This window comes from Methanobrevibacter ruminantium (genome assembly GCF_016294135.1).
In the GTDB taxonomy this organism is placed as follows: domain Archaea; phylum Methanobacteriota; class Methanobacteria; order Methanobacteriales; family Methanobacteriaceae; genus Methanobrevibacter; species Methanobrevibacter ruminantium_A.
Window position 1 is genome coordinate 1 of sequence record NZ_JAEDCO010000004.1, and the last position, 57,671, is coordinate 57,671.

A 57,671-nucleotide genomic window follows, 5' to 3' on the forward strand; every position below is an offset into this window, starting at 1 on the left:
GTTATGGCAGGTGGAAAAGGCTTAAGATTAAAGTCAGATATTGAAAAGCCACTTTATCCTTTAAATGATAAGCCATTGATGAGTTATGTCTTGGATAATATTAATGAATCAGAATTAATTGAAAAGACAGTTGTTGCAGTCAGTCCAAATGCTCCAAACACAAAGGAGTTTTTAATAAATGAATTGGATTTTTCAAATTTTGATGATTCATTTTATGAAAGTGAAAAAAATAATTTTTATTTGGATACTTTAGGTAAAGGTTTTGTTGAAGATCTTTCTAACATTTTGGAAATTTTTGAGTCAAGGTCCAAGGATGACATTCTGATTTTCATCAATGCAGACTTGCCATTGGTTGGTGCGGATATTCTTGATGAAATCTTAAACTATTATTTAAGTCAAGACAAACCTGCATTATCAGTCTCAGTTCCAGTTGAAATTTTTGATGAATATGCGATAAATTATTCCTATGAATTTAATGGAAATGTCCCTTCAGGAATTAACATACTTCGGAGTGAAAATGTCGTTCAGGACGAGCAACTTTTAATTATTTCAAGGCATGAGTTAATTTTTAATGTAAATACTATCGAGACAGCTATATTAACCAATAAATTTTTATAATTTTCAACAACTTTTAGATTTTTAAGCATATTTTTTAGCATATTTTTTAGCATATTTTTTACTATTTTCATTAATCCAATTTTTTATATTTTTTTAGTTTTTTTCAGTTTTATCCATTGTTATATTATTTGAAAATAAGAAATTTTTAAAATTTTTTATTCTTTTTCATTTATTCCCATTATATTTTACTCTTTTTTAGATTTTTATACTATTTTTCTTTATTTTTACTAAAAATATCAATAACTTTATATATTTCTTTAAATATAAACAGTATTAAGGTAAACTAATCTATATTTTATTAAAATTAGTTATTTTAAATTGAGTGTTTTTATAAAAAACTAAAACACGAATCATACCTTCAATCATTTTTATAAAATTTATCGGTGAAAATATGGAAAATGCTGTTGCTAAACCTAATACTCATAGAAGAGAAGAAAAATTATGGAGTGAAATTAAAAGCTATCAAGTAGCTACTAATAATGCTCGTATTTTAGGAGTGCTTGATGAGTTAATTATTAATGAAAAAACTGGTAAAATCGTGGATATTGCAGTAAAAGTAGAAGCTGGACGTAATATTCATGTAAAAGGTGCAAAACGTAGAGGAGATTTATTATTAATCCCATTCACCAAAATAGAAAAAGTTGGAGAATTTATTATTGTAACTGAATAATTTTTCTAATTTTCACTTTTTTTATTTTTTATTTTTTCATTACACTTAATTTAAATTTACACTTAATATAACTATTTTTAATTGATTTGGTCTATTTTTTCTAATTTTTGTTTTATCATTTTTATTTTATCTAAACTATTTTTTCAAAGATCTACTTTTTTTACAGAGACTTAAATTAAAAATGTAATGTTTTTATATAATAAAATAAATATACTATTGTTATATAAGGTTGTTATATAATGCCGTTATAACTATTGTTATAACAGTGTAATAATGCTTTTTAATTTAATTGATATTAATCTTAGTAATTTAAATCAATAAGGATTTGATATAATGTTACTTGAAGTAAAGAATTTAGTTGTTGAAGTAGAGGGTAAACGTGTTTTAAATGGCGTAAACCTTGCTATAAGAGAAGGGGAAACCCATGTGCTTTTAGGTCCGAATGGTGCGGGAAAAAGTACATTATTCTTAACTATCTTGGGGTTCCCAAAATATAAGGTTGTAGAAGGATCTATCATATTCAATGGAGAAGACATCACTGATTTAACAACCACTGAAAGAGTTCAAAAAGGTCTTGGAGTAAGTTTCCAAAACCCTCCGGCTATTCGTGGAGTTAGTGTAAGGGACTTATTGAAATTCGAATCCAAGCAAGACCCTGATGAAGAATTGAATCCAAGAATGCAAGAGCTTGCTAAAAAATTAAAATTCAGTGATGAATTCTTAGACAGAGATGTTAACAGAGGATTTTCCGGTGGGGAAGTTAAAAGGTCTGAAATTCTCCAATTGCTTGCTCAAGGACCACTTTTCACCATGTTTGATGAACCGGACTCCGGTGTAGATATTGAAAATGTTGAATTGTTAGCTGGTGAATTGAATGTTTTATTGGATAAGGATAAAAAACCTGGTCAAAGGAAAAAGGCAGGTTTGCTTATTACTCACTTAGGTTACATTTTGAATTTTGTTAAAGCAGATAAGGCACATGTATTGATGCATGGTGTAATTGCTTGTTCTGGTGACCCGGATGAAATTTTAGAAGACATTAGAAAAGAAGGATTTAAAGGATGTGTTGGTTGTGCAGAATGTAACTCATGATGCTGAAAAGGCTAAAGATAAAAAGGCAGCGTTAGGTACAGATGTTGTCATTGAAAACTTCACTACAGAGGACATTAATGCTTTTGATGTAATTGATGACTTAAAAGATATTGGCAAGAAAACTCAAAAGACTATCCTAAAAGTAGGGGTAGATGCTAATTCTGAAGAAAGAGCAGGTTCTTTTGTTCAAATGGATCAATCAAATATCTTTTCACATTCCATATCTGATTCCATTGAACTTATGAACTTAGGTGTTGCATTGGATAAGCATTCCTGGTTGAAGGATTACTTGTGGAAAGCTGTAAAACCTGATGTTGATAAATACACTGCACAATGTGCGTTACAAGAATCTGAAAATGATGCATATAGTGGTTATTTTGTCAGATCATTACCTGGAACCAAGGAAATATTCCCAGTTCAAGCTTGTATGTTCATTGCAGACCAAGACGTTATGCAAACCGCTCACAACATTGTCATTGCTGAAGAGAATTCAGAACTTCATTTGATAACAGGTTGTGCAACTGGCGATGACATTTCCTCTGCACTTCACGTAGGCGTTTCTGAAATTTACATAAAACCTGGTGCAAAAGTAACTTTCACTATGGTCCACAACTGGGCTGAACAAGTGGAAGTACGTCCGAGAACTGCAATTTATCAGGAAAAGAACAGTACTTACATCAATAATTACATTTTAACCAGTCCAGTTAAATCTATTCAGTCTTATCCTACCACTTACTGTAATGGTGAAAATGCAAGGGCATTATTCCAAAGTATTCAAAGCGGTATCAATGACTCAATTATTGATATGGGTTCAAGAGCTATTTTGAATGCACCTAATACCAGTGCTGAGATCATTTCCCGTTCTGTTGCTAATGATCATTCCAGAATCTATTCAAGAGGACATTTATCTGGAAATGTTCCTAATGTAAAAGGTCACTTAGAATGTCATGGATTGGTTTTAGATGACAATTCCTCCATTTATGCAGTTCCAGAACTTGAGGCAAATGCAGCAAACCTTGAAATGTCTCACGAAGCAGCAGTTGGTCAAATCGATGAAGAAGAGATTTACTACTTGACTTCAAGAGGATTGACTGAAGAGGAAGCGGCTTCCATGATTGTTAGAGGTTTCCTAAGCATGGACATCACTGGTTTGCCAGATGAATTAGCTGCTGAAACTCAAAAAATGATTGACATGAGTTTAGATGGAATGTAGTTCAAACTTTTAGAAAAAGTTTGAACAAAATCTTTTCATTAGTTGGGAGTAAATTGCTCTTAACTCTCTCTTTTTATTTTTCTATTTTTTTAACTTTTTTTACAATTTTTCATGATTTTCATTATGAGTTTTAATCATTACTTTTATCATTTTTTCATTCATTTTTTTCTAAAAAAATTTTTATTTTCCTAAATTTTTAATTTTTCAAAAATTTCTCAAATTCTTTTATTTAGGTATTCCTTAATTTTAAGCCATTTTTTCAAATTTTATTCTTGATTATAAAAATTGTTTTAATGTTTTAAAACTTAATTTATTTTTATTTAAATTCTTCATTTTAGATTTAAGTAAAATTGATTTGTTTTTTCTTAATTTTTATTGGTAAAAATGGTTATTTTCCAATAATATTTCGTATAAATAAAAATAAATTTTTTAGTTATGTAATATCTTTTTTAAAAAAAGTATTATACTATATAAATCTTGTGTATTCCCTTTCCAAGTAACCTTTATATTTAATATTTAATATAATATATAATCAGTACATTAATGTTAAGCTGAGCTAGCTCATTAGCGTACGATGATTTGAGATTAAAGTATGCCTTAACATACTTTAATATAGATTTGAAAAACTTTTTTAAAAAAGAAATTAGATTGAAATCTATAACTTTAAAAATTTTGATTTGATTTTTAAAGTTTAAACGGAATTCTTGAATTTTTTGATTTGGATTCAAGAAGGTAATCTATTAAGATTTTTGATTTGGATCTTTATAGATTAAAAATAGTGAAAACTATTTATGTTGAATATCTCAATTATTTCAATTTTAATAAAGTTTAATATTTTCAATCGGTATTAAATGAATTGAATTGTATTAGTTTTGATTTGATAATATGGTTTAATGGTTATTGGATTGAAATAGTTGGATGAGTCTTAGATTAAATTAAATTTTTTTAGGACTATAAACTAAAATTTTAATAGAGGAGGATAAACTCTATGTCTGAAGATGTAAAAATTGTAATGTTTTGTTGTAACTGGTGTTCCTATGGTGGAGCAGATACTGCAGGTACTGCAAGAATGCAATACCCACCTAACATTCGTGTTATTAGAGTAATGTGTTCTGGAAGAATTGACCCTCAGTTTATTTTAAAAGCATTTAGAGACGGTGCTGATGGTGTATTCGTAGCAGGATGCCACATGGGTGACTGCCACTACGATGCAGGTAACTATAAACTTGACAGAAGAATGAGATTAGTTTATAAATTAGTCGAAGATATGGGAATCGGAAGAGAAAGAGTCCACCACGACTGGATTTCTGCTTCTGAAGGAGAAAAATTCGCTAGTTCTGTAAAAATGATGGTAAACAGAATTAAAGATTTAGGACCTTCCCCATTAAAAGCACAATTAGATGCTGAAGGATAAATTTAAATGGAGGATTATTTATGGCAGATAAAGCTAAAGTAGGAACTATGTGGCTCGGAGGTTGTTCCGGTTGTCACTTATCCATTGCGGACTTTCACGAATCTTTATTAGATGTTTTAGAATTAGCACAATTCGAATTCTCACCGGTATTATGTGATACTAAATATGATGAAGTACCTGAATTAGACGTACTCATTGTAGAAGGTGGAATTAGAAACGAAGAAAACAGAGAATTAGCAGAAATGTTAAGAGAAAAAGCTGGCCTCGTTATTGCATACGGTACTTGTGCTGCTTACGGTGGTATTCCTGGTCTCGGTAACTTACACACTGTAGAAGAATTAACTACTGAAGGTTACATTAACTCTTGCAGTACTGTAAACCCAGAAGGAATCATTCCTAACGAAGATGTACCAACCTTAGAAAGCAGAGTAAGACCATTAGGTGAAGCAATTCAAGTTGACTTAATGATTCCTGGTTGCCCTCCAAAATCTGACGTAGTAGCTGAAGCTATTCTTACCTTATTAAACGGAGGAACTATCGAATTACCAACCACTAACCTTTGTGAAGTATGTCCTAGAGAAAAACCACCTGCTGGACTCGCTATGGACTTCATTAAAAGACAATTTGAAGTTGGTAAACCAGAAGATGATTTATGTTTAATTGCTCAAGGTTTAGTATGTATGGGACCTGCAACCGTATCCTTATGTGGTGCACAATGCCCAAGTATTGCTATCCCATGTAGAGGTTGTTACGGACCTACCGCTAAAGTAAACGATGCAGGTGCAAAAATGATTTCTGCGATTGCATCTGACTACGGTATTAACGAAGATAAAACCGTAGACCCTGAACAAGTAGCTGACCAATTAGATGATATTGTAGGTACTTTCTACACTTACACTTTACCAGCTGCTTTAGTCCCTGCTAAAATGCAAAAAGGAGGAAAATAATATGGTAAAACTTACTATGGAACCTGTAACTCGTATTGAAGGTCACGCAAAAATTACTGTACACCTTGACGAAGCAGGAAATGTAGAAGACACTAGATTACATGTTATGGAATTTAGAGGATTCGAAAAATTCTTACAAGGACGTCCAGCTGAGGAAATACCTCGTATTGTACCTAGAATCTGTGGTATTTGTGATGTACAACACCACTTAGCAGCTGCTAAAGCTGTTGACCAAATCTATGGATTTGATGATGACGAAATCTTACCTGCTGCTTACAAAATGAGAGAATTAATGAACTGGGGATCTTTCATGCACTCTCATGCTCTCCACTTCTACTTCTTAGCAGCACCTGATTTAGTCATTCCTGACGGAACCAGAAAAACTAGAAACGTTTTCCAAATTATCCAAGATATGCCGGAAGTTGCTTTACAAGCTATTAAAATCAGAAGAAACGGTTTAGATATTGTATCTGCAACTGGTGGTCGTCCAATTCACCCAACTTCCTCTACTCCTGGGGGTATTTCCACTGAATTAGATGAAGAAACTCAAGCTGACTTATTAACTAAAGCTAAAGAAAACGTAGAATTAGCACAAGCTACTATTGAATTAGCAGTACCTATCTTAGAAGAAAAAATTGACTTAGTCAAAACCTTAGGATACTTCGGTGACACCCGTCACTGTGGTATTGTAACCAAAGATGGTGACTGGGACGTATACAACGGTAAAGTAAGAATAAAAGACAAAGACGGTTCTATTTACACTGAATATAACAACCTTGAATACAAAGATATTATTGCTGAACATGTAAAACCTTACTCCTGGTTAAAATTCCCTTACATTAAAGAATTAGGATACCCAGAAGGTATTTACAGAGTAGCACCATTATCCCGTATTAATGTTTGTGACAAAATGCCTGATGCAGCTCCTTTAGCACAAGGTGCTTTAGAAGACTTCAGAGACAAATTCGGTTACGCACAATACCCATTATTATTCCACTGGGCAAGATTAATCGAATTATTAGCTTCTGCTGAAATGGCTGTAGATGCATTAGAAGGTGACTTATCTGGTGATAAATTCCCAGAAGCATTAGAAAGAACTGCTGGTGAAGGTGCAGGTATTGTAGAAGCTGCTCGTGGTACTTTAATCCACCACTACACAACTGATGACGAAGGTTTAATCACCCAAGCAAACATCGTTGTAGCAACTATCCAAAACAACCCTGCAATGGAAATGGGTATTCAACAAGTAGCTAAAGACTACATCAAACCTGGCGTAGAAGTAGATGACAAAATTTTCAACTTAATGGAAATGGTTATCAGAGCTCACGACCCATGTTTATCTTGTGCTACCCACACTATGGATAGCCAAATGAGATTAGCTACTGTAGAAGTATATGACAGTGAAGGAAATATGATTAAAAAAATCTAACTTTGGAGTGTTAAAATGATAGTATTCAATGAAAATAGCTGTATTAAATGTGGAGCATGTGAAGGCGTTTGTCCTACAGCAGCTATTGAAGTAGGCGATCACATCGTTTACTGTGATACTTGTAACGAAGAACCTAAATGTGCAGAAGTCTGCCCTAACGGTGCTTTACAAGTAGAAGACATAGCTATTGATGAAGAAGGAAACACTCAAGTTAGATTAATCTTTAACAAAACCAAATGTGATGAATGTGGAGATTGTGTAGACGCATGTCCTTCCAAAACTCTTAAATTAGATGCAGAAGATTCCCAACTCCTCAAAGGATTCTGTGTAATGTGTCAAAAATGTGTTGACATTTGCCCTGTAGACGTTATCGGAGTTCCTGGAGTAAAAGAACCTGCAAGCAGAGTTATTGAACCAGAAGGACCTGTATACATTGATGATTGTAAAGGATGTGGTGTATGTGTAGCTGAATGTCCTGTTAATGCAATCACCTTATCTGCTTACGGAGAACCTATCGAAGTAGATGAAGAAAAATGTATCCAATGTGGAGTATGTTCACAATCCTGTCCATGGAATGCAATTTTCATCGCAGAAAATGCAAACCCTGCTAAACGTACTAAAAACATGAAATCATTCACTTTAGACGCTGAAGCATGTATCGGTTGTAATTCCTGTGTTGACATTTGTCCTGGAAGTTTCATCACTCCTAAATCTGACTTGACTGTAGATCTTCCAGAAGCATGTGCTGCATGTGGTCTTTGTGTAAATGTATGTCCTGTAGATGCAATTGACTTAGATGTTGAATATGGTGCATCCAAATTCAGTTCTAGCGAAGGTATCTGTTGGGAAGAAGAAAAATGTCTCTTTGACGGTGGTTGTGCTTTAAAATGTCCTACTGAAGCTATAAAAGTAGTTACAAAAAGAGGAATGGAAGTACCTTCCCGTCAGAAAGATATGGGCGAACAATCTTTCACCATGTGTGTAAGATGTGGTGCATGTGCTAACGTATGTCCTAACGACGCATTAATCTTAGACTATGTAGACAAAGAAATTGATGGTGAAGTAGTATCTAGAGATAGAATTATCTTCAACCCATCTAAATGTGACGAATGTGGAGAATGTATTGACGCATGTCCATATGATATGTTACACAAAGCATACAAAGTTAACTTACCTATTGCTGGATTTTGTACTCTCTGTGAACAATGTCTCGAAAAGTGTACTCCTAAATCCTTAACCTTAAAATAGGTAGGCTCTAAACACAAAACAAAATTAAACCTAAATATTTAGGTATAAGGCACTTAACAATGGGGTTAAGTGCCTTTTTTTATTTACTTTTTTTCTTTTTTGCAATGATTTTACTAATTTTTCAATGAATCTTATTTTAACTAAAATTTTTCATTTATTTTAATCAAATTTATTAAATATTAAATTAAATATTAAATTAATTATAAAATTATAATTTGTTTGATTAAAAATTTTAATCATTGTAGAAATTGTTTTAAATTAAAATTATTTTAAAAATACTAGTGATTTTATGTTTGATTTAGTTTTAAAAAATCTAAAATTATTGGATTATTCTGATGGTATGTCTGTAGCTATTGAAGATGGGAAGATAGCTAAAATATCAAAATCTTCAATTGAAGGATACAAGGAAATAGACCTTAATGGACAGTTAGTTTTGCCAGGTCTTATTGACCCTCATGTTCATTTTAGAGATCCTGGATTGACTTATAAGGAAGATTTCAAAACCGGTTCTATGGCTGCGGCTCATGGCGGATTTACATTTGTTATGGATATGCCTAACACTGTTCCAAAAACCAATACATATGAAGTTTTTAAGGAAAAGCAGAAGATTGCGGAATCAAAGTCTATTGTTAATTTTGGACTTCATGCAGGATATTCCACCCTTGATGAAATGGAAAAAATTCTCGAATTGAACCCAATGTCCTTTAAGGTATTTATGGATTTGGAAACTGATGCGAATTTAGATAAAATTTTTGAAGACATTTCTAAATTGGGAGAAAATGCAATTAAAAAGCCAATAGTGACGGTTCATGCTGAAAAAAGGGATATTGTTTTGGAATCCACTAAAAACTTAGCAGAAGAGAGTGAAGCAATTGCATATAGTTATGGCAGACCTGCAGAATCTGAAGATGCATCTGTATCTCAAGCGATTGAGCTTTCTAAAAAATATGGTGTGGATTTACACATTTGCCATTTAAGCACTAGAAATGCGATGAATTTAGCCATTTCCAACAATGTCAGTTATGAATTTACTCCTCATCATTTATTGTATGACAATACAGCATTCAATGAATTTGGAACACTTATAAAAACCAATCCTCCTTTAAGGGAAAAAGGTAAAAACGTCACGATCAATGACTTAAATGCAAACTCAATGATCGGTACAGATCATGCTCCTCATAGTTTAGAAGAGAAGACCAAAGGAGTTTGGGATTCAAGTCCGGGGATTCCATCTTTGGAAACAGTATTGTCATTATTGTTGACTGAAGTCAATAGATCAAATCTAGATTTAAGTTTAATTCCTAAGATATTTTCAGAAAATGCCGCTAAAAGGTTTAATCTTGTGAATAAAGGTTTCATTAAAGAAGGATATGATGCTGATTTAGTGGTAATTGACTTGAATAAAGAAGGAATCTTCGATATAGATACTTTCTATACAAAAGCGGAGTACTCTCCATTTGATGGGCTTTCATATAAAGGTAAGGCAACTATGACAATAGTCAATGGAGAAATAGTTATGGAAAATGATCTTTTAATCTAATTAGCTCATTTTCTATTTTATTTTTTAGCTCTTTTTTGTTTTTCATTTATTTTTTTCATCTATTTTTTCATTTACTTTTTTTCACTTTTTTATTCACTTTTTCAATTTGCTTTTTATTTTTATATTTTTAATCTTAAAATTTCTTTTTTATTAATTTTTAACATTGATTCAAATTTGTAAAATTGTCATAATTTTGAGTCAATTATTAATTATAATTCTTATTTTCTAATTTAAAAGCTTTATAGAAAATCTTTTTATTAATAAAAACTATATATTATAGTAATTGCAAAAAACATCGATTTAAGAATGTTTTTTTATAAATAGTTACATATAGTAAACAGATTAATGAGTATAAAAATCTAGTAAAAAATCAAGTTTAAAAAATTAAGCTTAAAGAGATTAATTATAAAAATTCATCAGTTGTGATTATATGACTTCTAAAGAAAGTGATGAAAAAAGAGTTACTATTGTTATTGATAAGAATTTAGATTACAAGTTTAGAAAAATGGCTTCTCAAAAATTTAGATTTGAGCCTAAATGGTACAGTAAAGCTATGGAAGAAGCAGTTCATTTATGGATTGAGGATAATATCGATGAGGATTTTGAATAGTTCTAAAAAATTCTGCTTTGGATTTTTGGTTTTAATTTTAAATAGTTTTATAAATTTTAATCATTATATTATATATTATGCCTTCAATAGATTTTATAAAAGAGATTCAAGAGAATGATAGGAAAACATTCTTCAAGGATTTTGAAAATTCAAAAAAATATTCCCAATTAGCTTCTGATGAGGAATTTTTAAAGAAATCCTCTAATTCAAGACCATTAATTGCAGATTTTACAGAGTATTCTCCACTTCACAATGGTCATTTTCACTGTATGAAAACTGCAAAGGAAAAAATCCCTGATGGTTTATTTGTTGCTGTCGTTCCTGGATTGTTTGAAAGAAGCGGTAGAGGATTACCTTACATTTTACATAGAAAAACAAGGGCGGAAATAGCTATTGCTGTAGGTGCAGATATTGTTGTTGAAGGGCCACCTATGGGAATTATGGGATCTGGCCAATACTCTTTATGTTTAACAAAAATGTTCCATGCATTAAACACTGATTTCATACCAAGAGGCTACAGGCCTTTTGATGGTTATGAAAAGATATTGGATAGGATTTCTTTAGGTCACGGTGTAGCTCCAAAACCTTATAAAATCGTTGATATGGATACTAAAGAAGTAATCTATAATGGAAAACTGGAAGAGGATAATTACGTTATAGTTTCATTTTCAAAATCATTGAAAAAGATAGGATTTGATTTTAAGGACAAATTCATTTTTGTTCCACGTATTGAAGGCGTAAGTGGGACTTTGATTCGTAAGGCTTGTTCAGAGAATAATTTAGACTCAGTAAAATCAATGCTGCCAGGTGAAACACTTAGGATTTTAGAAAGGGAAATCAATGAGGATAGAGCACCACTGCATGATTTAAGAGTTGAAGAATACATTATTGATTCTGCAAACAATTTGCCTTATGCCGATTTGCTTAAATTAAATTTCTTTAATGAAAAGTTGGCTAATGAATTAGTTCAAAAGCGTGAGGAAAAACCATTCCAATCACTCTCCGAAATTGAAAGTTCCCTTTTCTATGGTTTTAGCAGCCATTTTAAAAATAGGGTTTTAAGCATTTTAGAAACAAGAATCAATGCAGACATGATTTCTGAATATATCAATAATTACCCTAGCACTGTACGTGTCTTAAATTATAAAAATGAGGATGTTTTAGAGGAATTTAAAGAAAAAGTATTTGAAAACGGCAATAGATTTGTAAAAAATATAGTTGCTGATTAATATCCCTATTTTTAAAATTTTTTACAATAAGTTTTAGCATATTTTTTATTAAATTTTTTCTAAATTTTTTATTAAATTAGTAAACATTATATAATATCACTTATTAAAAATATATAATGAATATTTGATTAATTAAAAAATTTTATTTTAATTAGCTAGATATTTTATATTGATATTAAATTATTAAATTTACTATTCAATTTTATTATTAATTACATTTGATTATTTTGAACTGTGAGTATGCTGTGAAGTAAAGACATATCTTAATATTTAAAAATGTAATTTGTTTTATAATAAAGATTATAGGAGAATTATTTATGGCAATTAAAGAAGGAGATTTTGTAAGATTAAATTTCACTGGAAAAATAAAAGAAACTGATGAAGTATTTGATACTACTTCCGAAGATATCGCTGAAGAAGCAGGTATTTTAGTAGAAAATAAAACTTACGGTCCAATCCCAATTATCGTTGGAGGAAATCATTTATTAAAAGCTATTGATGATGCTATTATTGGAACTGAAGCGGGAGATGCTGTTCACGTGTCTGTAACTCCTGAAAACGGTTTTGGTCAAAGAAACCCTAACTTCATTCAATTAATTCCAATGAAAGAATTCAAAAAACAAGGTATGACTCCTGTTAGAGGTATGAAAATCACTGCAGATGCAGGTACCGGTAAAATCATTTCTGTAAACGGTGGAAGAGTTAAAGTGGACTTCAACCACGAATTAGCTGGTAAAAACTTAGAATATGATGTTTCTGTAGTTGAAGTTATTGAAGATGATGAAGAAAAAATCAAAAGTATGATTGAGTTACACTACTCCTACCCTAACATGGATTTAGACAAAACTGAAATCAAAATCGATGGTGACAAAGTAAGTATCAAATTAGATGAAATCACCAGATTCGATCAAAAATCATACATGGATGTAACTTTTGCTAGATTCAGAATTTCCAAAGACATTTGGGACAATATGGATTACGAAAAAGTTGAATTCGTAGATGAATTCGAGAAAAAGGTAGAAGAACCTGCTGAAGAAGAAGCAGAAGAATAATTATTTTAATTATTTTTCATTTTACTTTTTACTTTTTTTATTTTCTTTTTTATTATTTTTAACTACTTTTTATAACTATTTTTATCAATTTTTATCCTTATTCTAATAGATCTTTTTACTTTTTTTTTTAAATATGTATTAAAAAAATTTAAATTAATAAAATGAGTTTATATTTATTAGTAAAATTAGCATTAAGTCAAATAAGTCAAATAAGTCAAATAAGTAAAAAAAGAAAAAGAATAAAAATTAATTGAAGTGTTAAAAAAAGAAAAGATAGAGAAATAATTTCTCTATTATTTTAATTAATTCAATACGTTAGTAATGAATTCTCCAGGATTTTGGACTAATCCTGTAAGAGCTTCTATGAAACCAGCGTAATCTCCACTTAATCTGAATAAGTAAATTACATATAAGATAAGTAATAGTATTAAAATGATTAAGATGATTGCAAGAAGGATTTCAGTGAATGAAAGTTTTTCGCTTTCTTCTTCCACTGGATATTTGTGCATCTCTTGGATATTTTCTAGTTCATCATAGTCATCATAATCGTATTTTGATTTTTTAGATCTTCTGAAGCGACCTCTTTTTTTGCTTTGCTGTTCTAGTTCGTAGTTTCTTTCAATTCTTCTTTTGAGTTCCTCATAACTTTCAGCATCTCTTTGAGGAACTCTTCTTCTATTATGGGATGGAACTATAAAGTCTTCTTCGTATTCATCTCTAGGGTTGATATAATATTCATCATCCCTTGGATAATTTCTAGGTCTTTGTCTTCTAGGTGCTTCCTCATATGCTGCACGTTCTTTTTTCGCTTGTTTCTTCCTTCTCCTTTTTTCTTTAGGAGCTCTAGACCTAGGAGGTTCTTCAACAACTTCTTCAAGAAGTTCTGGAGGAACTACATCCTCTTCTTCATCATAATATAAATCTTCTAAATATCTTTCATATTTTGCTTCAAGTTCATTACTTGGGGTTTCACTAGGAATTGGTTCATAATAATAATCCTCATCTATGTCTCCAGTATGAATAGGTTCAATAGGAGGTCTGGTTGGTTGAGGTTTTGCTTTAAGTTTTCTTTCCTGTTCCCTATATTCCGGTACAGGTTCAGGAATAGGTTCAGGATTTTCGTAATAGCTATCCTCATCTCCATCTTCTTCGTAAGTTTCAACATATGCAGTTTCATATTCATAATCAGTTTCAAAGTTTTCAGGAGCTTTGTCAACTGGTTTTGCAATCTCTTCTGCAACTTGACGTTCCTCTGCTTGAATTGGAGTAATTGGTTCAAATAAATCTGCAGGTTCTTCATCTACTTCTGCAGTTTTTAGAGAATCTGCTTTAGTTTCTTCTGCCACCATGGTTTTTGCAATGATGTCATTTAAACAATCTTTACAATAAATGCTTCCACCAATCTCCACACTACACTCTGGACAAATTGCTTTTCCACAAAATGAACAATTTGCCACAGCCTCTCTATCTGGGTGATTATGACATTCCATATTAACACTTCATTTTTGTCCTTGTTTATTATATTATGAGAAAAAATATAACTTAGTGTTATATCATTATAGTGTTATATATTTTTAGTTTTAATTATTATTAAATTTATCTTTTAAAATTTTTTTTATTTTTTTTTAATTTTTTCGTTGTATCTTTTTTCAGTCTCATTATTTTGAAATATCTTTTTCATTTGTTTTCTTCATTATTTCTTCAGCTAATATTTCAGAAGCTATGAGATCATCTGCTGTAGCTAAAAAACTGCCTAACTTATCACTTTCAATTTTGAAATTTATTACATTTCCATCCAAGACGCTTTGTACAAATCCTTCATTATCCACTTCAAGGGATTTATAGACAATTTCAGCGTATTGGGAATCTTTATATTCCATTTTAATATTTGATTTGATGTTCATCCTTTTACCTGATAAATTTTTTAAGAAATTAAAATTCTAATACAATCATTGTTTTGTAATTTCAATTATAAATTTTTTAATCATTTTATTTTTATTTTCATTTTAACATTTTTTTAATCATCATTATTTTAAATTCATATGATATCTTAAAATTATATATGATATAGGGTAACATTTATTAATGTTTAAAAAAATATATAGTAACATTCTATCTAACTTTATAAATTAATAATATATAATATTCATATATTAAAATCAATTATTAATTTTCTCAATTTTATATGGCTAGGATAGGAAAGTATGATAATAAGAATATAATTATAGCTTATATTTTCTTAATATGGGATTATACTTTGCAAAATAGCTATTATTTCTTTGTTCTGATAGAACAATTACTTTTCGGCTTTTAGCTGATTAAAAAATTTCAAGAATTTTTGTGTATTTTAGATTAGAACTTAATAAAGCATTAATAATGTGCAATATTTAGAAATAGCTTTGTACAATAGCTTTCCACACAATAAATTCTTAATTATGATTATATGGAGGACTAGTAATGGTTCGTGCTTATTCAAGAAGAGAATATATTAGAAAAATACCAAATAACAGAATTGTTCAATATGATATGGGTAACTTATCCGAAGATTTCCCTGTAAGAGTATCCTTAGCAGTTAAAAAACCAGCTCAAATTAGACACAATGCTTTAGAAGCAGCTCGTATTGCTTCTAACAGATACATGCAAAGATCTGCTGGTAGATTAGGATACCACTTAAAATTAAGAGTATACCCTCACAACATCGTAAGAGAAAACCCTATGGCAACCGGTGCAGGTGCGGACAGGGTACAAAGTGGTATGAGAAACGCTTTCGGTAAAGCGATTAGTGTAGAAGCTTTAGTAAAAACCAATCAAAAAATCATGTCTATTGATGTAAACCCTAAAAACTTCCAAGACGCTAAAACCGCTTTAAAAAGAGCAGGTATGAAAATGCCTGTATCTTGTAGAATTGTTATTGAAAAAGGTGCAGATTTAGTCAAATAAGTCTTGGGCTGTTTGAAAAATCTCTAAATTTTTCATTTATCAATATTCTTAATTTTAATTTAATAAAAAATTAAAAATCTTAAAATATATTTATTTGGACTTTAATTTAATATCCAAACGTCATAATCATTCAATTATTGAAAATTGATTAAGGACTATTGTTTAAAAAGGAGCAGAACAATGTACGTTAAAAAATTTGAAGATTTAAGTAAAGATGATTTAGGTATTGCTGGCGGTAAAGGTGCTAATTTAGGTGAATTAACCCAAGCAGGTATTCCAGTCCCTCCAGGATTTGTTGTGACCTCTAAAACTTATGATAAATTTATGAGAGACACTGGAATTTTTAGCAAGGTTATGGATATTTTAGACCAAGTAGATATTAATAACACTAAAGAGCTTCAAGAAGCTGCAGAAAAAATTAAAACAATTATCATTGAAACTCCTATACCTGATGGAATTTCCACTTACATTACTGAAGCTTACAACCAATTATCCGAAAGAGTTGGAGAAGAAGATGGTGCTGATGTAGCTATTCGTTCTTCCGCAACTGCTGAAGACTTGCCAGAAGCTTCATTTGCAGGTCAACAAGATACTTTCTTGCACGTTCAAGGATTAGATAATGTAATTGAATATGTAAGAAAATGTTGGGCTTCCTTATTTGAAGCAAGAGCTATTTTCTACAGAGAAGAAAATGACTTTGAACACTCTCAAGTTTACATTGCAGTAGTTGTTCAACAAATGGTAGATTCCGATAAGGCAGGTGTTATGTTTACTGTAAACCCCTCCACTGGTGAAAACATTGCTTTAATCGAAGGTTCTTGGGGACTTGGTGAATCTGTAGTTAGCGGATCTGTAACTCCTGATAACTACGCTGTAGATAAAGAAACTAATGAAGTATTAAATGTTACCATTAGTGACAAGAAAACTATGTTCACTAATGAAGAAGGCGGAACCTCCATTCAAGTTGATGTTCCTGAAGATTTAAGGAAAGAAAGAGTTTTATCTGATGAGGAATTATTAGAGCTTGTTGCAATGGCTAAAAGAGTAGAAGGTCATTACGGCAAACCTCAAGATACTGAATGGGCATTCCATGATGGAAACTTATTTTTATTACAATCCAGACCAATTACTACCTTAGGCGATTCTAAGAAAGAAGAAGCTGAAGAGGAAGAAGTGGATTTAGAAGTTTTAATCAGAGGTCTTGGTGCAAGTCCTGGTTTAGCATCAGGTACTGTTAAAGTTATTTTAAGTCTTGATGAACTTGATAAGGTTCAAGATGGAGATGTAATGGTAACCACTATGACCACTCCTGATATGGTGCCAGCTATGAAAAGAGCTACCGGTATTGTAACTGATGAAGGTGGAGTAACCTGTCACGCAGCTATTATCTCAAGAGAATTAGGAATTCCTTGTGTAGTAGGTACTGGAGACGCAACAACTACCTTAAAAGAAAATGATGAAGTTACTGCTGACGGTAAAAAGGGTTTAGTATACAAAGGTATCATTAAAGGTGCTGAAAGTGAGGAAGCAAGTGCTGGTGCAGTTCAAGTGTCTGCAACTCCTTTAATCACTGTAACCGAAGTTAAAGCTAATGTAAGTATGGCTGAAGCAGCTCCAAAAGCAGCAGCAACCGGTGCAGATGGTGTAGGATTGCTCAGAACTGAACACATGATGTTATCCACTGGTGTTCACCCAAGAAAATTCATCCTTGATGGTGAAGAAGACAAATTGGTTGATACAATTGCTGAAGGTGTTTTAAAAGTAGCAGATGAATTCTATCCAAAACCTGTGTGGTACAGAACTCTTGATGCTCCTACTGATGAGTTCATCACCCTTGAAGGTGGGGAAAATGAACCTAGAGAACACAACCCAATGTTAGGTTGGAGAGGTATCAGAAGAGAATTGGATGAACCTGAAATCTTAAAAGCAGAATTCAAAGCAATTAAAAAGCTTCACGATAAAGGTTACAAAAACATTGGAATCATGATTCCATTATCACAACATCCTTCTGAACTCAGAAGAGCTAAGGAATTATGCAGAGAGGTAGGTATGGAACCTCAAGTGGATGTTGAATTTGGTATGATGGTTGAAATTCCTGCAGCAGCTATCTTGATTGATGAATACATTGCAGAAGGAATTGACTTTGTAAGTCTTGGTACCAATGACTTGACTCAATACACTCTTGCAGTAGACAGAAACAATGAGTTTGTTGCAAAACACTATCGCGAAGAACACCCTGCAGTAATGGCTTTAATTGAAAGAACCATTAAGCATTGTGCAGCAGCAGGTGTAACTTGCAGTATCTGTGGTCAAGCAGGCAGTGTACCTCATATTGTTGAAAAACTTGTTAAATTTGGAATTACCAGTGTATCTTCCAATACTGATGCAGTAGAAGAAGTAAGAAAAACTGTTGCAAGAGCTGAAAAGAAAATCATGCTTGATGCAGCAAGAAAACAATTATAATTCTAAATTGACTTGGATTTAAAAGTTAAATCTTTTAAATCTTTATTTTTTTATTTTTAAATTATTTATTATTTTTTTAATATTATTTTAATTAATTGACTTCTTTTTGTTATTTTCCATAAATTTATTAAGCAGTTGTTTTAATAGTATTAAAAAATAATAAATTCTGGATTTTGATAATGAATTTATTTTAACTCAAGGTAATTTTTATGAATGAAAAACCAATATCTCATGATGAAATTTTCAATCAATTGGATAAATTTCAGGCAATGGATTGCAAATATTCTGATGGCAGGATTTTAGGTTCTATGTGTACAGAAGCGCATCCTATTGCTAAAGAGGCTTTTTTCAAATTTATAGATTCCAATTTAGGAGACCCTGGTCTATTTAAGGGAACCAAATTATTGGAAGATAAGGTCTTAAAGATGATTGGATCCTTCTTATCCATTGAAAATCCTGTTGGCCATATGGTAACTGGTGGTACTGAAGCCAATATCATGGCAATAAGGGCTGCAAGAAATCTTGCAAGAGATAATAAGGGAATTAGAAAAGGAGAATTAATAGTTCCTAAATCAGCTCATTTTTCCTTTAAGAAAGCAGCAGATATGCTTGATTTGAAATTGATTCGTGTAGACTTGGATGAGAATTACCGTATTGATCCTAAATCTGTTGAAGAGAACATCAATGAAAATACTGTAGCTATTGTAGGTATTGCAGGCACTACTGAGCTTGGAATGATTGATCCTATAGAAGACTTATCTAAAATAGCTATTCGAAATGATATTCATCTACATGTGGATGCAGCATTCGGTGGTTTTTCAATTCCTTTCCTAAAAGATAAAGGATATGGCTTACCAAACTTTGACTTTTCACTTGAAGGTGTCAAATCCATTACAGTAGATCCACATAAAATGGGGCTTTCACCAATTCCTTCCGGAGGAATTTTATTCAGGGACCAATCCTATTTGGATGCAATGTCTGTTGATTCCCCATACTTGACAATCAAAAATCAATCTACCATTGTAGGCACTCGTTTAGGCGCTTCTGCAGCTGCAACATATGCTGTAATGAGTTATTTAGGACAAGAGGGTTATGCAAATAATGCTATTGAAGCATTGGAAAAAACTCACTTTTTAGTAGATAATCTTAAAAAATTAGGTTATGAGCTTGTTGTCGAGCCTAAATTGAATATAGTTGCTTTCAATCACCCATATTTGGAGACTTTTGAATTGGCTCAATTGCTTGAGGAAAGAAATTGGAAAATATCCTGTTCTTCCTATCCTAAAGCCATTAGAGTCATCTTAATGAATCATATTAAAAAGGAACATTTGATTGACCTTTTAAATGATTTGGATGAGATAAACAAATCTATTTAATTACTTTACTTTTTTTTAATTCTATTTTTTTAATATTTCTTTTTTTAATATTCTTTTTACAATATTCTATCTTTTTATATTCCTATACTTTTTATCTAATTTTTTAATTTTTCATCACATTTATAGGCTTTCATGTATATAATTAATATTTTTATATTATTTGCTTTGATGTAATTTCATTATATTAAATATATCTTAAATTATTCTGTACTTTTTTAATAATGCATATGATTTAATTATTCGTTATTTTAATTAAAACATATTAAATTTTTTAGCAGATTTTCACTTTTACACAATTATTATTTTCCACACTTTAAAATAATTTTTTCATAGGAAAATTTTATAAATTTTAAAAAAATATCTAATTATATGAAAAAAATACAAACTCCCCTTAGTGATGATGTTGTAAATGATTTGAAAGTTGGGGATAAGATATCTCTATCCGGTTTAATGTATTGCGGTAGAGATGCAGTATTGCCAAAATTAGCTAATTCTATAGAAAACGATGATACAGAAGAATATCCTTTTGACTTTAAGGGTATGGCTATCATGCATACTGCATTTAGCGTTGCAGGAATTGCTCCAACTACAAGCAATAAGGCTGAAATAGAATCATCAATTCCAACATTATCCCGTGCTGGAGTGAAATTTCATATAGGAAAGGGATCTTTATCTGATGAGACAAAGGAAAGCTTAAATAAGTATAATTCTGTTTTTATTGTCACTCCTCCAGTAGCTGCACTACTTACAAATAATGTCATTTCAAAAAAATGTGTGGCTTATGAAGAGGAAGGGATGGAAGCTTTCTTTGAATTGGAAGTTAAGGACATTCCAGGTATTGTCGCTATTGCTCATGGAGAGTCTTTATAGCTTATTTTTCAGTTTGGATTAGATAATCCATTCTCTATTTTTCTCCCTATTATTTTTCAAATGCTCTTTTTAATTTTATATACTATTTTTTAGATAATATTAATTAGAACTTTTTAGGGGTATTTAAATGCAACGAAGGGGAACAACTAATCTGCCACTGCATGGAGGGCATACACCAAGATGGTTATTTGATAGAATGACTAATTTGTCTGGTGCAATTTCTGAAGTGGTGATAGAAGAATATGGAACTAATGAATTCTTAAACAGAATATCTAATCCTTATTGGTTCCAAGCATTCTCATGTGTGATTGGTTTTGATTGGCATTCCTCTGGAACAACTACAACCACCCTTGGTGCATTAAAATCCTCAATTGATCCAGAAAAGCATGGAATATATATCTCTGGAGGTAAAGGGGCTGCTTCCCGTAAAACTCCTCAAGGAATCGAAAGGGCAGGAGAGATATTCAATCTTAAAAGCTCTAATGTTGAAGACATGATTCATTCAAGCAAGTTATCTGCAAAGGTTGATAACTCATGCCTACAGGACGGCTATAATTTATATGTCCATAATTTCTTCATCACTGAAAAAGGGAATTGGGCAGTAGTTCAGCAAGGAATGAACACTGCAACAAAATATGCAAGGCGTTACCATTGGATGGGTGAAAATGTTACAAGTTTTTTAGAGGACCCTCATAATGGAATATCCTGTGATAAGAAAGAGACTGAATCTCTGAATATGGCTTCTAAGGATAGTGTTGAAGCACAAAAGATTAGTGTTGATTTGATTAATGACAATCCGGACCATTTAAGGAGTTATTTTAAAAGAAAGGATTCTAATCAACTTCTTTTAACTGATTTTAGCATAGAAGAGACAAATTCCCTTACTTTGCCAGAACATCATCAAGTCTTGGATATGGATTTATCTGATAAGGAATTTGAAGTTTTAAAGAATGCTTGGGAAATACAGCCGGAAAAGTATGAGGACTTGATTTTGCTTCAAGGTATCGGTCCTAAAAAAATAAGGGCGTTGGCTTTAATTTCTGATTTGGTCTTTGGAGAGCCTGCAAGTTGGAAGGATCCTGTAAAATATTCCTTTAGTCATGGGGGAAAAGACGGTTTTCCTTATCCTGTTGATAGGGATGTTTATGACAATTCCATAGCTACTGTAAAGGATGCTCTTTATCAGGCAAAACTGGATAAGTATGATAAAATGAAAGCTTTAAAACGTTTGGATGACTTTATTTCTTAGGTGTTATTAGATGTTATGGTGGGAAAGATAAATAAATTATTGTGAAATAATTTATTCTTCTTTATTGAGTTTTTTTCTTGCATTATTCTTCTTTATTGATTTTTCTATTTTCATCATGGATATTTACAGTTTTTCCATGAGCTGTTGGAATAACTTCAAATACGGGATTTTCGAATTCCAAATCAAATTCCTTTCCGTCCATCAAAAGATGTTGGAAAATTGCAAGTGCTGCAACTTCAGAATGAGGTTGTGTTGTTACAGAAACATTCCAATCAGCATTCTTATAGACTTTTGTAGGTACTTTTGCTCCACCAACGATGATTAGAATATCATCACCAGTTCCACGCACTTCATCTACAATTTCATGAGCTTGAGAACCATACATGGTCAAATGAACAATTTTTCCTCCATTTTCTCTCCAGTTCATTATAACTTCCATATATGAATTGTTATATTCGATTTCAAAGTCTCCTCCCCATCTGTCTGCAATATCTCTTACGCTTTTCATCATGCTATGGTCTTCTTCTCCTGCCAACCATACTTTACTTGCACCAAAAGCTCTTGCAGTTAAGCATACATGGGTTGTGATACGTGTGTCTCTTCCTATTCTGTGATCTAATCTTAAAACATTTATATTCATTTTTTCACATCTTTACAATAAGATAATTTGATAATTTTAATTTTTCATTTTTGTTTTTTTAATTATTTATAATTTTTAAGTTTTTTTTTTTTATTTGATTTAATAATTTAAATTAAAGAACTGAAATTTATTGAAATCAATACTAACATAGCGAGCAATGAGAAAAGTCTGCCTAATTCATTAGAGGTTCCAAGAACATCCCCATTTGCAATTTTAAGATGTTTTTTAGTTATTAATGCGGTTAATGCTCCTCCAAATGCGCCTCCAATGATACCTAAAAGTCCTATGTGAATTCCAGGTACTAAACTTAACTCTACAGAAAGTATAAAACATATGATTAATCCAACAACATAGTTCTTCAAGTTCATGTACTTTATGAAATATTTGCCGATTCCTTCTTCTGATGCTTGGGAGCATATGCAACAGGTTGTTAGGCCTATCTTTGCAGCAATTTCTGCTACAATAATCAATAAAAGTAAATTAAAGCCAACTGCATATGAATAATTAATCAAAGAGGTATATGCTGCAATTGTGATTGTTCCTGCAATGAATCCAGTAGCTATTCCTCCAACTCCAGTCATAGGATCTTTCATAATGCTTAATTTTTTCTCTGGGGATCCGTGGACCATAACCCCATCCCCAAAGTCCATAAGCCCATCAAAATGATTGAATCCATTTATCAATAATAAAAATCCATAGATTATTGCAGCAATCAAAATTGGGTCAAAATGGATGAATTTTGCTAATATGAATGCAATAATTGTGGCTATTAATCCTATAAGACCATTTAAGACTGGCCAGAACCAAGTTAGCCTTGCCATTTCATCAATAGTTGTGTAAATGTTTAAAGGAAGTATTGTTGAAAAAGTCAATAATCCTCCAATTGAACGTAATGTTGAAGGGCTTTGTTTTTCAAAGTAGTCATCATTATTTTTATCTTTCATATTTTCAAATCCATCCAAATTCTTTAATAATCCATCAATTCTTTAATTTCCATCAGTTCTTTAATAAATCATCATGATAGTTAAAAATTCATTCTTCAAGTATTTTTGTCATGCATCCTGCTATCAAGCCAGCAAATGTGTTTGATAAGACCGGTCTTAATCCATATAATATTCCAGGTTTCTCTTTTGAATATCTTCTGAAGTTCAGCAAAGCTTTAGTTCCAGCTATTTGGTTTGCAATTGATGCACCAATAATCTCATCTGGGTAGAAATGAATCAATTTTTCATTTAAGTCTATTTCACGGACTCTTCCTTTTTGAAGATCTTCTTCCAGTCTAATCGCTGAAATTAATAGTGCATTGATGTTTTTATCGCTTATTGATTTAAGCAGTTGCTTTTCTAATTTATCTTTCAATTCACCGGTTTCTTCAGTATTTTCCAAAAGACTCATTCCAACTTCAATCATGTCTCCAATTTGGATTCCTTTACTTACAAGATAATCAAGTATTCCGATGTTCAAATCAATCTTTTCCAATGAGTCTTCACAACTTATGACCACAGCATCTTCAATTCTTTCAATAAATTCATCTAAATCTATGTCATCATCTTCATATTCCATATTGGTAATGTCTAAACCGATTTCCATTATATAATCTTGATCTAAAGTCTCTTCTGGAAGATTGGATGCAATAACAAGGAAATCATTGTTGTTTAAGATATGATTAATATGAGCTGGCAAGTGAAGAGATTCAAAGAATTTAGCCTTTTGCTTAGTTGCAACCTTATAAAGTTGAATGAGTAATTTTGGGCTGAATGCATGATTCAAAAGGATTATATGTCCAAAGTCAACTTTAGCATTCTCAAATCCTTTCCAACTATTGACAACTTTCAGGTCATTGTAAAAATCCTGAACTTCAAGGTCATTGGAAATTACAGTAATGACAGTTATATCATCATAGGTATTGCTTATAAAATCTATTTTATCAAAGCTTTGAGCGATATAACCTCCATCAATATCGTTATTTTCTTTATATTCTTCAGTGATTTCCATCAGTTCAACATCATTTAATGGTTCATCCTCATTTTCTCTATTGAAACTGATGTAATTATCTGACAAGACCATGATGTTTTCTATGATGTCAATTCCATCACTTATTTCCAAATCACTGAATGTCAAGAAATAATCTGGATTATTAATGTATAAAGCATCTTCGTTTTTAATCAATTCACCATTCACAAGCTTGTTTTTGATGCTTTGGATTTTCTTGTTGCTTCTATTGCTTTTACTTTTTTTAGACAATTAAATTCCTCTTTTCAATTGCTTTGAATCTTCATTTAATGATTTTTCTAATTTTAGATTGATTATCTATTATCAATCGGATAACCTGTTGTTATTGAATATTTAATGAATATATTTTTATAACAAATATTATTTAATTGTAATTATATATAATATTTTAGAGAATTTAATTTAGATATTTAATTGAGATTAGAATTTAAGCTTAAGGAAGTAATTTTATGGTTTTTATTATTGATCCTCAGAATGCAGGAATTTCTGGGAATATGATTATTGGGGCTCTTGTGGATTTGGGAGCTGACGGAGATAAAGTTAAAGGTCTTATGGAAGATGTGGCTGTTGACTTTGGTGAGGTTGGAGTGTCCTTAAACAAGGTAAATAAGTCAGGAATTGATGCTACATTTTGCAATGTAAAGACAATTGATGAAGATAATGAAAACAACCATCATGTTCATTTTCCAGATTTTATGGAAAAAATTGATCTCTTGAAATATGCAGATATTGAAAATTTAACCGACGAAATGGTTGAAATGGCTAAAAAGGTCTTTAAGAGAATAGCTATTTCAGAGTCAAGAGTCCATGGCAAAACCCTTGAAGAAGTTCATTTTCATGAAGTAGGTGCTGCAGATGCTGTAGCAGATGTTTTAGGTTCAATTTGCGCTTACTTTGATTTGGGAATGGATAAGGATAAGGTAGTTGGTCTTCCTATTGCTGTTGGCGGAGGAGTGGTTAAGACTGCTCATGGAAGAATTCCTGTCCCTGCTCCTGCAAGCTTGGATATTCTCAAAGGATTAAATGAGGATTCCTTTAAAGATTTCTCAAAAGGAGAAGCCAAATGCGTTGGCGGACCAGTCAATTCTGAACTTGCAACACCTACTGGCTGTGCTTTGTACATGGAGTTCTGTGATGAATTTTTAGAATTCGCTCCTATGATGTCTCCTGAAGAGATTGCATATGGTTGCGGTTCAAAGGAATTCGATTTCCCTAATGTGTTAAGAGTCATTAAATCCAAGAATACAAATGGAAAACATAAGGTTTCTGTAATTGAAACCAATATTGATCATATGTCTGGTGAGGAATTGGGATTCCTGTTTGACTTGCTTCTGATTGAAGGGGCTAGAGATGTTTCAATGGTGCCTATTACCATGAAGAAAAATAGGCCCGGACATTTGATTAAGATTATTTCCAAACCTGATTTGGTTGACCATTTGGTTAATATCCTCTTTATGGAAACTGGCACTTTAGGCATTAGGGTCTCTGAAAACACTCATAGAGGAGTTGCTGAAAGGCAATTTATTCCTTTGGATATAAATGTTGGCAATCATATTTATACAATCAACTTCAAAATAGGATTGATTGGGGATGAAATAATCTCTCATAGGCCTGAATACGAGGATTTGCGCAGAATCTCTGTAGAGCAGGACATTCCTTTAATTGAAGTGAGAGATGTTGCAAACACTATGATTCGTGATTATTTGGAAAACAATAGAGAATAAAAAGAAATTCTTAAATAGGAATTGCAATAAGAATTATATGTGAAAAATATTAAAAATGTGAAAATATGAGAATTCCAAGAATAGATTTAGCATTTTTATCAAGATTGTTTATATTATTGGCTCTTATACTATTGATTTATAATGAATTTAAACTTCAATCTAGTTTGGTTTCATTAATTTCATTAGCATTAGCGGTCTCATCTGTTCTTTGTATGGTTTTATTTGCCATTCGATTTAGACAAGGAAAGTATAATCAAAATTTTCAGATTGTTGTTGAAACAGATGTGGACAGAGCTTTGAAAGATGGTGTGATTTCAAAGGAACAAGCGGAATCCATTCCAAGACGTGTTGTTCTCAATACTAAGGATCTTATTTTAAATGTTATCTTTAATTTTGCAATTGCAAACCATTTTGACTTGATTCCTATCGACATTCTTAGAGAGATATTGCCTCATGTTCCACCTGCTCATTTAGAGAATTTGTATGAGGAATCCCGTGAAATAAGTGATGATTTGAATGATTATTTCAGAGCTCAAAAATTTGCAAATAAGGCGGATGTAATTACAAGATCCGATGAGATAAAGGAATACTTGGCTAAGACTTATCCTTGGATGGCTCCAGAAACTCTAGAAAACACTTATGATTATTTCTTTTTAGGAATTGGAAATGGCTAATATCTTTTCATTCATTTTCTTTTTTTATCATTCCATAATAGTTTCATATATTACGAATTAATTAAGGCATTATTATTTCTATTATTTCAGATGCATTGAAAATATTTTTAAAAATAGCTTTTTTTGTTTAATTTTAATTAAGGTGTAAAGAGATTAAATCTAATGAATATTAGATTAATCTTAAAAAAAAATAAAAAGATAATGGTAAGAATTACCATTATTCATCTAAAGGTTTAATCAACATTAAGTTGTCACCTGCGTTGACAGTGTCACCTTCTTCTACGAAAATTTGTTCTACAATACCTTCCTCTTCAGCATAGATATCGTTTTCCATTTTCATAGCTTCAAGAACTGCAACTACAGTACCTTTTTGGACTTTATCTCCAGTGTTTACTTTAATCTTAAGCACCATACCTTGCATGGATGCAGTTAATGCACCAGGAATAGGGCCTACATTTCCGCTGCCTCCTTGTTGGCCGATTTGCATGTAACCTGTAGGCATGATTTTTACATCGAAGATATCTCCATCAACTTCTACAGAGTATTCGGTTGGAATAGCGCTAAGGTCATCATCACCGCTACCGCCAATGTGAACTTCTGGGAATGGTTCCTCTTCGAGTTCTCCTTTAAGGAATTGTTTAGCAACTGGAGGTAACATTGCAAGAGTAAGAACATCTTCCTCTTTCTTGATGATACCTAACTCTTCGCCTTCTTTTTTGAAGTTTTCGTATTCAGGTTCTATTAAATCTGCAGGTCTGCAGGTAATGCGTTCTTCATCACCAATGATCTTTTGAGCAATATCTTCATTGATTGGTGCTGGAGCACGTCCATAGAAACCTTTCATGTAATCTTTAACTTCGTTGGAAACGATTTTGTATCTTTCACCGTTAATAACGTTCATTACAGCTTGAATACCAACGATTTGGCTAGTAGGAGTTACAAGTGGAGGGTATCCCATATCCTTTCTCACACGAGGCATTTCTTCCAATACGTCTTGGTATCTGTCTAATGCATTTTGCTGTTTTAATTGTGAAATTAAGTTTGAAAGCATTCCACCAGGGATTTGGTACATCAATACGTCAGTATCGATTCTTTCACTGATTGGGTCAATGTATCCTTCGTATTTTTCCCTAAGGGTTTCGAAGTATTTTTTAATTTGGTTTAATGCTTTTAAATCAAGGCCAGTGTCGAATTCAGTACCTTGTAAGGATGCTACAATACTTTCTGTTGGAGGTTGGGAAGTACCCCAAGCGATAGGTGAAATAGCGGTGTCTAAAATGTCAACACCTGCTTGACATGCAGCATAATAACTGATAGGAGTCATACCACTGGTACAATGTGAGTGTAAATTGACTAATAGATCAGTCTCTTCTTTTAATCTGGTAACCAATTCGAATACAACGGATGGGGTAATTAAACCAGCCATATCCTTAATAGCTATTGAATCACAATCTAATGCTTCAAGTTCTTTTGCAAATTCCACGAATTTGTCGATAGTATGAACTGGACTAATGGTGTAGCTGATAGTTCCTTGAACATGAGCGCCTTGTTCTTTAGCTACTTTAATGGATTGTTGCATGTTCCTAATATCGTTCATTGCATCAAAGATTCTAAAGATGTCAATACCGTTTTCATAGGATTTTTCTACAAATTTAGTTACAATGTCATCAGCATAATGTTTGTATCCGAGTAAGTTTTGACCTCTAAGGAGCATTTGCAATGGAGTTTCAGTAAAGTTTTCCTTCAATATTCTTAATCTTTCCCATGGGTCTTCGTTTAAAAATCTAATACAAGTATCAAAGGTAGCTCCACCCCATGCTTCTATAGCATGATATCCGACTTTATCCATTTCTTCAATAATAGGGACCATATCTCTTGTTCTCATTCTGGTTGCTAAAAGGGATTGGTGAGCATCTCTGAATGCGGTTTCTGTTATTTTTACTTTCATCTTTACACCTCACTAAAATTTTTACATATCATGATAAATTTAATTCAAAATCATATTGCTGATTTTTAAATATAAATTTCTGATTAATTATTTCTAAATCACATACTATTATTTTACATTATATTATTATTTATTGTTATAACTACTAATAAAAGTTATCTATTTTTTAACTAAATTTAATAGATTATACTTAAAAACTGTAAAAAAATTTTATTAAAATGATATAAAATCAAAAAATATTTTAAAAAAAGTTTATTTGGAAAATTACTAAAAAAAGAAACTTATTAAAAAAATTAGAAAAAAATAAAAAAAGAAAAAAGTTAAGAAAAATTCTTAACGTTCAATTTCTCCATTAATGAATGCTTCAACATTAGCTGCTGCTTCATCATCAGTGAATTGGATTGGAGGGTGTTTCATAACATAAGATGAAATGGAAGTCAATTGTCCACCAATTCCTCTTTCAAGTCCTAATTTACAGCAACGAATAGCGTCAATTACACATCCTGCAGAGTTAGGAGAATCTTCTACACTTAATCTGAGTTCAATGTCCATTGGCACGTCACCAAAGGTTTTACCTTCCATTCTTAAGAAACAGATCTTGTTGTCTTTTTGCCATGGTACATAATCACTTGGACCAATGTGAATGTCATGAGGATCCATTCTTTCTGCAAGTACTGATTGAACAGCTTCAGTCTTGGATTCTTTTTTAGAGTCTAAACGTTTTCTGTTTAACATGTTTAAGAAGTCAGTGTTTCCACCAGTGTTGATTTGGTAAGTGTGAATCAATTTAACACCTCTTTCCTTAAACAAGTTACTTAAGGTTCTGTGGGTGATAGTTGCACCGATTTGTGCTTTAATGTCGTCACCAACAGCAGGAAGTCCTTTTTCTCTGAATTTTGCATCCCATTCTGGGTCACTAACAATAAATACTGGCATACAATTAATATAAGCAATTTCTGCATCTAATGCACATTGTGCATAGAATCTTGCAGCTTCTTCAGAACCTACTGGTAAATAACTGAGTAATATTTCTGCTCCGCTTTCTTTCAAGACTTCAACAACGTCTACTGGTTCTTCATCAGCTACTATAAAAGTATAATCATCTTCGAATTCTGCCATATGTTCACTTACACCATCAAGAACAGGCCCCATTTGGACAACTACATCGCTTTTTGGTATTTCTGGTTGGAAAACAGTAGTGCAATTTGGTTTTGCAAAGATTGCTTCATCAACAGTTTTTCCAACTTTTCTTGCATCAATATCAAAAGCAGCTACTACTTCAATGTCAGTTGGATCCCAGTCACCAATTTTCCAGTGCATAAGGCCAATTGCATCTTCAGGATTCTTATCTTTATAGTAATAGATTCCTTGTATAAGGGAACTTGCGCAGTTTCCAATTCCCACTACAGCTATTTTAATTTTACTCATTTCTTTCACCAGTAATTAATAATTCTAATTTTTGTATTTTTTAATTTCGTTAATGCTTAAATTAAGTTTTTTTTAACATTTTTTAAAAATTTATATAAATATTATTGAATAAAAATAAATATAAATCATATTACTTTAATATATTTACATTTGTTTATATAAATCTTTTTAAAAATTGATGAATTTTAAAGAATAATCTTATACTTTTTGTGTGTGTTTGGATTTAATGTTCGAATTCGGTGGTTAAATGAAAAAAGTGATTTTAATAGCATTTTATTTTAATCAGGTAAATGAAATTGCTTCAAAGAGGTTAAGGGCACTCGCAAAATATTTGCCTCAATTTGGATGGGAACCCATAGTGATTGTTCCAGATTTGGGTTTCATTCCAAAGGAAAACGATGATTTGAATTGCAGAATCATTTACACTGAATATGAGGATATGTTCAGTCATTTTTCCAATAAATTCAAGAAATCTAAACCAACTGATTCCAATGATTGCCTTGATTCTAAAGAATCTGAAGAGTCTGAAGAGTCTGAAGAGTCTGAAGAGTCTAAAGAGTTTAAAGAGTTTAAAGAGTCTAAAGAGTCTAAAGAGTTTATCGAATTTAATGATGATAAGTTAAAAGATTCCACATCCTATTCAAATCCGATTGTTTCAAAAGCCATTTCAATTGCGGGTGAAGTATTTGCATATCCTGATGGGATGAAATACTGGCATGAATCTGCATTTAAGGAGGCTTCTAAAATTATGGATGAGGAAGAAATTGATGCTATCATAAGCTCTTCATGGCCTATAACATGCCATACCATTGCAAAGGATTTAAAGGAAAAACAGGATATTGCTTGGATAGCAGACTTAAGGGACCTTTGGAATTTAAATCCATATGTTTCACACACTTATGTAAGAAATTATTTTGAGAAAAGGTTGGAATTGAAGACATTTGAAAATGCAGATGCTTTAACAACCACTACAAGTTTGGCTGCAGAGACATTAGCCACTTTACATCCAATGAGTAAGATAGTACCAATTTTATCAGGTTATGACAAGGATGACTTTAAGTTTCTAGAGGAATTGGTTTCTAAGAAGGATGATTCCTTTAGTGACTTTTCAGAAAAATTGAAGTTTATTTATGCAGGATCTTTATATGGTGGTAAAAGAGATCCAAATTATTTGTTTGAAGCCATTCGCCAATTGGAGGATGAGAATAAATTGGATGCATCTAAAATTTCAATCGAATTTTACGGTGACAGCATAGGTTTAGAAGAAATAGCTAAGCGTTATGGTCTTTTGGATATCGTTCATATTGGTGGTAAAATAGCGCATGAGGAAGTGCTGAAAAAGCAATTGAATAGTGATGTTCTCCTCTTGATTTCATGGGATGATGAAAAGGAAAAGATGTTCATTCCCGGAAAGATCTATGAATATTTCGCATTGAAAAAGCCTGTTTTGTCAATTGGGCATAAGGAAGGTTCCTTAAAGGATTTGATTGAGGAAACTAAAGTCGGATATCATGTTTCAAGTTTGGAGTCCACTAAAAAAGCTTTATTGGACATTTATAATGAATTTATTGAAAAAGGGGCTGTTGAATTAAGCTCCGATATAAACATTGAAGATTATTCCATGGAAAATATGGCTAAAAAATTTGCTGATTTATTGAATGAATTAGAAAATTAACAAATCTATAAAAGTCATTTCAATTTAAAAAATAAAAAATTTATACTTATAAAATTATAAATAAATTTAGAAGATAATTTGATTTAGAAATAATTGATTTAGAAGGTAGATATGAGGAAATAAAATGAATGCTTATTTAGAAATAATCCGTCCCGGAAATGCAGTTATGGCAGCTATTGCTGTAATATTGATGATGTTTGTTGGTCATTATTATGATTTGCCTATAATCATCTGTGCACTGATCGTTTTCGTATGTACTGGTGCAGGAAATACAATCAATGACGTTTTTGATGTAAAGATAGATGAAATCAACAAGCCTAATCGCCCTATTCCATCTGGAAGAATCAGTCTTGAAAATGCAAGGACTTATGCTTATGTTCTCTTTGGAATAGGTATTGCTTTAAGTCTTGTAGATAGTTATTTGGTAAATTCAATTTGGCCTTCTGTAATTGTTATTCCTGCTGCCGTCATAATGTATCTTTATGCAAGAAACTTAAAGGCAATGCCACTCATTGGAAATCTTACTGTAGCTACTTTAACAGGGTTCTGTTTTGTAATTGCAGGTGTTGTAATTGCATGTGCTACAAGTTCATTAAAGATTTTATTTATCTCAATTTATTTAGGATTATTCGCAATGTTCATGACATTAGCACGTGAAATAGTGAAGGATATGGAAGATATTGAAGGAGATAAGCAGGAAGGAGCAAGAACTTTCCCTATTCTTTATGGAAAGAAAATACCTTCAATAATTTCAATAATATTGATTGTTGTCACAACTTTGATGTGCCCTATTCTTTACATTTTCAAAATATTTAACATTGGGTATATGGTGATAATGATTGTACCTATAATCATCTTTTTGTATAGTGCTTATAGCTTAAAATTGAACCCACCAGAAGAGACATGTGCTAAGGTTTCTAAAAATCTGAAAATCGCTATGCTAATCAGTTTTATAGCATTCGTTGTAGGATCTTTTAATATTTTTAGCTTTTTATAGTTAAAAATTAATGTAAAATTTAGGTTAATTTGATTGTTGAAATTTAAATGGAATTATTAGGATTAGTGAAATTATGATGTTTAAAAATATTTTAGACGATTTAAATATCTCTAAGAATGATTTTTTCTATTTGTCTATTTTAACAATTTTTAGCATTCTCATTACTTACGCCCTCATAAATTTCAATCAGGTTTTAGGAATTTACTGTTCGGATGTTTTCATTTATTTATCAAATTCCCTTGTTTTTGCAGGTTACCAATCAAGTGTCCTATATCTGTATTTATCTCCAGTTATTTGCATTTTAACAGCTATTCTTTTCAAGTTAGGGTTCTTATCTGAAGCCTCTCTTTATTTGATAACTGGAATCTTTTGCATCTTTGCAAACATGGGCATTTATATGCTTTTGAAGAATAAGTTCAGTTCATTATTAAGCCTTTGCGGTGCATTTCTTTTTGGAAGCTTTTCACTTACTTTACTTTGGTGGGCAAATGGAACATTGGATGTTCCTGCAGTGGCTTTATCCATTTGGACAATCATTTTCACTATTCTTGCTGTTGATAAGGATTCAAAATATTATATGCTCTCTATTCCATTCTTTGTTTTAGCTGTTTTCACACGTTACACTGCGTTATTCTTGCTTCCTTTGATATTGCTCTATTATCTTTCCAAGCATGATTTCTTCACAAATTTGGATTTATTAATCATGAATAGGCAAGAATTTTCAATCAAACTCAAATCCTACATAAAAAGCGAGGAATTTAGGAATATTCTAAAATCATGTGCAATAGCTTTTGTTTTGTTGATAATCTTTTCAGCTACAATTTTAGCATATGGTTCTAATTTGTCATTCTTAACACAAAGCTCAACATTTGCATCCGGATCTAAAGGGGAAGTAATTGACAATGCATATACAACAGACACATTCTTTTATCTTCATGATTTCCCAAATTTCCTATTCTCTGATTATGTAAGTTTTGATAATGTAATTCCAGTATTGAACGGTTCAAGTCCAATGTCCTTTTTCTTAATAGGGCTATTTGCTATTGGAATTTTCTTATTCGGATATAAGTTGATTAATGTTAAGGGAAAAGGGAAGTCTAAACACAATTATCTTGTAGGAATCTTATTTATTGCACTTTTAGTCATTTCAATTTTATGCTTTAAGATCAATTCAATCATCACAATCACTATCATTCTGATTGATTTGGTGATGCTATTTGCATTTTTCAAGAAGATTGGTATCGATAGGGAGATATATTCCATGGATGTTCTAATGTTGGCATGGCTTTTGGTTTATTTCATATTCTTTACATTCCTGAATATTAAGGTGAATAGGTACATCATAACCGCATTTCCTGCTTTCATTTATTTTGTCATCTATGCTTTAAGTGAGATTTTGGATTTGTCTAATAAATTTGAGCTATTTGAGTTTAAAAAACAAAATATTTTAAAGATTATTCCAATAATTCTGATTGTATTTTGCATATTCTCTGCATTCACATTCACCTCTACAGTTCATTATAATGAGGATTTCAATAAAAACAAGGTAATTGCAGATTATTTAACTGAATACGACTCTGATTATATGTCAAAGGATGTTGCCGTATCCAATCAAAGGTCTTACAATTGGTTCTTAAAGAAGTATACAATTCCATTAACCGACGACCAATTGGATTATTTGGAGTCAAGCAATATCACTTATTACATATCTGATGATAATTTCAATTTATCAAATTACACTATGATTTATCAAAAAGAAGGTTTATATTTATACGAAAGGATTAATTAAAATTAATTAAAAGATAAAAAAATTTAATTTAATGATTTGATCTATTAATTTTAAGAGGGTGAATTTTATGAAAATTTTACATGTTGCACATTTCTTTTATCCGTGCTTGTCTGCAGGAGGAGTGGTTAATGCAAGTTATCAAATTGCATCTAATCAAAGCAAGGATAATGATGTAAAGGTCATCAGTTCAGATTCATGTAAAGAAAGATTAAAATTCCCAAATGGTCGCTATGATGTTGATGTTGATGGAATAAAAGTAGATTATTTCAAAAATCTCTCTAATGGATTTAAGCTTAAAACCATGTTAGACACTCCATTGGCTGCGCCATTTAAGATTAGAAAAGACATTAAAGACTATGATATTGTGCATATTCATGAGCATAGGCAAACCTTAGCCATTATTGCAAGCTATTTTGCAAGGAAAAACAATATTCCATACATTGTACAGGCTCATGGTTCAGTTCTTCCATTCTTCCAAAAAGAAGGGCTAAAGAATCTTTTTGATAAAGTGTTCGGCTTTAAAATCCTCCACAATGCCTCATGCGTATTTGCACTCACTGAAGTTGAAAAGGAACAGTATTTGAAAATGGGTGTTGATGAGGAGAGAATAGAAATTGTTCCTCTTGGAATCAATTTGGAAGAGTATGAAAATCTCCCATCTTTTGGTAAATTTCGCTCTAAATTCAATATTGCTGAAAATGATAAACTGATTCTTTTTGTAGGCAGAATACATGAAATCAAAGGGCTTGGCTTACTGATAGACGCTTTTAACGATTTGATTAATCAAAATTATGAAAAAAATAGCTTGGAAGATACAGGTGGTCATAGCATTAAATTAGCTATTGTAGGTCCTGATGATGGTTATTTAACTGAACTTGAGGATAAGATTAAAGAATACTCTCTTGAAGAGAATGTTATTATCACAGGCCCATTATATAAAGAGGAAAAGCAGGAAGCATTAGTGGATTGTGACTTGTTTGTAATGCCTTCCAAATATGAATCATTCACCACAAGCGGTCTTGAGGCAATGGCCTGTTCTAAGCCATTGGTCTTAACTAAAAACAACCATATTCATGATTGGGTAGATGGAAATGTTGGGCTTGCTTGTGAAGACAATAAGGACTCCTTAAGGGAAGCAATCGAAAAGGTCCTGTTCGATGAGGAATTATCCCAAATCTTTGCTGAAAATGGCAGAAAACTTATCAATGAAAAATATAACTGGGACATAATTAATGATCAAATTTTAGAAATTTACAGGAAATTTCTCTAATTTTTTTCAATTCATTTTATTTCTAATTAGATAAATACATAATGTTTAAATCTAATAAATTATATATAATATATTAATATAGATTTATTAGAGTGATTTATGAATTTTTTCTAATTTTAATCACTTTTAGATTATATTTTGATAAAATTTTTATCATAATCAAATTGAGTAGGGATAAGATGAAAGTGGTAGTTTGTCAGAACTGTGGTGAAAAATATCAGCTTGATGACGAAGATGATATTAACACATTTGAATGTTCTGTTTGTTCTGGAAATCTGGAGGAATTGGATAGTTTCTCAAACGATGAAGAGAAAGTTTCCTCTGGTTATGATTCGCAGAATCCTTCTGATTTAGTACTTGTTTACTGTACAAATTGCGGATTGAAATATCAATTAAGTGAAAATGACAATATAAACGAATTTGAATGCAATAGCTGTGGAGGATCATTAGATTATGTTTCCAATATGGACTCTGCATCAACCGAAACCACTGACTCAACTAATTTTACACAAAACCCACTCACAGAAACCCCACTCGATGATGATGAAATCGATGAGATTATTCCTATTCATATGGGAGCTAATTTTGTAGATGATTCTCTCTATTCTGATTCTGATGTTGATGAGATTATTCCTATTCACGTTGAGTTAAACGCTCAAGATGAAGGATTCAGTGATGAAGAGTATTATTATGAAACTGAAGAGATTTTGCCTGATACATTAGAATCCTATGAAGAGGAAGAAATGGTTTCATATGGTTCAATTTATGACTCTACACTTGGAGATGTTAATGAGATTATTCCTATTCATGCAGAAAAGAGGCATATGGAAACTTCAAGAGACATAGCTTCTGGATTTGCTTATAGGGATGATTATGCAGATGAAGAGATTGAAAGTCAAGAAACCAGGCTTGTTGAAGTAACTGACATTCCTGAAGATGAAATGCCTGAATCTCCAGTGTCTTTAGCTAGACAGGAATTGTCTGAAGAAGATCAAAAGCTATTTTCAAGAGTTCAAAATGAAATGGTCTTTGACAGTCCTGAAGAGTATGAAGCGTTCAAGCTTGCTCGTTATAAGTATTACACTGCATTATCTGATATTCTTAAAGATGAATATATCAGGAGCATGGATAAGGAATTCTACAAGGGAAGTTCTGTCAAACGCTTAATCAAAAAAGGTGAAGAAAGCGTTAAACGTGGAAACATAACTGCAAGCCAAGAGGATGCATTGGTCACTCCTGAAACAGTTGAGCTAATGAAAGCTCAAAACAGGGCATACGAACCTAAGAAAACTAATGCTGATTTATACATGTTGATTGGAGCATTCATTTTAGTTGTTTCAGCTGCTTATTATTACTTTATAAGCCAAATTTGGTATGTATTGATTGCAATTGCAATAGGTGTTCTAATTCTCAGTTACGGTATTTATAAGAGATATGCTTTCAATAATTATATTGCTCGTGGAAGAATCATCCGTGAAAGATTGCTTGCTCTTCCAAATGATTTCTATGTATTCTATGCAGTCCAACCTCCACAATCAAGAGATATCATTAACCATGTAGTTGTTGGACCTACTGGAGTATATACCATTTTATCCAAAAGATATGACTCTAAAGACTACAAGAACAAGGTAAAATCTGACAATGAAACTGACACTATGGTAAATGATTCAGCTTCTATCCAAAATTACATGGATAAGAAGAATACCTTAGAGCTTCAAACTGATTACAAGGATAATCAAACCAGATTTGAGTTCGGAAATGAGGAGATTCATTTTGTAAACAATAGCCAAATCAAACGTAAAGCTTTAGAGTTAAATGAAGATTTAGCTATTTTCTTGGATAATAAAGGATTTAGTGGAATTTACATTGAACCTTTAATCGGTTTTGTAAATGATGACTTGGCTATTTTAAATGTAATTCTTACCAACGAAGACCTGTTTATAGATGAATTGTTCAATAGAATGATTCGTGGTCAAAAAAGAATTGATGAATTAACTGTTGCTAAAATAGCAAGATTATTATCCTATTATTCTGCAGATTGTTCTGTAGTATAATACTTAATTTTTACTTTTTTTATTTATTTTCACATTTTTATAAAACTGTTAACGATAATTTATAAATTATAAATTATTAATATTAATTATCAATTACCAAATATTAATTTAAAATATTAATCATTGTTTTTAAGATTTAGGCTGTGATGAAATATGATTTCTAAAGTTTTAAATGTTTTTAAGGCAATTAAAAGGAAATATTACGCCTTTAGGGTGAAAAGGGTATCTGCATCATGTGGAAATGACTTAACTGTCAATGCTTATTCCTACATCACTCCTAAAACAAGTCTTGGAAACAATGTGAATTTCAATGGCATGAAGATTCAAGGAACTGCCAATGTGATTATTGGAGATAATTTTCACAGCGGTATAGAATGCATGATCATTACAGATAGCCACAATTACGAAGGTGAAGCTATTCCTTATGATGAAACTGTCATTTCTAAGGATGTAGTTATTGAAGACAATGTATGGTTAGGAAATCGTGTAATTGTTCTTCCTGGGGTAACAATTGGTGAAGGTGCCATCATTCAAGCAGGAAGTGTTGTCGTTAATGATATTCCTAAATGTGCAATTGCTGGAGGTCATCCTGCAAAAGTCTTTTCTTCAAGAGACAAAGTTCATTATGAAAAGTTAAAAAAAGAAGGAAAGTTTCATTAAATAAATTTATTTTTCAATGTGCAGTTTCACATATGCACAAATACTATTTTTCACAAAAAAATTTCATTTAATTTAATTAATTTTAGCTTCAATTTAATGAATCAAATCTTTAAAGATTGCAATTTCTTTCATTGTAACTGCCTTTAAAATGAAGATGATTGCAAAGTATATGATTACACCTGCAACAATGGATATCAAGACATTAATAATTCCAATTGGATGCATTATATATACTGCAATTCCCATAATTGAGGCTGCGATGACTATTTTTAAAAGCTCTTTTATGTTGAATGGCAATCTCATGGTTTTCTTGCTTGCAATGGCTGTTACAGCAAATGCCAATATGTAGCAGATAAGTGTTGCAATAGCAGCTCCTAAGATGTTTAGGTAAGGAACAAGCAATAAGTTCAAGACTATATTTGATATAGCCACAACAATCCATAGCTTTCCAAGGATCATTGTATTCTTTTCCAAGATTAGAATGTTATTTGTAATTCCATACATTCCCATGAATATTGCACCAAGGCAAACGAAAGGAGTTACCATATAACCTCCAAGTGCAATTTCCGGAGTTGTGATTATGTATAATAATGGTTTTGAAAGCACACTCATTCCAACTGCTGCAGGAATGGTCAAGAGGAGATAGTATTTCATTGAATAGCTGAGATACTTGTCCACTTCGCTCATATCTCCCTTTTCATAGTGTTCAGGCAATACTGCCGGCAAGAGAACTGCAAATGGTGAAAGGAACATCAATAGTATGCTTCCCAATGCATATCCCGGTGAGTAGCATCCTACTGCAACTGATCCGATAAGAATTCCAATGACATACTTGTCGCTTGAATCAACAACCCAGCTGGAGACATTGCTTGGAATGGTTGGGAGAGCAAATGCAAGCTGTTCCTTTAGGTTAGACCATTTTCCAATTCCAATTCCAAGATATTTTACAATTAGAAATGCCATCATGATGAATACTGCCACATAACCTGTCAAAAGACCAAGAACTACAGTTTCAATATTGTATCCTGCATAAGTGAGATAAATGCTTACAAACACACCAATGTAACTTTGAAGAACAAGGAATAATGAGTATCTTTTCATTTGCTGGAATGTTCTAAAGAAGCTTATTAGCATAAGGTTCATGCATGCAAAGAATGAGATTGCAGTTGTAATGTACAAGACTTGCATGCTTCCGTTGAATAATGCATTGGCAATTGCGTTTCCAAAGATTAGGAACAATGAACATATTATCAATGTTGAGATGAATGTTAGGCTAATCATTGGATAGAATGAATCCTTGATCTTTTCCTTATCCTTTTCAGCAGACAGGAACCTTACCATTGTGTATGGAAGACCAAGATTTGCAATGTTTGGAACAAGTGCGATTGTAGTGTTTACCTGTGCCCACATACCATATTCTGCGGTGGTGAATGACTTTGTAATGATTGGAATAAAGATTAGGCTACTGAGAGAGATTAGGATGTTTGTGAGTCCCACCAAACCTATTCTTTGTATAAATCGCACATATTCGCTCATTTAATCACTTAAAATCTTTTTAAAAATAGTTTCATCAAAGTTCTTGAAGAAATAATCCTTATCATATTCTTGAATTGATATGTTTTCATTGTTTATGTAATTAATTAGTTCTTCACTGCTATTAACCTTTTTTACAATATCCTTATCGATTAGATCATCTAAATATTCCACTCCTGGAACATCTATTATGAAAGTTTTGCAATTGAATGCAAGCCCTTCATATATTGCAGTTGAAAAAGCCCCTATTTGGTAGTGGCTTTCAGCAAATAGTTCATATAATGGAGGTTCGCTTTTATTAATTACAGTAAAGTTATCGAATTCGTTAACTGCTTTTGTCAAATAATCGTAATTTTCCTTCCAAGTTCCATATTCTCCAGGATGTAGTTTATAGATAAAATTATAGTTTTGAGCATTATCTTCATTATTTTCATTATTTTTATTCATGTTTAAAGCTGTTTCATATGCTAATTCAGATAAGTATTTTCCAATGACTCCTTGAGAAATAAATAATATTTGCTTTTTCTCAGTTTTTTGATCATTGCCCTCTTTAGAATTTTTATCTTCAGCTATTTTCATATATGTTTTTGAGTTTTCCTCAAAGTATGGGAATCCCATTGGGATGATGTTTTCACTATCTATTGGGAATGGACAAGCATTTTTCCAGTAGTTTCCAAAACTAAGTATCTTGTCTGGGAAGTATTCAATTTCCTTGAGTTCACCATTGAATTTCATTGTATTTTCAGGGTAGCTGTATCCTAAATGATATGGGCTAATGGTTCCATGCTGCAATTCGATTATCCCTATATTCATTTTCTTGCATGCTGCAAGCAATGCCTTATTTTCATAAGCCACTACAAGAAATACGACTTTAGGCTTTTTCCTTTGAAGAAGTTCAATATACTTTTTATAGTCATATTGGAAATTTAGAATATGGTCTTCCATGATTCTAAACAAGTCAATTTCAATTTCAAAAGCAGTTTCAAGCTCTTCTTTCACACTATTGATATATTGCATTTCTGATTCTGTAAAATGCAATTTGCCCCTATTTCTTGTTTTATGAATGAATGAACCTAAAAGAATCCTGTCATTGAATTTGACATTATTTTCCTTAATGTTTTCATTGCTTCTAAAATGCTGATTAAGGTAAGGGGATTCAATGGTTTCAAAACTTTTACCATATTGATTAAGAGTGTCTTTTAAAAAATAGCTATAAATGTCTTGATATTCATCTTCAAATATGACTTTTCTGGGATGGTCAAATATCAAAGCATCCACATTTTCATTTCCGCTTAAAGGGTTTGATAAAATGCTGTTTTTGACAAAAGGCAAGAATGAGTTTATCTTATCGAATAATGAAAGACTGGACTGCTGAGCAGATTCGAAAACATTAGTCTTTCTTGTTATTTCGTAATATAAATACATTCTAATCAATTGCCAAGGATAGCAACCTTGAATCTCCTTATGATTCAATTCATATTTCTCTTCAAGATTCCAAATCTTTTGGCAAATCTCTTTCACTGTAAAAATCATAAAAATTCCTTGATGATTATAATTTATTCTAAATATTCATATTTAATCAATTCATCTTCCGCAATGTCAATTTTTGCCTTCTTGCCGATGACATTTTCTATTTCACTTGGGGAAATGCCAGTTCCAGGCCTTTTGTATGTTAGCATATCCTCTGAAATTTCGGTTCCCTCTTTAATATCCTCTTTTGCAATGATGGAACGTCTTGCCTGTTTTCTTGATTCACTTTCACAAGGGAGGGGAACCTTATCATATTGTCCATTGATTGTTTTGATAAGCTCTATGTTTTCATTGAACTTTCTGATGTCATCTGGATCCATTCCATGATAATGGTCATTTCCCTGCAAGGTTTTATCTAATGTATAATGCTTTTCAAGGATTGTTGCACCATAAAGGTAAGCGGTTGTTAAAATAAGCATATTTTCATCAGGTTTTGTATGATCTGAATAACCGATTTCATAGTTAGGGTACAAATCCTTAAGGTTTTTAATCATCAATAGGTTTGCATCGCTGTTGTCTGTAGGGTAGGAAAGAACACAGTGCATAATTCCTATTCCTGCTTCTCCATTTGCATATTTCGCATTGGCATTTTCTATTGTATCTATTGCCAATTTGATTTCATCAAGATTTGAAGCCCCAGTTGAAATGATAATGTCCTTTCCCTTTTCAGCTATTTTCCTAATGAATGGAATGTTTGTAAGGTCTGATGAGGATATCTTATAGACATCCATGAATTCATCCAAATAATCGATGGAATCGAAGTCAAAAGGTGTTGATAAGAACATGATTCCAATCTCATTGCAGTAATCAGCTATTTCTCGGTATTCCTCCTCTCCAAATGAATCAAATTTCTTAAACAATTCATATTGTGAGGTTGTAGGCTCCTCATTTGTATTCCAATATGCTGGAGAGTTCTTGGAGGCTATTGTATTTGCTTTATATGATTGGAACTTGACTGCATTGCAGCCAGCATCCTTTGCCTCTTTCACCATCAATTTAGCTGCATCCATATTGCTTATATTTTCCTTTTTTGCAATATCATAGTAATTCACTCCAATTTCAGCTATTAAAAATGGTTCTTCATTAAATATGCTCATATTTTCACCTTATTTATTCATTTCTTCTTTCCATTCTTTGTATGATTGTTTGATTAGATTTTTAATGTTGTCAAACCCATGCTTCAAATCAACTTCACTCATTCTCTTATTCATTTCCTGTCTTAATTGGTAGTCATCTATTGTGCTTTCGAATGTTTCCTTTATCTCTTCTTTAGAGACATCACTGCCTAAACCTAAATTAATGAATCCATGTTCCACATTACCAAAGATATGTGTTAATTCCCTTTCATTTTGGCAAAGGCAGATGCAAGGAACGCCAAGTGAAGCTATTTCATACATGGTTCTTCCTGCTGAAGTGAATATCAAGTCAGCATCGTGCATATGTTCGCTCATGTTTTTAATGTTTTCAAAGATTTCTATTCTTTCATTATCCTTGTATTTGTCTTGTATTTCCTTCTTGTTTCCATAACCAAGTCCTAAAATGATTTCAATTTTGTTTTTATAATCGCTTTCCAAAATCGCTTCAAGAACCTTTTCAGTTAAGTTATTCGGATCTGTTCCTCCAAATGTGAGAAGGACCTTTTCCACATCTTCTTTGATTTCCTTAAATGATTGATAGTAAAACTCATCTTTTAGAATGTAATATTTATGCCCTGAGTAAAGGTTTTTAAGAGGTATTTTATGCTCATATAACGCATCGAAGACCATATGTGCATATTTCACTCCACCACCGACATCTTCAAAATTGACTATGAAGAATCCTTTGTCCCTAAGGGATTTTGTATACTTTGAGTTTGTATTAAGGATGTCGTTGATTACAATATCCGGATCATATTCAACTATCTTTTCAATCAATTCATCTTTTGCTTCTTCGTCTGCCTCTTTTCCTTTGCCTTTATCACTATTGTGAGTAATGTAAGGATAATTGTTATTGTTGACGATTTCAATTCCTAATGGCTGTGCTTCATCAAGCAAAAACACAACTTCATGATTGACTAATTTTGAAGCTATTGATAAAGCCCTGTAAATATGCCCGGTTCCGATTTCATGGGAAGCATCTGCTTTAATTAATATTTTCTTTTTCTTCAGGATTCTCTCAGCAACCCACCAGTCTTCATAATTGTCAATGTCAATGCTTTCTTGCTTGGATATTTCAACAAGGCCAATATTATCTCCAAGACGGCTGTTTTCCTTTACAAATTCTCTTTTTGTTGCAAATATGCTTCCTGTCTCTTTATATGCTTTTGGAAGGTATTGCCTATTCACCCTTTCCTTGTATAATGGGAAATACCTCTTGTTTTCCTCATCGTATCCCCAACTCAAGTGCCTATCATCAACAACACTGATTATTGTATCATAGAACTCATTGTTTTCATTTGGATTTAATAATGTTTCAATAGCTAAATCTAAGGTTTTTGTTTTAAGAAGTGGGGAAGTAGGTTGCACTGTTATGACAACATCATATTTTTCGTTTGCTTTTTTCTCTTTTTGAATTGTAGCATCATAGATTACAGGGTCAAGTGGAATTGAGTCTTCTGCAAGTTTTCCATCTCTTTTAACTGTTTCTGCACCGAATTTCTCAGCAATGAACTTTATTTCATTGTCATCTGTTGTAACAAGAACATCATCAACATATTCTGATGCCTTTCCCATTTCTATTGTATGTGCTATAAGTGGTTTTCCTCCAAGCAATCTTATGTTCTTACGTGGAATTCCTTTGGAACCGCCTCTAGCAGGAATTACAACTAAAATCTTATTATCTTTATACATCTTAAAACCTTTAGCTATTTGATTTTTAATCCATTATTTTCATTAATTATTTTGAAAATTTAGAAATTTCTTTTAAATTTTGTTTGAATTTTAAAAAATATTATTAATTAAGACAAACTAATAATAGTATATTATTAATTAATATTAAATTTTATTAATTATAAATAGTTTATAAAAAAATGACTTATATAAGCAATTTAAAATAAATCTAAAACAAATCTAAAACAAATTTAAGATTTAACTGATAATTAATTATAAAAAATTCTAAAAAAATTTTAAAAAATTTAAGGTGTTATAATGGCAAGTATGAAAGAGATGGCTAATACTTTAATTAAAAGAATAAATGATTTAGCTTCTCCTGTTAAAATTATGCATGTTTGTGGTTCTCATGAACATACCATTATGGAACACGGTATAAGATCTTTGCTTCCTCCTGAAGTGGAGATTGTAGCAGGACCCGGATGTCCTGTATGTGTTGTTCCTTCAAGAGAAATTGATGAATGTTTACAGTTGATAGAAAAAGGGGTTACTGTAACCACTTTTGGAGACATGTTGAGAGTTCCAGGTTCCAATGGTTCTCTTGCTGAGGCAAAAGCTGAAGGTGCAGATGTAAGGGTTGTTTATGGTATTCCAAATGCTGTGGAAATTGCAGAAAAAATAGATAATGATGTAGTATTCATGTCTGCAGGTTTTGAAACAACTGCTCCTGCAACTGCGTCTGAATTATTGAAAAAGCCTCCTGAAAACTTTTCTATCGTATCCTGTCATAGATTGATTCCACCAGCTATTGACTTCTTGATCAATTCAGGTGAAACCAATTTAAACGCTTTGATTGAACCTGGACATGTATGTACAATCTTAGGAACTGAACCATTTGAAAAGTTCTCAACTGAATATGGCATTCCTCAAGCAGTGGCAGGTTTTAATCCATTGGATATCCTAATGTCTGTTTACATGATCTTAAGACAAATCGACAATGGAACTCCAAGAATCGACAATGAATATAAGCGTGCTGTAAGAACTGAAGGAAATGTCATTGGAAAGGAAATGATGGATGAGGTTTTCCATGTGGAAAGCAGAGAATGGAGAGGTTTCCCAAAAATTCCTAACTCAGTTCTTGAAGTTAATGATGAGTTTGCTGAGTGGGATGCAAGAAAGAAATATGACATTGAAGTGAAAGATGTTACCGAAGCTCCTAAAGGCTGTATTTGCGGACCTATCTTAAGAGGTATGGCAAAACCAACTGACTGCAAATTGTTTAGAAAGGCATGTAATCCAATGCACCCGATTGGTGCATGTATGGTAAGTAAGGAAGGAACCTGTAACATTGCTCACAGATATAGCAGATAAGTTTTCCAAATGATTAAATTTTATAATTTTTCAATTTTAGCTCAATTTAAGGATTTGAAAATATGGTAAAAATAGAAGCGATAGCTGTAGATGTTGATGGAACAATTACAGATGGAAAAAGAAGAGTTTGTCATAGTGCATTGGATGCTCTTCGTAAAGCTGAAGATGCAGGAATTCCAGTTATCATTGCTACTGGAAACATTTCACACTTTACCTATGCAGTGGCTACACTTGTTGGAACTACTGGAGGAATGGTTTGTGAAAATGGGGGAGTTATTTATAAAGATGGATATAATGACAACAGGGTAATTGTTTTAGGAGACATTTCCAAAGCTCAAAAGGCTTATGACTTTTTACTTGATAAATTTGGTGATGATATTCCATTTAAGATTGTAGAGGATTCCGATGCAAGAGTGTCTGAAATTTGTTTCTATAAGAATATGGATTCAGAGCCACTTAAAGAGCTACTCCAAGACTTTGATGTGATAGTTTATGATAGTGGTTTTGCACTTCACTTAACAGACCCTAAAGTTAATAAGGGTACTGGACTCTCCGAATTGGCTAAGCTCTTGGATTATAATATTGAAAACATTATGTGCATTGGAGATAGTGAAAATGACATTGACTTTTTACATGTTGCAGGATTTAAGGTCGCAGTGGCTAATGCATGTGATGAGCTAAAGGAGATGGCTGATTATGTTTGTGAGAATAAGTATGGTGATGGAGTGGCAGAAGCTATTGATAAATTTGTTTTTAACGAGAAATAATTAAAATTAGGTTAAATTTCTAAATTTTTAAGTTTTTATTTTAATTTATATCATTTATTGCGTGATAATATGTTATATGAATTGGCTGAAGAGGCAAAAAGGGAAATTTCAAAGTATTCAGACAATTATGAAATCTATTTGGAAAATACTGAATTGCTTCAATTGGATTCCCAAAAGACTGATTTGAATTTTGCAAAAGAGGAAATTAGTTTAGGCATTGGTATAAGAGTTATTAAAGACGGTTCTGTAGGTTTTGCTTTCACATCAAATATGGGTGAAATTGCAAAGACTTGCGAAAATGCTTATTTGAACTCTAAACTTAATTCAAAGGATGAAAACTTTTCTTTTTCTCAAGTGGAAAAATTGCCTAAAATCAATGGCACTTTTGATAAGAAGTTCCAGGAAATTGATTTGGATGAACTTACAAGTTCCTTCAAGTCTGTTTTAAACTGCATTGAAGATAATGGCTGTCAAACCACTTCCGGCGGATTTTCAGCAGCAGAAGGTGAGGTCTTGATTGTAAATTCCAATGGTGTTGAAGCTTATGACAAGTCAACCGGCTTTGCATTAGGCGTTTCAATTAATGCCATTAAAGATGGCGATTTGGCAACTGCTTATGACTCAGTTTCCTCATGTCTTTATGATTTGGATGGAATCAAATTAGCTGAAGACTTATGCGATTTGGCAAAGTCCTCATTAGATGGGGAACATATTGAAACTTCAGATAAGGATGTCATATTAGATTATCATGCAGTAACTGGCCTTCTATCTACATTCATGAGTGGTTTCAGTGCAGATAATGTTCAAAGGGGAAGGTCAAGACTTGCTGGTAAAATCGGTGAGAAAATAGTAACTGAAGGTCTTTCCATTTATGATGACGGCACAGTAGATGGCGGTTTGAACTCTGGAGTTAGTGATGATGAGGGAACCGCTTCAAGAAGAACTGCTTTAGTTGAAGAAGGTGTCCTTAAAGGATATTTATATGATATTTACACTGCAAATAAGGATGGAGTTAAAAGTACTTCCAACGGATTTAGAGGTTCATATGCAGGAACTCCTTCTGTAAGCGGTTCAAATATTATTTTTGACTTTAAAGATCATGTAATGGAAGATGAAATAAATGATGCATTCCTAGTCACTGATGTTTTAGGTGCACATACCGCAAATCCTATCACTGGTGATTTTTCAGTGGAAGCAAGCAATTCCTTTTTAATTGATAAAGGAGTCAAAAAACCTATTAAAAAAGCCATGATTTCTGGTAATATCTATGACTTGTTAGGTGATGCTGTAGCTGTAGGTGAAGAGACAAAGCAACGAGGATCTTTCATTATTCCTAAATTGCTTTTACATGATGTAAGAGTTGTGGGTAATTAATCCCACCGAAAAATTAGTTTTTTTATTTTTTTTATTTATTTTTTTAATTAATTTAATCAATTTATTTTTTTAATTTATAATTTTATAATTTTTTTAGTTAATTTTTTATAAATTTTTAAATCTTGCATTGATTTTCTTATCCAATTCCTTCATTTTTCTATCGATTCTTTTAGTGTCTGTTTTATATGCTTTTGACACTTTTTTATTGATTTCCTTTTCCTTTTGCTTTAGGTTCTTATTGAATTTAGAGGTTTTAGTGTCAAATGCATCTTGGATAAAGTTTTCAAGCTCATCTTGAGATGAGAAGTCTGCAAAGTTTTTTTCTATTATTTTATCTACTTTTTCATTAAGTTTTTCCTCTTCCTTTCTAGTCATTTTTTTAGTTTTCTCTTTAGCCATTTTATCATTCCTTCAGTAGATTTAATAGAATTTGAATTTTTAAATTTTTAAGATTAGGGGTTATGGGATAATTTATCCCATCTTGATAACTGGCAATTGAATTTCAGTTACCAAGTCATCTTCATTATCCACTTCGTATTTGTTTTTTATGTAAATTTCTTTAGGGGAGCCGATAATGTCGTATTTGTTTTCAATGGAGTATTCTGCCATAATGTTATAGCTTTCTTGAATATTATCTAAACTTCCATTGTGGATTCCAGACAATACCTTGTGTTCAATTAGGGTTACGATTCTTATTTCTTCGGTTTCATCAGGGTCTAATTTGGGATTGATTGGAATTCCTACATCGTATACAACTTCATTTTCCTTAGCGGTTCTTGGATTATTGTAGAAAATTGCAAATAAGTCTCCAGCAGTTTCGATTTCTTCAACTTCAATCCAACCGGTTAGTTTAGAAACCAAAACATCCATATCTTTTAGAGCTCCTTTATAATTCATAATAGCTACTTTTTGATCTTCCATAGTTTTTTCTTTAATTTCCATGTTTACACCTGATAATTATAATGTTATATCTTTTTTATAATTTATAATCTAATTGTAATTTATAATTGAATTATAATTTTTATTTTTAAATTTATTTTTTTAATTTAATTTTAATTAGTTAAAGAGAATTACTTCAACTTCCTCTCCTTCTTCAAGCAATTCTGTCTGTTTAGAGACTTTTGTATATCCTGCTGCACTTGCAAGTGAGAATATTGCTCCAGAGTCTTTAAATATAGGAATCACATCATTGCCTTCAACTCTAACCAATTGATATTGCATCCTTCCAATTGGGGAATGGATTCTTTTTTTCAAAGTTCCTTTAATTGTTCTTTGCTCTTCCTCATCTTTGTATCCTGCTAACTTCTTGATTGCTGGTGCAACGAATACATTGAAGATTACAATTGCAGAAACAGGATTTCCAGGAAGCCCAATGACTATCTTTCCATCAGCCACTCCTAAAATGGTTGGCTTTCCAGGCTGTACAGTAATTCCATGAATATGAACTTCTCCAAGTTCGTCAAGGATATGTCTTATATTGTCTCCAACTCCTGCAGAGGTTCCGCCAGAGCAGAGCAAGATGTCACATTCCTTCAATGAGTCTTGAATTTTTGTCTTCAAATCATCATAAACGTCTTTAACGATACCTAAGCATTCTCCTTCTCCTCCACAGTTGTCCACCCCTGCTTTAATCATTTCACTGTTAACGTCATAGATTTTTCCAGGTTTCAATTCTTCCTGATTGGTCAATAATTCATTTCCAGTAGATATGATTCCAACTTTAGGCTTTTTATACACTTCAACAGTGTCTATTCCTTGAGCAGCTATCACTCCTATTTTCGGAGGATTGAGCAAAATGTTTTCTTCAAGAATTGTCTGTCCTTTCTTAACATCAGAACCCTTTTGCCCAATGTCTTGGGAAGGAGTCACACTTGTCAATATTTCAATCTCATCTTCCTCAAGCTCGTCATTGTCTTCTGGCCTATTGGAGAATTCCACCATTACAACAGCATCTGCACCATCTGGAATTGGTGCACCAGTGCTTATCTCCACACATTTTCCAATTTCTACAGTTTTATCAGTGAATGATCCTGCCTCTAAAAAGTCAATGACTTTAAGCTTTTTAGGATTTTCTTCATTAACACCATAGCTGTCTTCAGATTTTATTGCAAAACCATCTTTAAGTGATCTGTTAAATGGTGGAAAATCGATTTTACTTTCGATTCTGCTGAATGTGATTCTATTATTGCTTTCTGCTATATCAATGATTTCAGATTGTGGAGTATAGTATTCATTAAACTTTTCATTAATGATTTCTTTTGCTTCATCTACTTCTTTTATCTTTAAAAATTCTACACCCATTGTATTACCTTTAAAATTTTAAAAATTAATTTATTTTGAAAATATTTTGAAAATTATTATAAATAATATTTTTTAATAATATGTTATATTTAATAGTATATTAATTGATATATTTTATATTATGTTTTTTGTTTAAATTTATAAAAATTTCATCTAAAAAAATCAAAACCTTTATAAATTATCTTGTTAGTATTTATATTAAGAAATATATAATATATAATAATAAATTATTAGTGGTATTTTTTAAACAATATTTTTATATAATTTCACAGTTTATTAGAAATTGTTTAATCAAATATTATTTATTATATATGATTTATTTAACTGATTTATGAAAATGATGTGTTATTAAATATTTGGAGAATGAGCAGGAGGAGAATTTTTGAATAAACCACAAAATAACGATCAACAAGAATACAGAAGAGTACGTACTCCTAGAAAAGGAGAAATTCCGGGAGTAGTAGAACAAATTATGGGTCATGGAAAAATTAAAGTAAGATGTGCTGATGGTAATATCAGAATGACACGTATTCCAGGTAAAATGAAAAAGAGAATTTGGATACGTGAAGGTGATGTCGTTCTTGTAAAACCATGGGATTTCCAATCAGACCAAAAAGCTGATGTAATTTGGAGATACACAAGAACTGAATCAAACTGGCTTGAAAGAAAAGGCTATTTGACTATGTAAATAAGTAAATCTGCTGATTTACTTTTTTATCTTTCTTTTTTTACCCAAATTTTACTTTATTTTTTAAATATTCTATTCTAAACTACTTCTAAATTTTTATCTAATTTTCAAACGGTGTTTTTATGGAAGAGGATCCAAGAGTGGCTAAAGCGGATGCAGAAGTCCAGAAATTGATTTCACAAAAGAGAATTAAGGATTCCGATGATAGGAAGGTATCCAGTGAAATCTTTGATAAGGCAACATTGCAAGTGCTTTATAAATTAGCTAATCAAGGTTATTTAGACGTTTTAAATGGTGCTATAAGCACTGGAAAGGAAGCTAATGTATTGAAGGGAATTAAGGATGATGGCTCTATTGTTGCTGTTAAGATTTATAGGATAGCCACTTCTGACTTTAAGAAAATGCAATATTATATTGCAGGAGACCCTCGTTTCAATGTCCGCTCAAGCAATAAAAGGCAACTCATAAACAATTGGGTAAATAAGGAATATAGGAATTTGACAAGGCTTAAGGATGCAGGCGTGAATGTTCCGGAAGCCATTACAAGCTTAAACAATGTTTTGATTATTGAATTCATTGGTGATGAGGATGGAAATCCTGCACCAACCGTGAAAAACTTGCCTCCACAAGATCCAAAGGATTTCTATGAAAAATTAGTGGATCAAATGGACAAGTTCATAAACAAGGCAAATTTGATTCATGGTGACTTATCAAGCTATAATATTCTGAATTTCGATGAAGAGCCAGTGATTATTGATGTTTCCCAATCTGTAGTGAAAGACCACATAATTGCTCGTGAACTGCTTGAAAGAGACATAAAAAACATCAGTTTTGAATTTAAAAAGATGGGTGTAGACACTTCCATTGAAGATTTAACCAATCGTTTAATAAAAGAATAATTTATTAAAACTTATCTTAACTTTCTTAGATGGGCTAATTGATAAATATTAGTTTTCAAATGCTCTTAGGAAACCTATTTTTTATTAATATTAAATAAATATTTTTAAGTTCCAATTAGGTTTCCATTTTGGGTGTTTTTTAATTTTAAATATCAATTCTATTAAAAGATTAATTTAACAAAATATTTATTAAATTTAATTGAAATATTTAATATATAATTGTGAATGAATTTATTAAAAAAATCAAAGAGGTGAATAAATTGCCGGAAACCGATTATCTTAGAGTTCCTGCAGATAGAGTAGGTGCTTTAATTGGAACAAAAGGAGAAACCAAACAATTAATTGAAAATGCAACCAATACTCATTTGGATATTGATAGTGAGGAATGCACTGTAGCTATTTATCCTAATGAAAATATGGAAGATCCTCTTGGTGTATGGAAAGCAAATCATATTGTAAAAGCTATTGCTCGTGGATTCAATCCTCGTGTAGCATTAAAATTAAATAAAGATGATACTTATTTGGAAATAATCAAATTGCCTTTGTATGTTGGAAAATCCAAAAAGGCTATGGCAAGATACAAAGGTAGGATAATTGGAAAAGATGGAAAAACCAGAGAAATAATCGTTGATATGGCTGAAGTGGATATGGCTATTTATGGAAAGACTGTTTCATTGATTGGTGAACTTCAAAATGTGATGGTTGCTAAGGAAGCAGTTGAAATGATTCTCAATGGATCAAGACATAAGTCTGTCTATGCATTTTTAGAAAATAAGAAGAATGAACGTAAAATGAAAGAGTTCAAGGAAGTTGTTGGAATTGAAAGAGATGAAATTCAATTCCGTGATGACTTAGATTAATAAACTTAGATTAGAAATTTTTTCTTTTACTTTTTTTATTTTTTTTATTTTTTTTATGCATTCAATCATATCTTGATTTTTTATTTTTTTATTTTTTTCTTTCTACTATTTTTCTATTTTTTCTATTTTTTGATTTCTTAAGTTTAAATCAATTTTATTTCTAAAGTTATTTCTAATATCTGTTTTCATTAATTTTATTTTTTGCAAATTGATATTGTTTTTATTTGTCCGAATCAATTTTCTTAATTAATTGTTATTTTTCATTAGAGATATATGTATGGTTTAATATTTTTAACAATATTTTTTGATGTGATGTAATTTAATTATATTTAGCTTAAATTTTTAGGCTATGTGAAGATTTTTTTATTAAAATTTTGATAGTAATTAAAAACTTTTATATACTTTCAACAACATATGTATATATAGTGATATATTTACTATATTTTTGACATACTTTTAAAATATTTTACTTATGGGGTTGTCTAAAATTTTAGTAATTTTTTCATTTTTGTATAAAAATTTTCCATAAAAATAATGTTTGTATATTTTTAATAAAATATTTATTAAATATATGCTATTTATGATTACATTACCATATAAAAAATCCTCATATGTTTTCTAAGGGAAATTTTTATGAAAATTTCAGTACTTTAAATAATTAAGTATTATTGATTAATTAATCTTTAATTATTTAATGTTTTAGTTTAATTAATTCCCATGTTAATTAAAAACTATGTAAAGGAGGTTTAATTTGTCTCAACAAGCGCAAGAACTCTTTGAGAATTTTGACCAATTAACTCCATCAGAGTTCTTTAGAAAAAATAAACAGATGTTAGGATTTTCTGGCAAAATCAGATCTTTAACCATTGTTTTTCACGAATTGATTACAAACAGTTTTGACGCTGCTGAAGAAGCAGGGATTTTGCCTGAAATTAGAATTGATTTGAAGCAACTCGGAAAAGAGCATTATCTTTTAAGACATTCAGATAATGGTCCAGGTATTCCTGAGGAATTTGTAACTCAAGTATACTGTCAGATGTTTGCAGGTTCCAAATTTAGAAACATCCAATCAAGAGGACAACAAGGTTTAGGTTGTAGTGGTTGTGTACTTTTATCCCAGATGACTACTGGTGAGTCCACTCATGTAATTTCCGGATGGAACGAGGATGGTGAGCTCAAAGGAGTTAAAATGGAATTTAAGATGGATGTAAAAAACAACGTTGGAGATATCATTAAAACTGAACATTTCACTCCAGAAAGCACTGGTGTTTGTATCCAACTTCATTTTAAAGAGGTGTCCTATTCATTAGCAGAACAAGGTGCATTTGAGTACATTCGTAGAACCATGATTGCTAACCCTCATGCAAAAATTACATTTAGGGATCCTAAAGGTCATAAATACATCTTTAAAAGAGCAGCAGAAATTGTTCCAGTCTTACCTAAAGAAGTATTGCCTCACCCTAAAGGTGTTACTGCAGATGACATTACTCACATTGCAAAAACCACTGATAAGAGAAACTTCAAAAGCATGTTAACTACCAATTTATCAAGAATGTCCTCCAAGAAGATCAAAGAGCTTCAGGACATCACTGGTATTGACATGAAAAAACGTCCAAAAAGCATGACTTGGGCTGAAGCAGAAGCTATTGTAGAAGCATTTGGAAAAATGAAATTCATGGCACCTCCTACTTCTGGTCTTATTCCTATTGGTGAAGAGCAAATCGAAAAAGGTATGAAATTAATATTGAAACCTGAATTCATCACTACAATTACAAGAGCTCCTGTTACCTATAAAGGTGGTGTAGCATTCATTGTAGAAGCGGGTATTGCTTATGGTGGAGATGCTGGTAGAATTGTAAATGAACAAAGAAAATCTGAAATCTTAAGATTTGCAAACAGAGTCCCATTGACTTTTGATGCAGGAAGCTGTGCTATTACAGAAGCATTGAAATCTATTGATTGGAGAAGATATGGTCTCAGAGACTTGGATAACACTCCACTCACCTTGTTTGTAAACATTATTTCCACTCAAGTTCCTTACTTATCCACTGGTAAGCAAAGTATTGCACCGGAACCTGAGATTGTTCATGAGATTAGACAAGCTACCATGAAAATAGCAAGAAAACTTCAAAGGCATATCAGATCCAAAAAAGCGGAAAAGGAAAAAGCTATGAGATCTAAAATATTTGAAGACTATGTTCCTGTTATCATTGAAGAGGCAGCATCACTTGCTGAAACTGGTGTTCCAGATTATAAACCAGTTCTTGCTAAAGTTACAAGAAGAGCATTAGCAGAATTGATGGGTGAAAAGGTTGAAGAAGAGATAGAAGAGGAAGACTACGTAGATTCATTACTTGAAGAGCTTGATGAATTCGGTCATGTTGTAGACAAGGAACATTCAAGCCGTAAGGACAGAGTTCAAGAATCTGATTTAGATGAAGCATTATTGGACGATGAGAAACTTAAAAAGAAAAAATCTAAAAAAACTGGACAGTCTACATTGTTTGACTCAGAAGACCAGGAGGAATGATTAGATGGCTGAAGAAACTACTACTCATAAACATACTCATAAAGAGCAAAGGAGACAATACACTTTCAATAAACTCAAAGCTTTCGGTCAAGAAATCATAGAGGATGTTGAAAAGGAAAAAGTACCTACCTTAAGAATTCCTTCTAGAGGTACTGGAAACATTGTTTACGACCCAGATAAACGTTATTACATTCTTGGAGACAGATTCGGTAAAAGATCTCTTGGAAATGTAAAGCAAATCAGAAAATTAGGACAAATGGTTTATGTTGCAAACTTCTGTAAGGATTTGGTATTGAGAGACAAAACTGCAACTATCAGGGAAATGTATTATATCTCTGAAGGTTGGGGTATTGAATTCAATAACCAACAGGAATCCAACATTGTTGGTGAGGACTTGGAAGTTGCATTAGGTGCTACTCGTGAAGATTTAGGATTAATGCCTGAGGAAGACGGTGCATCAGTTTATGGAGACATTACCTTGCTTGATGGTGATTTTGAAATCAATGCTGCAAGAGCAGGTAAATCCGGTTATACCATTTCACCAACCATTGACCAAGTTGAATTGTTGGATTGTGGCGCAGACTTTGTACTTGCAGTGGAAACCATGGGGATGTTCCATAGGTTAGTTCAAGAGGATGCTCATAACAGATTCAATTGTTTGATTGTAGGTCTTAAAGGTCAAGCAGCTCGTGCAACAAGAAGATTTATCAAAAGGGTTAATGAAGAATTAGGCCTTCCTGTATATATCTGTAACGACGGAGACCCTTGGGGATTCCACATTGGACAGGTAATTATATCCGGAAGTGCAAAGTTAGCTCACGTTAATCATGATTTGGCTACTCCTGATGCTAAGTTCTTAGGAGTAACTGCAAGTGATATCATTGAATATGATCTTCCAACAGACCCATTGAAAGATATCGATGTATTGAGATTGAAAGAGCTTTCAAAAGACCCAAGGTATCAAACTGAGTTCTGGCAAACCGAGATTAAGAAAATGCTTAAGATTGGTAAAAAAGCAGAACAGCAATCTTTCTCCAAATATGGTCTTGAATATGTAGTAGATACATATTTCCCAGAGAAATTAAGACAATTTGGACAATTATAATAAATTAGTTTTTTAATTAATTTATTTTTTCTTTTTTTATTCTTTTTATTTTCTTTAAATTTCTTTAAATTTCTTTAGATTAACTGTTTTCACTGATTTTTTTATTTATTATTGTCATTGTTATTATTGTTTATTTGGATTTTTACTATTTTTTTCAATATTTTCCAAAACCTTTATATACTAGAAAGTTCAACATTAGCATTAGGTATACCTCAATGGGTATATTTGGATATTTCAAAAAAAATTTTAAGGTGTTATTATGAAACAATGTATGGATTTAGATAATCTTCACAGAAGAATTAATAAAATTATCGGACAGTTAAACGCTATTGATCGTATGATTGAAGAAGATATTCCTTGTGAAAATATTTTAATGCAAGTAAATGCTTCTAAGTCTGCTTTACATAAAGTAGGCCATATTATAGTAGAAGGACATCTTGAACATTGTATTAGAAATGCAATTGAAGCAGGTGAAAGTGACGAAGCTATCAATGATGTTGCTACTATTTTAGAATATTATTCCAGAATATAATGGTTATTAGTACATTATATTTTTTTCAAAAAAAGGTATACCTATAAGGGTATACCTATATCTTAGTTCAAGTTTATGTTTTTGGTTAAATCAATTATAAAATTTCTTAAAAAAGGTTCATGATTTATTATTTAAAAGTGGAGGGATATAAATGGATATGTTTAAAGGTTTATCATGGGTTGTATTAATTTTAGTCTTTTATTTCTTTATCTTTTATCAATTATTTAGAATAATATATCGAAAGTTTAATGAATCAGATTTAGGATCAAAAATTCAATTCAAAAATTAGATGAAAAAATTATCAAATCAAGAGATAAAATTCAAAAATCAAATCAAAAGATATTCAAATCAAAAAACATGATTTTAATCAAATAAGGATGGATTTTATTTCAATAATTTTATTATTATTATTATTATTATTATTATTATTATTATTATTATTATTATTTTATCGCTCTTATTTCTCTCTTTTATTTCTTCTTTTTCTTTTTTAATTTTTAAATTTTTTATTTATTTTTAATTGTTTCTAAACTTATTTCATT

General features: G+C 31.7%; 48 protein-coding genes. 34 read left to right on the forward strand and 14 right to left on the reverse strand.

The genetic code is table 11. The features are described 5' to 3' along the window. The 12 genes from VW161_RS01965 to VW161_RS02020 form a co-directional block, all read left to right on the forward strand. Window positions 1–618 (forward strand): NTP transferase domain-containing protein (locus VW161_RS01965; RefSeq protein WP_325192673.1); only part of this gene is annotated, 618 nt, incomplete at its 5' end. 391 nt (window positions 619–1,009) lie between these two features. Continuing rightward, entirely contained in the window at window positions 1,010–1,288 is a 279-nt protein-coding gene (locus VW161_RS01970) for a PRC-barrel domain-containing protein (RefSeq protein ID WP_292777407.1), read from the forward strand. 333 nt (window positions 1,289–1,621) lie between these two features. Continuing rightward, window positions 1,622–2,380, forward strand: coding sequence for an ABC transporter ATP-binding protein (locus tag VW161_RS01975; RefSeq protein WP_304087938.1), 759 nt, complete (start codon window positions 1,622–1,624; stop codon window positions 2,378–2,380). Next, window positions 2,352–3,593, forward strand: coding sequence for a SufB/SufD family protein (locus VW161_RS01980; RefSeq protein ID WP_304087937.1), 1,242 nt, complete (start codon window positions 2,352–2,354; stop codon window positions 3,591–3,593). Before VW161_RS01975 ends, VW161_RS01980 begins: the two co-directional genes overlap by 29 nt. 988 nt (window positions 3,594–4,581) lie before the next feature. Further along, on the forward strand, window positions 4,582–5,007 hold the full coding sequence (locus tag VW161_RS01985; protein ID WP_295605478.1) for a hydrogenase iron-sulfur subunit: 426 nt from the start codon (window positions 4,582–4,584) through the stop codon (window positions 5,005–5,007). 20 nt (window positions 5,008–5,027) lie between these two features. Next, window positions 5,028–5,954, forward strand: coding sequence for a F420-nonreducing hydrogenase (locus VW161_RS01990; protein ID WP_295605476.1), 927 nt, complete (start codon window positions 5,028–5,030; stop codon window positions 5,952–5,954). A 1-nt stretch (window position 5,955) separates the two neighbouring features. Next, the gene (locus VW161_RS01995; protein ID WP_304087934.1) at window positions 5,956–7,383 is read left to right on the forward strand and encodes a Ni/Fe hydrogenase subunit alpha; all 1,428 of its coding nucleotides are present in this window, start codon (window positions 5,956–5,958) and stop codon (window positions 7,381–7,383) included. Between the two features lie 15 nt (window positions 7,384–7,398). Further along, the gene (locus VW161_RS02000) at window positions 7,399–8,631 is read left to right on the forward strand and encodes a 4Fe-4S binding protein (RefSeq protein ID WP_304087932.1); all 1,233 of its coding nucleotides are present in this window, start codon (window positions 7,399–7,401) and stop codon (window positions 8,629–8,631) included. A 289-nt stretch (window positions 8,632–8,920) separates the two neighbouring features. Further along, on the forward strand, window positions 8,921–10,171 hold the full coding sequence (locus VW161_RS02005; RefSeq protein WP_304093596.1) for a dihydroorotase: 1,251 nt from the start codon (window positions 8,921–8,923) through the stop codon (window positions 10,169–10,171). 430 nt (window positions 10,172–10,601) lie between these two features. Further along, entirely contained in the window at window positions 10,602–10,781 is a 180-nt protein-coding gene (locus tag VW161_RS02010; protein WP_304087930.1) for a hypothetical protein, read from the forward strand. Window positions 10,782–10,867: 86 nt separating this feature from the next. After that, window positions 10,868–12,010: a nucleotidyltransferase family protein gene (locus tag VW161_RS02015; protein WP_442919847.1), complete on the forward strand. Its 1,143-nt coding sequence runs from the start codon at window positions 10,868–10,870 to the stop codon at window positions 12,008–12,010. A 317-nt stretch (window positions 12,011–12,327) separates the two neighbouring features. After that, window positions 12,328–13,062, forward strand: coding sequence for a peptidylprolyl isomerase (locus VW161_RS02020; protein WP_304087928.1), 735 nt, complete (start codon window positions 12,328–12,330; stop codon window positions 13,060–13,062). A 302-nt stretch (window positions 13,063–13,364) separates the two neighbouring features. Here VW161_RS02020 and VW161_RS02025 read toward each other — a convergent pair whose 3' ends face one another. Further along, window positions 13,365–14,552 carry a B-box zinc finger protein gene (locus VW161_RS02025; protein WP_304087927.1) on the reverse strand — a complete coding sequence of 396 codons (1,188 nt, stop codon included), beginning with the start codon at window positions 14,550–14,552 and terminating at the stop codon, window positions 13,365–13,367. Window positions 14,553–14,720: 168 nt separating this feature from the next. After that, window positions 14,721–14,966, reverse strand: a complete 246-nt coding sequence (locus tag VW161_RS02030) for a KEOPS complex subunit Pcc1 (RefSeq protein ID WP_325192675.1) — start codon at window positions 14,964–14,966, stop codon at window positions 14,721–14,723. Between the two features lie 553 nt (window positions 14,967–15,519). Here VW161_RS02030 and rplJ point away from each other — a divergent pair. The 5 genes from rplJ to VW161_RS02055 all read left to right on the forward strand — a co-directional run bounded on the left by rplJ (window position 15,520) and on the right by VW161_RS02055 (window position 21,960). Further along, the gene (gene rplJ / locus VW161_RS02035; RefSeq protein ID WP_295605458.1) at window positions 15,520–16,002 is read left to right on the forward strand and encodes a 50S ribosomal protein L16; all 483 of its coding nucleotides are present in this window, start codon (window positions 15,520–15,522) and stop codon (window positions 16,000–16,002) included. A gap of 180 nt (window positions 16,003–16,182) precedes the next feature. Further along, window positions 16,183–18,465, forward strand: coding sequence for a phosphoenolpyruvate synthase (gene ppsA / locus VW161_RS02040; protein ID WP_304087925.1), 2,283 nt, complete (start codon window positions 16,183–16,185; stop codon window positions 18,463–18,465). 209 nt (window positions 18,466–18,674) lie between these two features. Next, window positions 18,675–19,841: a tyrosine decarboxylase MfnA gene (mfnA, locus tag VW161_RS02045; protein ID WP_304102196.1), complete on the forward strand. Its 1,167-nt coding sequence runs from the start codon at window positions 18,675–18,677 to the stop codon at window positions 19,839–19,841. A gap of 369 nt (window positions 19,842–20,210) precedes the next feature. Then, on the forward strand, window positions 20,211–20,711 hold the full coding sequence (locus VW161_RS02050; RefSeq protein ID WP_304102194.1) for a fumarate hydratase C-terminal domain-containing protein: 501 nt from the start codon (window positions 20,211–20,213) through the stop codon (window positions 20,709–20,711). A gap of 127 nt (window positions 20,712–20,838) precedes the next feature. Then, window positions 20,839–21,960, forward strand: a complete 1,122-nt coding sequence (locus VW161_RS02055) for a DUF763 domain-containing protein (protein ID WP_304102191.1) — start codon at window positions 20,839–20,841, stop codon at window positions 21,958–21,960. An 82-nt stretch (window positions 21,961–22,042) separates the two neighbouring features. Here VW161_RS02055 and VW161_RS02060 read toward each other — a convergent pair whose 3' ends face one another. The 3 genes from VW161_RS02060 to VW161_RS02070 all read right to left on the reverse strand — a co-directional run bounded on the left by VW161_RS02060 (window position 22,043) and on the right by VW161_RS02070 (window position 24,844). Next, on the reverse strand, window positions 22,043–22,600 hold the full coding sequence (locus VW161_RS02060; protein WP_304093602.1) for a tRNA (cytidine(56)-2'-O)-methyltransferase: 558 nt from the start codon (window positions 22,598–22,600) through the stop codon (window positions 22,043–22,045). Between the two features lie 107 nt (window positions 22,601–22,707). Beyond that, window positions 22,708–23,544: an adenosylcobinamide-GDP ribazoletransferase gene (gene cobS, locus VW161_RS02065; protein ID WP_304087003.1), complete on the reverse strand. Its 837-nt coding sequence runs from the start codon at window positions 23,542–23,544 to the stop codon at window positions 22,708–22,710. An 88-nt stretch (window positions 23,545–23,632) separates the two neighbouring features. Beyond that, window positions 23,633–24,844 (reverse strand): phosphatidylglycerophosphatase, encoded by a 1,212-nt coding sequence (locus VW161_RS02070; RefSeq protein WP_304087000.1) that lies wholly within the window; start codon window positions 24,842–24,844, stop codon window positions 23,633–23,635. A 218-nt stretch (window positions 24,845–25,062) separates the two neighbouring features. Here VW161_RS02070 and larC point away from each other — a divergent pair, with 218 nt between their 5' ends. Together larC and VW161_RS02080 are read left to right on the forward strand one after the other, a co-directional pair. Continuing rightward, a complete protein-coding gene (larC, locus tag VW161_RS02075) occupies window positions 25,063–26,337 on the forward strand; it encodes a nickel pincer cofactor biosynthesis protein LarC (RefSeq protein WP_304086997.1) in 1,275 nt (424 codons plus the stop codon). Between the two features lie 65 nt (window positions 26,338–26,402). Continuing rightward, entirely contained in the window at window positions 26,403–27,011 is a 609-nt protein-coding gene (locus tag VW161_RS02080; protein ID WP_304135318.1) for a hypothetical protein, read from the forward strand. Between the two features lie 217 nt (window positions 27,012–27,228). Here the strand turns inward: VW161_RS02080 and oadA are convergent, their stop codons facing one another. Both oadA and VW161_RS02090 read right to left on the reverse strand, forming a co-directional pair. Continuing rightward, window positions 27,229–28,959 carry a sodium-extruding oxaloacetate decarboxylase subunit alpha gene (gene oadA, locus VW161_RS02085; RefSeq protein WP_304086991.1) on the reverse strand — a complete coding sequence of 577 codons (1,731 nt, stop codon included), beginning with the start codon at window positions 28,957–28,959 and terminating at the stop codon, window positions 27,229–27,231. A gap of 333 nt (window positions 28,960–29,292) precedes the next feature. Then, entirely contained in the window at window positions 29,293–30,387 is a 1,095-nt protein-coding gene (locus tag VW161_RS02090; RefSeq protein WP_304086988.1) for an inositol-3-phosphate synthase, read from the reverse strand. 247 nt (window positions 30,388–30,634) lie between these two features. Here VW161_RS02090 and VW161_RS02095 point away from each other — a divergent pair, with 247 nt between their 5' ends. From VW161_RS02095 to VW161_RS02120, 6 genes are all read left to right on the forward strand, one after another. Beyond that, entirely contained in the window at window positions 30,635–32,062 is a 1,428-nt protein-coding gene (locus tag VW161_RS02095; RefSeq protein WP_304093605.1) for a glycosyltransferase, read from the forward strand. A gap of 124 nt (window positions 32,063–32,186) precedes the next feature. Then, entirely contained in the window at window positions 32,187–33,059 is an 873-nt protein-coding gene (locus VW161_RS02100; RefSeq protein WP_304086982.1) for a UbiA family prenyltransferase, read from the forward strand. 73 nt (window positions 33,060–33,132) lie between these two features. Next, window positions 33,133–34,848: a glycosyltransferase family 39 protein gene (locus VW161_RS02105; RefSeq protein WP_304086980.1), complete on the forward strand. Its 1,716-nt coding sequence runs from the start codon at window positions 33,133–33,135 to the stop codon at window positions 34,846–34,848. A gap of 67 nt (window positions 34,849–34,915) precedes the next feature. Then, window positions 34,916–36,118 (forward strand): glycosyltransferase, encoded by a 1,203-nt coding sequence (locus tag VW161_RS02110; RefSeq protein ID WP_304086977.1) that lies wholly within the window; start codon window positions 34,916–34,918, stop codon window positions 36,116–36,118. A 179-nt stretch (window positions 36,119–36,297) separates the two neighbouring features. After that, on the forward strand, window positions 36,298–38,172 hold the full coding sequence (locus VW161_RS02115; RefSeq protein WP_304086974.1) for a hypothetical protein: 1,875 nt from the start codon (window positions 36,298–36,300) through the stop codon (window positions 38,170–38,172). Window positions 38,173–38,325: 153 nt separating this feature from the next. Continuing rightward, the gene (locus VW161_RS02120; protein ID WP_304086972.1) at window positions 38,326–38,832 is read left to right on the forward strand and encodes an acyltransferase; all 507 of its coding nucleotides are present in this window, start codon (window positions 38,326–38,328) and stop codon (window positions 38,830–38,832) included. Window positions 38,833–38,925: 93 nt separating this feature from the next. Here the strand turns inward: VW161_RS02120 and VW161_RS02125 are convergent, their stop codons facing one another. The 4 genes from VW161_RS02125 to pseG are packed head-to-tail and all read right to left on the reverse strand — an operon-like array spanning window position 38,926 to window position 44,723. Further along, entirely contained in the window at window positions 38,926–40,368 is a 1,443-nt protein-coding gene (locus VW161_RS02125) for an oligosaccharide flippase family protein (RefSeq protein WP_304086969.1), read from the reverse strand. Then, on the reverse strand, window positions 40,369–41,898 hold the full coding sequence (locus tag VW161_RS02130; protein ID WP_325192676.1) for a sialyltransferase: 1,530 nt from the start codon (window positions 41,896–41,898) through the stop codon (window positions 40,369–40,371). 23 nt (window positions 41,899–41,921) lie between these two features. Further along, entirely contained in the window at window positions 41,922–42,992 is a 1,071-nt protein-coding gene (locus tag VW161_RS02135) for an N-acetylneuraminate synthase family protein (RefSeq protein ID WP_325192677.1), read from the reverse strand. Window positions 42,993–43,001: 9 nt separating this feature from the next. Then, window positions 43,002–44,723, reverse strand: a complete 1,722-nt coding sequence (pseG, locus tag VW161_RS02140) for a UDP-2,4-diacetamido-2,4,6-trideoxy-beta-L-altropyranose hydrolase (protein ID WP_304135304.1) — start codon at window positions 44,721–44,723, stop codon at window positions 43,002–43,004. A gap of 306 nt (window positions 44,724–45,029) precedes the next feature. On the opposite strand from pseG, the gene hypD reads away from it, so the two are divergent. From hypD to VW161_RS02155, 3 genes are all read left to right on the forward strand, one after another. Further along, window positions 45,030–46,073 (forward strand): hydrogenase formation protein HypD, encoded by a 1,044-nt coding sequence (gene hypD, locus VW161_RS02145; RefSeq protein ID WP_304135795.1) that lies wholly within the window; start codon window positions 45,030–45,032, stop codon window positions 46,071–46,073. A 62-nt stretch (window positions 46,074–46,135) separates the two neighbouring features. Further along, entirely contained in the window at window positions 46,136–46,840 is a 705-nt protein-coding gene (locus VW161_RS02150) for a phosphoglycolate phosphatase (RefSeq protein ID WP_325192678.1), read from the forward strand. Window positions 46,841–46,909: 69 nt separating this feature from the next. After that, window positions 46,910–48,214: a TldD/PmbA family protein gene (locus VW161_RS02155; protein ID WP_325192679.1), complete on the forward strand. Its 1,305-nt coding sequence runs from the start codon at window positions 46,910–46,912 to the stop codon at window positions 48,212–48,214. Window positions 48,215–48,319: 105 nt separating this feature from the next. Here the strand turns inward: VW161_RS02155 and VW161_RS02160 are convergent, their stop codons facing one another. The 3 genes from VW161_RS02160 to VW161_RS02170 all read right to left on the reverse strand — a co-directional run bounded on the left by VW161_RS02160 (window position 48,320) and on the right by VW161_RS02170 (window position 50,515). Beyond that, window positions 48,320–48,613, reverse strand: coding sequence for a hypothetical protein (locus VW161_RS02160; protein WP_304086951.1), 294 nt, complete (start codon window positions 48,611–48,613; stop codon window positions 48,320–48,322). Between the two features lie 72 nt (window positions 48,614–48,685). After that, a complete protein-coding gene (locus VW161_RS02165; protein ID WP_304086948.1) occupies window positions 48,686–49,156 on the reverse strand; it encodes a GyrI-like domain-containing protein in 471 nt (156 codons plus the stop codon). 114 nt (window positions 49,157–49,270) lie between these two features. Continuing rightward, window positions 49,271–50,515 carry a molybdenum cofactor synthesis domain-containing protein gene (locus VW161_RS02170; protein WP_304086945.1) on the reverse strand — a complete coding sequence of 415 codons (1,245 nt, stop codon included), beginning with the start codon at window positions 50,513–50,515 and terminating at the stop codon, window positions 49,271–49,273. A gap of 382 nt (window positions 50,516–50,897) precedes the next feature. On the opposite strand from VW161_RS02170, the gene eif1A reads away from it, so the two are divergent. From eif1A to VW161_RS02200, 6 genes are all read left to right on the forward strand, one after another. After that, window positions 50,898–51,203 (forward strand): translation initiation factor eIF-1A, encoded by a 306-nt coding sequence (gene eif1A, locus VW161_RS02175; RefSeq protein ID WP_304086942.1) that lies wholly within the window; start codon window positions 50,898–50,900, stop codon window positions 51,201–51,203. 122 nt (window positions 51,204–51,325) lie between these two features. Then, window positions 51,326–52,102, forward strand: coding sequence for a serine protein kinase RIO (locus VW161_RS02180; RefSeq protein ID WP_304086938.1), 777 nt, complete (start codon window positions 51,326–51,328; stop codon window positions 52,100–52,102). A 260-nt stretch (window positions 52,103–52,362) separates the two neighbouring features. Next, complete coding sequence (locus tag VW161_RS02185) at window positions 52,363–52,962, forward strand: KH domain-containing protein (RefSeq protein ID WP_295605401.1); 600 nt, start codon at window positions 52,363–52,365, stop codon at window positions 52,960–52,962. Window positions 52,963–53,713: 751 nt separating this feature from the next. Beyond that, window positions 53,714–55,492: a DNA topoisomerase VI subunit B gene (top6B, locus tag VW161_RS02190; RefSeq protein ID WP_304092733.1), complete on the forward strand. Its 1,779-nt coding sequence runs from the start codon at window positions 53,714–53,716 to the stop codon at window positions 55,490–55,492. Window positions 55,493–55,496: 4 nt separating this feature from the next. Then, complete coding sequence (locus VW161_RS02195) at window positions 55,497–56,597, forward strand: DNA topoisomerase IV subunit A (protein ID WP_304086930.1); 1,101 nt, start codon at window positions 55,497–55,499, stop codon at window positions 56,595–56,597. A gap of 259 nt (window positions 56,598–56,856) precedes the next feature. Further along, window positions 56,857–57,129, forward strand: a complete 273-nt coding sequence (locus VW161_RS02200) for a metal-sensing transcriptional repressor (RefSeq protein WP_304086928.1) — start codon at window positions 56,857–56,859, stop codon at window positions 57,127–57,129. Window positions 57,130–57,671 lie beyond the last annotated feature (542 nt).

Coding starts and splice junctions, on each gene's coding strand:
- VW161_RS01985 (WP_295605478.1), top strand. CDS start 4,582: ATGTCTGAAGATGTAAAAATTGTAATGTTTTGTTGTAACTGGTGTTCC.
- larC (WP_304086997.1), top strand. CDS start 25,063: ATGGTTTTTATTATTGATCCTCAGAATGCAGGAATTTCTGGGAATATG.
- VW161_RS02120 (WP_304086972.1), top strand. CDS start 38,326: ATGATTTCTAAAGTTTTAAATGTTTTTAAGGCAATTAAAAGGAAATAT.
- hypD (WP_304135795.1), top strand. CDS start 45,030: ATGAAAGAGATGGCTAATACTTTAATTAAAAGAATAAATGATTTAGCT.
- VW161_RS02160 (WP_304086951.1), bottom strand. CDS start 48,613: ATGGCTAAAGAGAAAACTAAAAAAATGACTAGAAAGGAAGAGGAAAAA.
- VW161_RS02055 (WP_304102191.1), top strand. CDS start 20,839: ATGCAACGAAGGGGAACAACTAATCTGCCACTGCATGGAGGGCATACA.
- VW161_RS02105 (WP_304086980.1), top strand. CDS start 33,133: ATGATGTTTAAAAATATTTTAGACGATTTAAATATCTCTAAGAATGAT.
- VW161_RS02195 (WP_304086930.1), top strand. CDS start 55,497: ATGGCTGAAGAAACTACTACTCATAAACATACTCATAAAGAGCAAAGG.
- VW161_RS02030 (WP_325192675.1), bottom strand. CDS start 14,966: ATGAACATCAAATCAAATATTAAAATGGAATATAAAGATTCCCAATAC.
- VW161_RS02100 (WP_304086982.1), top strand. CDS start 32,187: ATGAATGCTTATTTAGAAATAATCCGTCCCGGAAATGCAGTTATGGCA.
- oadA (WP_304086991.1), bottom strand. CDS start 28,959: ATGAAAGTAAAAATAACAGAAACCGCATTCAGAGATGCTCACCAATCC.
- VW161_RS02020 (WP_304087928.1), top strand. CDS start 12,328: ATGGCAATTAAAGAAGGAGATTTTGTAAGATTAAATTTCACTGGAAAA.
- VW161_RS02115 (WP_304086974.1), top strand. CDS start 36,298: ATGAAAGTGGTAGTTTGTCAGAACTGTGGTGAAAAATATCAGCTTGAT.
- VW161_RS02150 (WP_325192678.1), top strand. CDS start 46,136: ATGGTAAAAATAGAAGCGATAGCTGTAGATGTTGATGGAACAATTACA.
- VW161_RS01975 (WP_304087938.1), top strand. CDS start 1,622: ATGTTACTTGAAGTAAAGAATTTAGTTGTTGAAGTAGAGGGTAAACGT.
- ppsA (WP_304087925.1), top strand. CDS start 16,183: ATGTACGTTAAAAAATTTGAAGATTTAAGTAAAGATGATTTAGGTATT.
- VW161_RS02110 (WP_304086977.1), top strand. CDS start 34,916: ATGAAAATTTTACATGTTGCACATTTCTTTTATCCGTGCTTGTCTGCA.
- rplJ (WP_295605458.1), top strand. CDS start 15,520: ATGGTTCGTGCTTATTCAAGAAGAGAATATATTAGAAAAATACCAAAT.
- VW161_RS02080 (WP_304135318.1), top strand. CDS start 26,403: ATGAGAATTCCAAGAATAGATTTAGCATTTTTATCAAGATTGTTTATA.
- VW161_RS02125 (WP_304086969.1), bottom strand. CDS start 40,368: ATGAGCGAATATGTGCGATTTATACAAAGAATAGGTTTGGTGGGACTC.
- VW161_RS02000 (WP_304087932.1), top strand. CDS start 7,399: ATGATAGTATTCAATGAAAATAGCTGTATTAAATGTGGAGCATGTGAA.
- cobS (WP_304087003.1), bottom strand. CDS start 23,544: ATGAAAGATAAAAATAATGATGACTACTTTGAAAAACAAAGCCCTTCA.
- VW161_RS02155 (WP_325192679.1), top strand. CDS start 46,910: ATGTTATATGAATTGGCTGAAGAGGCAAAAAGGGAAATTTCAAAGTAT.
- VW161_RS01995 (WP_304087934.1), top strand. CDS start 5,956: ATGGTAAAACTTACTATGGAACCTGTAACTCGTATTGAAGGTCACGCA.
- VW161_RS02200 (WP_304086928.1), top strand. CDS start 56,857: ATGAAACAATGTATGGATTTAGATAATCTTCACAGAAGAATTAATAAA.
- VW161_RS02060 (WP_304093602.1), bottom strand. CDS start 22,600: ATGAATATAAATGTTTTAAGATTAGATCACAGAATAGGAAGAGACACA.
- VW161_RS02090 (WP_304086988.1), bottom strand. CDS start 30,387: ATGAGTAAAATTAAAATAGCTGTAGTGGGAATTGGAAACTGCGCAAGT.
- VW161_RS02005 (WP_304093596.1), top strand. CDS start 8,921: ATGTTTGATTTAGTTTTAAAAAATCTAAAATTATTGGATTATTCTGAT.
- VW161_RS02025 (WP_304087927.1), bottom strand. CDS start 14,552: ATGGAATGTCATAATCACCCAGATAGAGAGGCTGTGGCAAATTGTTCA.
- VW161_RS01970 (WP_292777407.1), top strand. CDS start 1,010: ATGGAAAATGCTGTTGCTAAACCTAATACTCATAGAAGAGAAGAAAAA.
- VW161_RS02010 (WP_304087930.1), top strand. CDS start 10,602: ATGACTTCTAAAGAAAGTGATGAAAAAAGAGTTACTATTGTTATTGAT.
- VW161_RS01990 (WP_295605476.1), top strand. CDS start 5,028: ATGGCAGATAAAGCTAAAGTAGGAACTATGTGGCTCGGAGGTTGTTCC.
- VW161_RS02180 (WP_304086938.1), top strand. CDS start 51,326: ATGGAAGAGGATCCAAGAGTGGCTAAAGCGGATGCAGAAGTCCAGAAA.
- VW161_RS02095 (WP_304093605.1), top strand. CDS start 30,635: ATGAAAAAAGTGATTTTAATAGCATTTTATTTTAATCAGGTAAATGAA.
- mfnA (WP_304102196.1), top strand. CDS start 18,675: ATGAATGAAAAACCAATATCTCATGATGAAATTTTCAATCAATTGGAT.
- VW161_RS02135 (WP_325192677.1), bottom strand. CDS start 42,992: ATGAGCATATTTAATGAAGAACCATTTTTAATAGCTGAAATTGGAGTG.
- VW161_RS02165 (WP_304086948.1), bottom strand. CDS start 49,156: ATGGAAATTAAAGAAAAAACTATGGAAGATCAAAAAGTAGCTATTATG.
- pseG (WP_304135304.1), bottom strand. CDS start 44,723: ATGTATAAAGATAATAAGATTTTAGTTGTAATTCCTGCTAGAGGCGGT.
- VW161_RS02050 (WP_304102194.1), top strand. CDS start 20,211: ATGAAAAAAATACAAACTCCCCTTAGTGATGATGTTGTAAATGATTTG.
- VW161_RS02130 (WP_325192676.1), bottom strand. CDS start 41,898: ATGATTTTTACAGTGAAAGAGATTTGCCAAAAGATTTGGAATCTTGAA.
- VW161_RS02170 (WP_304086945.1), bottom strand. CDS start 50,515: ATGGGTGTAGAATTTTTAAAGATAAAAGAAGTAGATGAAGCAAAAGAA.